The 42,294-nt window shown below is 67.5% G+C and carries 42 protein-coding genes, 3 tRNA genes, 2 pseudogenes and 1 riboswitch; of the genes and pseudogenes, 21 read left to right on the plus strand and 26 right to left on the minus strand.

Annotation, left to right across the window (positions count from 1 at the left end):
• Positions 1-426: 426 nt before the first annotated feature.
• Positions 427-696, plus strand: a complete 270-nt coding sequence (locus tag NS2_RS36115; protein ID WP_033088726.1) for a flagellar filament outer layer protein FlaA — start codon at positions 427-429, stop codon at positions 694-696.
• Between the two features lie 249 nt (positions 697-945).
• Positions 946-1,762: pseudogene (locus NS2_RS18490) on the plus strand (IS5 family transposase).
• A 69-nt stretch (positions 1,763-1,831) separates the two neighbouring features.
• Here NS2_RS18490 and NS2_RS18495 read toward each other — a convergent pair.
• The 13 genes and pseudogenes from NS2_RS18495 to NS2_RS18550 form a co-directional block, all read right to left on the minus strand.
• Complete coding sequence (locus NS2_RS18495; RefSeq protein WP_033088728.1) at positions 1,832-2,278, minus strand: SMI1/KNR4 family protein; 447 nt, start codon at positions 2,276-2,278, stop codon at positions 1,832-1,834.
• Positions 2,279-2,320: 42 nt separating this feature from the next.
• The gene (locus NS2_RS18500; RefSeq protein ID WP_155239846.1) at positions 2,321-2,935 is read right to left on the minus strand and encodes a deaminase domain-containing protein; all 615 of its coding nucleotides are present in this window, start codon (positions 2,933-2,935) and stop codon (positions 2,321-2,323) included.
• Complete coding sequence (locus NS2_RS37600) at positions 2,926-3,618, minus strand: hypothetical protein (RefSeq protein WP_052086612.1); 693 nt, start codon at positions 3,616-3,618, stop codon at positions 2,926-2,928. The genes NS2_RS18500 and NS2_RS37600 overlap by 10 nt, the downstream gene beginning before the upstream one ends.
• A 229-nt stretch (positions 3,619-3,847) precedes the next feature.
• Positions 3,848-4,153, minus strand: a pseudogene (locus NS2_RS38480) (YbaB/EbfC family nucleoid-associated protein); the annotation flags it as partial.
• Between the two features lie 229 nt (positions 4,154-4,382).
• Positions 4,383-4,458 (minus strand) — tRNA-Glu (locus tag NS2_RS18510).
• A gap of 13 nt (positions 4,459-4,471) precedes the next feature.
• Positions 4,472-4,550 (minus strand) — tRNA-Glu (locus NS2_RS18515).
• 1 nt (position 4,551) lies between these two features.
• Positions 4,552-4,628 (minus strand) — tRNA-His (locus NS2_RS18520).
• Positions 4,629-4,846: 218 nt separating this feature from the next.
• Entirely contained in the window at positions 4,847-5,218 is a 372-nt protein-coding gene (locus tag NS2_RS18525; RefSeq protein WP_036548913.1) for a hypothetical protein, read from the minus strand.
• Positions 5,219-5,242: 24 nt separating this feature from the next.
• Positions 5,243-5,665 carry a roadblock/LC7 domain-containing protein gene (locus NS2_RS18530; protein ID WP_033088730.1) on the minus strand — a complete coding sequence of 141 codons (423 nt, stop codon included), beginning with the start codon at positions 5,663-5,665 and terminating at the stop codon, positions 5,243-5,245.
• 138 nt (positions 5,666-5,803) lie between these two features.
• Complete coding sequence (locus NS2_RS18535; RefSeq protein ID WP_033088731.1) at positions 5,804-6,634, minus strand: hypothetical protein; 831 nt, start codon at positions 6,632-6,634, stop codon at positions 5,804-5,806.
• Entirely contained in the window at positions 6,624-7,016 is a 393-nt protein-coding gene (locus tag NS2_RS18540; RefSeq protein WP_033088732.1) for a hypothetical protein, read from the minus strand. The genes NS2_RS18535 and NS2_RS18540 overlap by 11 nt, the downstream gene beginning before the upstream one ends.
• Positions 7,017-7,251: 235 nt before the next feature.
• Entirely contained in the window at positions 7,252-8,673 is a 1,422-nt protein-coding gene (locus NS2_RS18545; protein ID WP_033088733.1) for a short-chain fatty acyl-CoA regulator family protein, read from the minus strand.
• A gap of 342 nt (positions 8,674-9,015) precedes the next feature.
• The gene (locus tag NS2_RS18550) at positions 9,016-9,375 is read right to left on the minus strand and encodes a hypothetical protein (RefSeq protein ID WP_145961800.1); all 360 of its coding nucleotides are present in this window, start codon (positions 9,373-9,375) and stop codon (positions 9,016-9,018) included.
• A gap of 128 nt (positions 9,376-9,503) precedes the next feature.
• Here NS2_RS18550 and NS2_RS18555 point away from each other — a divergent pair, with 128 nt between their 5' ends.
• On the plus strand, positions 9,504-10,412 hold the full coding sequence (locus tag NS2_RS18555; protein WP_052086613.1) for a helix-turn-helix domain-containing protein: 909 nt from the start codon (positions 9,504-9,506) through the stop codon (positions 10,410-10,412).
• A gap of 102 nt (positions 10,413-10,514) precedes the next feature.
• Positions 10,515-12,026: an MmgE/PrpD family protein gene (locus tag NS2_RS18560; RefSeq protein WP_033088735.1), complete on the plus strand. Its 1,512-nt coding sequence runs from the start codon at positions 10,515-10,517 to the stop codon at positions 12,024-12,026.
• Between the two features lie 20 nt (positions 12,027-12,046).
• Here the strand turns inward: NS2_RS18560 and NS2_RS18565 are convergent, their stop codons facing one another.
• Complete coding sequence (locus NS2_RS18565) at positions 12,047-12,220, minus strand: DUF1737 domain-containing protein (RefSeq protein ID WP_071344455.1); 174 nt, start codon at positions 12,218-12,220, stop codon at positions 12,047-12,049.
• A gap of 26 nt (positions 12,221-12,246) precedes the next feature.
• Here NS2_RS18565 and prpB point away from each other — a divergent pair, with 26 nt between their 5' ends.
• Together prpB and NS2_RS18575 are read left to right on the plus strand one after the other, a co-directional pair.
• Positions 12,247-13,155, plus strand: coding sequence for a methylisocitrate lyase (gene prpB, locus NS2_RS18570; RefSeq protein ID WP_033088758.1), 909 nt, complete (start codon positions 12,247-12,249; stop codon positions 13,153-13,155).
• 5 nt (positions 13,156-13,160) lie between these two features.
• Positions 13,161-14,288: a bifunctional 2-methylcitrate synthase/citrate synthase gene (locus NS2_RS18575; RefSeq protein WP_033088759.1), complete on the plus strand. Its 1,128-nt coding sequence runs from the start codon at positions 13,161-13,163 to the stop codon at positions 14,286-14,288.
• A 74-nt stretch (positions 14,289-14,362) separates the two neighbouring features.
• Here the strand turns inward: NS2_RS18575 and metE are convergent, their stop codons facing one another.
• Positions 14,363-16,693: a 5-methyltetrahydropteroyltriglutamate--homocysteine S-methyltransferase gene (gene metE, locus NS2_RS18580; protein ID WP_147207227.1), complete on the minus strand. Its 2,331-nt coding sequence runs from the start codon at positions 16,691-16,693 to the stop codon at positions 14,363-14,365.
• Positions 16,694-16,765: 72 nt separating this feature from the next.
• A riboswitch (cobalamin riboswitch) is annotated at positions 16,766-16,967 on the minus strand.
• Positions 16,968-17,388: 421 nt separating this feature from the next.
• Here metE and NS2_RS18585 point away from each other — a divergent pair.
• From NS2_RS18585 to coaD, 3 genes are all read left to right on the plus strand, one after another.
• Positions 17,389-20,793: a pyruvate carboxylase gene (locus tag NS2_RS18585; protein WP_147207228.1), complete on the plus strand. Its 3,405-nt coding sequence runs from the start codon at positions 17,389-17,391 to the stop codon at positions 20,791-20,793.
• On the plus strand, positions 20,790-21,347 hold the full coding sequence (gene rsmD / locus NS2_RS18590; RefSeq protein WP_033088738.1) for a 16S rRNA (guanine(966)-N(2))-methyltransferase RsmD: 558 nt from the start codon (positions 20,790-20,792) through the stop codon (positions 21,345-21,347). Before NS2_RS18585 ends, rsmD begins: the two co-directional genes overlap by 4 nt.
• Positions 21,348-21,412: 65 nt before the next feature.
• The gene (gene coaD / locus NS2_RS18595) at positions 21,413-21,901 is read left to right on the plus strand and encodes a pantetheine-phosphate adenylyltransferase (RefSeq protein WP_033088739.1); all 489 of its coding nucleotides are present in this window, start codon (positions 21,413-21,415) and stop codon (positions 21,899-21,901) included.
• Between the two features lie 83 nt (positions 21,902-21,984).
• Here the strand turns inward: coaD and NS2_RS18600 are convergent, their stop codons facing one another.
• Positions 21,985-22,974 (minus strand): putative endonuclease domain-containing protein, encoded by a 990-nt coding sequence (locus tag NS2_RS18600; protein ID WP_145961801.1) that lies wholly within the window; start codon positions 22,972-22,974, stop codon positions 21,985-21,987.
• 270 nt (positions 22,975-23,244) lie between these two features.
• The gene (locus NS2_RS18605) at positions 23,245-23,763 is read right to left on the minus strand and encodes a GtrA family protein (protein ID WP_033088740.1); all 519 of its coding nucleotides are present in this window, start codon (positions 23,761-23,763) and stop codon (positions 23,245-23,247) included.
• A gap of 268 nt (positions 23,764-24,031) precedes the next feature.
• Here NS2_RS18605 and NS2_RS18610 point away from each other — a divergent pair, with 268 nt between their 5' ends.
• The 6 genes from NS2_RS18610 (at position 24,032) to NS2_RS18635 (ending at position 28,075) form a co-directional block, all read left to right on the plus strand.
• Entirely contained in the window at positions 24,032-24,778 is a 747-nt protein-coding gene (locus NS2_RS18610) for a polarized growth protein Scy-related protein (RefSeq protein WP_033088741.1), read from the plus strand.
• A gap of 106 nt (positions 24,779-24,884) precedes the next feature.
• Complete coding sequence (locus NS2_RS18615; RefSeq protein ID WP_155239838.1) at positions 24,885-25,544, plus strand: YceD family protein; 660 nt, start codon at positions 24,885-24,887, stop codon at positions 25,542-25,544.
• Positions 25,545-25,546: 2 nt separating this feature from the next.
• The gene (gene rpmF, locus NS2_RS18620; protein ID WP_033088742.1) at positions 25,547-25,729 is read left to right on the plus strand and encodes a 50S ribosomal protein L32; all 183 of its coding nucleotides are present in this window, start codon (positions 25,547-25,549) and stop codon (positions 25,727-25,729) included.
• A 17-nt stretch (positions 25,730-25,746) separates the two neighbouring features.
• Complete coding sequence (rnc, locus tag NS2_RS18625) at positions 25,747-26,517, plus strand: ribonuclease III (RefSeq protein ID WP_033088743.1); 771 nt, start codon at positions 25,747-25,749, stop codon at positions 26,515-26,517.
• Positions 26,518-27,375 (plus strand): bifunctional DNA-formamidopyrimidine glycosylase/DNA-(apurinic or apyrimidinic site) lyase, encoded by an 858-nt coding sequence (gene mutM, locus NS2_RS18630; protein WP_033088744.1) that lies wholly within the window; start codon positions 26,518-26,520, stop codon positions 27,373-27,375.
• 118 nt (positions 27,376-27,493) lie between these two features.
• Positions 27,494-28,075, plus strand: coding sequence for a dihydrofolate reductase family protein (locus NS2_RS18635; protein WP_033088745.1), 582 nt, complete (start codon positions 27,494-27,496; stop codon positions 28,073-28,075).
• Here NS2_RS18635 and NS2_RS18640 read toward each other — a convergent pair.
• From NS2_RS18640 to NS2_RS18665, 6 genes are all read right to left on the minus strand, one after another.
• On the minus strand, positions 28,072-28,524 hold the full coding sequence (locus NS2_RS18640; protein ID WP_033088746.1) for a DUF350 domain-containing protein: 453 nt from the start codon (positions 28,522-28,524) through the stop codon (positions 28,072-28,074). The two genes, NS2_RS18635 and NS2_RS18640, sit on opposite strands and share 4 nt — an antisense overlap.
• Positions 28,525-28,557: 33 nt before the next feature.
• On the minus strand, positions 28,558-29,721 hold the full coding sequence (locus NS2_RS18645; RefSeq protein WP_033088747.1) for a glutathionylspermidine synthase family protein: 1,164 nt from the start codon (positions 29,719-29,721) through the stop codon (positions 28,558-28,560).
• Positions 29,721-30,716: a hypothetical protein gene (locus NS2_RS37605; RefSeq protein ID WP_228102455.1), complete on the minus strand. Its 996-nt coding sequence runs from the start codon at positions 30,714-30,716 to the stop codon at positions 29,721-29,723. Before NS2_RS37605 ends, NS2_RS18645 begins: the two co-directional genes overlap by 1 nt.
• 28 nt (positions 30,717-30,744) lie before the next feature.
• On the minus strand, positions 30,745-31,026 hold the full coding sequence (locus NS2_RS18655; protein ID WP_033088748.1) for an acylphosphatase: 282 nt from the start codon (positions 31,024-31,026) through the stop codon (positions 30,745-30,747).
• A complete protein-coding gene (locus NS2_RS18660) occupies positions 31,023-31,475 on the minus strand; it encodes an OsmC family protein (protein WP_033088749.1) in 453 nt (150 codons plus the stop codon). The genes NS2_RS18655 and NS2_RS18660 overlap by 4 nt, the downstream gene beginning before the upstream one ends.
• Before the next feature lie 69 nt (positions 31,476-31,544).
• Positions 31,545-32,204, minus strand: coding sequence for an HAD family hydrolase (locus NS2_RS18665; protein ID WP_147207229.1), 660 nt, complete (start codon positions 32,202-32,204; stop codon positions 31,545-31,547).
• Positions 32,205-32,319: 115 nt separating this feature from the next.
• On the opposite strand from NS2_RS18665, the gene NS2_RS18670 reads away from it, so the two are divergent.
• Positions 32,320-32,646, plus strand: a complete 327-nt coding sequence (locus NS2_RS18670; RefSeq protein WP_045438161.1) for a hypothetical protein — start codon at positions 32,320-32,322, stop codon at positions 32,644-32,646.
• A gap of 46 nt (positions 32,647-32,692) precedes the next feature.
• Here NS2_RS18670 and NS2_RS18675 read toward each other — a convergent pair whose 3' ends face one another.
• The 3 genes from NS2_RS18675 to NS2_RS36125 are packed head-to-tail and all read right to left on the minus strand — an operon-like array spanning position 32,693 to position 36,077.
• Positions 32,693-33,394: a response regulator gene (locus NS2_RS18675; RefSeq protein WP_033088752.1), complete on the minus strand. Its 702-nt coding sequence runs from the start codon at positions 33,392-33,394 to the stop codon at positions 32,693-32,695.
• Complete coding sequence (locus NS2_RS18680) at positions 33,391-35,928, minus strand: DUF4118 domain-containing protein (RefSeq protein WP_052086615.1); 2,538 nt, start codon at positions 35,926-35,928, stop codon at positions 33,391-33,393. The genes NS2_RS18675 and NS2_RS18680 overlap by 4 nt, the downstream gene beginning before the upstream one ends.
• Complete coding sequence (locus NS2_RS36125) at positions 35,925-36,077, minus strand: hypothetical protein (RefSeq protein ID WP_155239837.1); 153 nt, start codon at positions 36,075-36,077, stop codon at positions 35,925-35,927. Before NS2_RS36125 ends, NS2_RS18680 begins: the two co-directional genes overlap by 4 nt.
• A gap of 202 nt (positions 36,078-36,279) precedes the next feature.
• Here NS2_RS36125 and NS2_RS18685 point away from each other — a divergent pair, with 202 nt between their 5' ends.
• The 5 genes from NS2_RS18685 to kdpB all read left to right on the plus strand — a co-directional run bounded on the left by NS2_RS18685 (position 36,280) and on the right by kdpB (position 42,290).
• Positions 36,280-38,082: a serine/threonine-protein kinase gene (locus tag NS2_RS18685; protein ID WP_197707902.1), complete on the plus strand. Its 1,803-nt coding sequence runs from the start codon at positions 36,280-36,282 to the stop codon at positions 38,080-38,082.
• Between the two features lie 193 nt (positions 38,083-38,275).
• Positions 38,276-38,386: a potassium-transporting ATPase gene (locus NS2_RS37610; protein ID WP_228102454.1), complete on the plus strand. Its 111-nt coding sequence runs from the start codon at positions 38,276-38,278 to the stop codon at positions 38,384-38,386.
• Positions 38,383-38,469 (plus strand): K(+)-transporting ATPase subunit F, encoded by an 87-nt coding sequence (gene kdpF, locus NS2_RS37615; protein WP_103557258.1) that lies wholly within the window; start codon positions 38,383-38,385, stop codon positions 38,467-38,469. Before NS2_RS37610 ends, kdpF begins: the two co-directional genes overlap by 4 nt.
• Positions 38,470-40,146 carry a potassium-transporting ATPase subunit KdpA gene (gene kdpA, locus NS2_RS18700; protein ID WP_033088754.1) on the plus strand — a complete coding sequence of 559 codons (1,677 nt, stop codon included), beginning with the start codon at positions 38,470-38,472 and terminating at the stop codon, positions 40,144-40,146.
• Positions 40,143-42,290 carry a potassium-transporting ATPase subunit KdpB gene (kdpB, locus tag NS2_RS18705; protein ID WP_033088755.1) on the plus strand — a complete coding sequence of 716 codons (2,148 nt, stop codon included), beginning with the start codon at positions 40,143-40,145 and terminating at the stop codon, positions 42,288-42,290. The genes kdpA and kdpB overlap by 4 nt, the downstream gene beginning before the upstream one ends.
• The last annotated feature ends 4 nt before the right edge of the window (positions 42,291-42,294 follow it).

The raw sequence follows: 42,294 nt of genomic DNA on the forward strand, positions 1-42,294 counted from the left end.
GGACACTAGCGTATCTGGCGCGCTGAGGAGTGCCCGACAGATGCCCTGTAATGCCGATGTGGGTGTGCGGATCGATCCGGATGTGTACACCGAACGCAATACGGATTCCACTGAGGCAGAATCGATTCGCTGGTGCTGAGCCAGGTCCGGACCGTGCGGCCGGACCGGTGAACAGGGGGTTCGATGACCGAAGGTGTGCACACCGTAAAGCTGTACGACTTCGGTGAGGGGGACTCGTGGACAGCGACGGGGCGTCCGGCTTGGGAGAATCTCGAAGTCCGGATAGCTTCCGGATCGCGACCAACATCCGACAGTCCAGTCCACGTTCTGGGTGTCCGCGTCCGGACCGGGCCGGGCCACCGTGGCTACAACATCTTCGAGCTGGTACCTCCGGAACCGCTCGTTCTCCCCGAATCGACTACGGCCATGAGCCTATGGGTGTGGGGCGCGAACCACGACTACACCATCGAAGCGCATCTGGCCGACTGCGAAGACGAGTACTTGATCAAACCCCTTGGCTCTCTGCGCTTTTCAGGCTGGCGTAGGATCACCCTCCAGTTCGCCGCCCCACTTTCCGGAACACGATTCGTCAAGTTCGTCGTCCGCACCGCGCCGGTGGAGAGAGCCAAGTCCTTCGAGATTCGGCTGGCTGAATTCACTGCCATCACCAAAGGCCAAGTTCCGGGCACCCTCTGAGGCAACCCTGGTTCCTCACATCCTGTAATGCCGCGGACAGCGCGGTCCGCGGGGGTCAGCGCAACCTAACTGAAGATCAAAGACCCCCGTGCATCTCGGTCAGCGTGTTGTGCACGTCGCGGACGCTACGGGTCATGGGTGGCAACTTCGTGGATTGCCGCTGATCAGGATTGGTTCTGCCCTCCGTTAGACCGTGTCTCACGTCGTTTTCGGCATGTCGTAATTGGCTGGGCGGCATGATGTTCGGCCGTGACCGACGTGCTGTCCAAGCGGCTGGTGCCCGACGAGTTGTGGGAGTTGGTCGAACCGCTGCTTCCGGCCTTCGAACCTCGTCCGCAGGGCGGGGGCACCGCACCGGTCGAGGAGCCGACGGTGTTCACCGCGGTGGTGTACGTGCTGACCAGCGGTTGTGCGTGGCGGCTGCTGCCGCCGTCGTTCGGAGTCACGGTGCCCACCGCGCATCGCCGGTTCACCGACTGGACCAAGGCCGGCCTGTGGCGGCGTCTACATCGTGCCGTGCTCGATGAGCTGGGCAGCCAAGGCTTGATCGACTGGTCGCGGGCGCTGATCGACGCGGCGTCGGTACGAGCGAAAAACGCGGACCTATGACCGGGCCGAGTCCGGTCGATCGCGGGAAATCAGGATCCAAGATCCACGTACTGTCCGATCGCTCCGGAATCCCTGTGTCGGTGGATGTTTCGGCTGCCGATACCAACGACGCCGAAGCGCTGAAACCGCTCGTGAAGGCTATCCCCGCAGTCCGCTCGCGGCGCGGGCCGCGTCGCCGCAAGCCCGGCAAACTGCACGCCGACAAGGCATACGACATCGCCGAGCTGTGCAGATGGGTCCGAGATCGTGGCATCGGGGTTCGGATCGCCCGCAAGGGAATCGAATCCAGCGAACGGCTGGGCCGCCACCGCTGGATCATCGAGCGCACCATCTCGGGGCTGACCGGCTACCACCGGCTCAACATTCGCTACGACCGCAAGCCACCCATTTCCTCGGATTCCTCACCCTCGCCGCCGCACTGATATGCTTCAAGAAACTGGCGAAATCAGCCACGTGAGACGCGGTCTAAAGAACCGGTAAGTGATCTCTCCGTAGATAATCCACTGGAAAACGCCATCGCTAGCCGTTAGTTCATTCCAGCTATTTCTTCTTGAGTCGCGAGAGCGTGGCGCAACCAATCAACCAACGAGTCGGCCAGCTTCTGAACGTGAGGGTAACCCTCTTGATATCCGTAAACGGCTTCAGATCCCAGTTCGAAGAAGTAGACCTTGTAGCCCTGGTGATGCCCGAAGAAGAACCGATTCTCCAGAGTCAACTCTTCGCTTGGGCCGCTGGCGATATCGATCGCAGCGTCCTTCGCGTCGAGCAATCCGGGGAAGAACAGATCGGTCCCCCTGAACAGATCCCCGGCCTTCCTGCCGAAGACTTTCAAAAACGCGAGGTATGTGCCAGGAATGGGAAAGGATTCGGCTGCCGCGACGATTCGGGAGATCTCGTTGTCCGAGCATCCGACAATCTCATACGAGGACACCGCGATACCTGAAATCAGCAGATCGCGGCGCAGCGCCTCCATTGCATGCATGCTCTCTGGGTTAACCATTGGTCACACTCACTTTCACTCCAGGTTCACTTTCACTCCAGGGAACTTCTGTTCGAACTGCTTGATTACATTACTGCACGCTGGACATGGTTCGCGTTCGGTGCGCAGGTTGATGACTCCCTTGGAGTCTGGGTTGAGTTTCTGGGCCAGCTGGTCCAAGATCTTGAACTCGGAATCGGTGGGACGCTCAATCGTGTTATCGATTGATTTGGGAATCAAGACAGGGTTATCTGGCGTCTTGACTGTGCCGGATGGTGTATCTAATCCGCTTACCGCGTCGAGTGATATTTCCTCGCCGTCAATAGTGCCCCGTGCAGTGGCGACATTTCTGGTTTTGGAAATTGTCTCACCACTCGCTGCAAGTCTGGCCCGCAGATCTTCGGCTGCTTGCTTGCCGGCGGTTTGTTCGGAAGTTGGCCCTGCGCCCGATTCGGCTGCTTTTGCTTCTTGTTCGATTGTCTTTGCTTCGAGCGCATCGACTTGCTCCAGTTCGGCTGTGGTGCGTTCGAGAGTATTTTCCGCTTTAACGACCTCGGCGGCCTCTGCCTCGAATTTCTCGGCCGTTATGAAGCCCTTGATGGCGGTGCCGGTGTCCTTGATCTTCTTTACGATATCAGCGGTCAGAACCAAGCCGGAGATTGCGCCGACGCCAGCAGTGACGAGGCTCGCAAAAATTTCGAGTGCAAGGCTCGGTCGATCATCAGGATTACTTCTCGGACTGCGTCGTGGATCGCCTTCCGCATTTCGGCGAGCTTGTATTTGAGGTTGTGGCACTCCGCTTCGAGGTTAGAGGTCGCAGTTTCGAGAGCGCCAGCGCTGGAACTCAGCTTCTCGAGCTGGCCGATGATGTCGCCAACTTCGGGCGAATCAATCCCGTTGATCTTGGCCATCGCGGAGCCAATGGTGAGTTGAGCATTGGCCACAGCCTCACAGCCAGCATATTTGTGCCATGCATCGGCGGCGGTCTTCAGTTTGTCGGTATTGCCGTCGGGGACGGGGATGCCGATGCTTTCGAGAAGATCGGGGATGCTGGTTCTCAGTCCTTCTCCTGTGCCGCCCGCTGCGGGCGGATGCACCCAGTTGACAACGGTGGCGGCGGAGTTGGGGTCCGATGGCCTTTCCGGTGCTGTGCCCTTGTTCGGGTTCGTGTCCGCGTTGTAGTTGGCGAGCGCATGGTTGTAGCCCGCGAGGGCGATCAGGTAGGACAGGTGGTTGGTGGAGCGTACAAGCCGACTGGCGGTGTCGGCGGCGCTGGAGGCGCGCTTGTCGTAGCCGGTGGCCCATTGCTTGGCCGAGTCGGTCGAACCGGCCATCGAGCCGGTGCCTGCGAGTCCGGTGGTGAGTGCGGACCGAGCGGTGGAGAGATCCTTGGCGAGGTCGGACAGTTGTTTGGCGGCGTCGTAGAACGTTCAAACTCTGTTCTCGCTGCCAGTCGTCGTACTCCACTGCATCAGTGAAGGCGGGGCCGCTGCGTGGATCGGCGGTCGTGAGACCGCGTGAACCGGAATGGTGCTCGTTTGCGCCCCTGTGTCCGAGCTCGGCACGGACGGCCTCGTAGGCCGCGCTGCGCGCCTGTTCGATCAGCGCGATCAGGGTGGCTACAACCTGCTGGGGATCGGCACTACGCGCACGGTCGGTCACTGCCCAGCGGTGGACTTTGCCATCGGCACCGACGCGGACCGTCACCGAGCCATCGGGAGATGCGGCAACGGCAACCTTTTGCGCCAACATGGCCTGAACCGCGTCGACCGCCTCGCCCGACACTCTCGGCGAACCACCGGTCGCCGCTTTCCCACTGCCCCGCATGCGCCCCAGATTCGAACTCCCGTGTGCGGATGAGAGTTTCATTCCGCCACGATCTTGTCACACCCGACATCGCGAGGGAGGACGCTCGGGCTGACGTGCGGAAGGTAGAGGTGTCGAGCCCCATCCATTGGTGTGACCAGCCGTTTTCGGGACGGTGACGGCCGCCGGGCCGCGTTGCCTTCCTGGCGGAGGGGAGAGGGCATGATCCCCAAGGCTTGCGCCTCGATCCGCTTAGCAAGCGTTCCGGGGCACCTGCCCGGTTTCACCTCCGTGGTGACCTCGACGGGAATCGAACCCGCGTGGTCCTGAGTGAGAGTCAGGGGGCCCGGCCAGCGGAGCACGAGGTCGTATGGAGTTGTGTGGTGACGCAGGTCGGAATCGAACCGACGTGGTGCCTGAGTGAAAGTCAGGGTGCCCGTGCCAGCAGAGCAACTGTGCCTTGGGCTGAGCGGCGGGACTTGAACCCGCTGGGGCCGGTTTCACAGACCGGGGCCTCGACCGCTTCGGCATCGCTCAACAAAGGGGTGCGCACGGGGTGGAACCGCGCGGGAGGGTCAGCGGCCGCGACTGGGGGATGAGGGCGCTTCCGGGGCATAAGGTTCTCGGAAGGCGTGCGACGACGCGGCGGCGGAGGGTGAATGGTGTTGCATTGCCGGTCCTTTCGTCGTCGGGGATGATGCGTTCAACGCTAGCTCCGCCGCACGGCCGACGCCACCGAATTATCGGGAGGTGGATTCAGACCTCCAGGTCCTCTTCGATGCCTTTGAGGCGGTGGCGGGCCATGGCGAGGTTGGCGCGGCCGCGGTCGAGGGCGAGATAGAGGAACAGGCCCTTGGATTTTCGGCCGGTCATGGGTCTGATCACGTGGTACTGGCTGGTGAGGGTGATGAGGATGTCCTCGATCTCCTCCTTGATGCCGAGTTGGTCGATGGTGCGCATCTTGGCGCGCAACACCTCGGTGTTGCCGGCGGCGGCGATCTGGAGGTCGAGGCCCTTGGAGCTGCCGAGCATGCCGAGCGCCATGCCGCTGTTGTAGTCGACCACGGCCGCGCCGAGCGCGCCGTCGATCACCATCATGTCCTTCAGTGCGATATCCATGTTGGACATGGATTTTCCTTTCAATCGGTGTTATCACTTGGGGTCGGAAGTCTGGGTGGTTTCGCTCGGGTCGGCACGGGCCGACAGATGGTCGGCGATGGCGCGGGCGGCCGGGCGCGATTCCAGGTGCAGGCGGCCGATATTCGCGCCGGGCCCGGCCAGCACGGTGAGCGAGGCGGTCCAGCCGACCGCGTAGATCACCACGTCCCCGGCCTCGCCGTGCACCACCACCTCGTGGAATCCGCCGCCGTGTGCGGTGGCGGCCAGCCGATTCGACAGCGACAGCTGTGCCGCGGTGAGCGCGGCCATACCCCCGGGTTCGATGTGCGCGGGCAGATCGTGCGCGATGAGCAGGCCGTCGGTGGACGCCACCAGCGTGCCGCTCAGCTGCGGTACCCGATCCCGCAGCGCCTTGAGCTCCATGAGTACCTGCGTGTTCGGTTCCGGGCCGGACATCGCCACTTTGGTCAACCTTCCTATCAATTCACCGAGCCGCCTTCTCCGCGCGGTCACGCGAGCTCCTCCAAGGCCGCCTCCCTATTCATTTGCCGGGCGGTTGTGCCCGTTCTGTCACACCGTTGGCACCGGGGGCGGTCATGCCAGTTCCTCCAGTGCTGCCCGCAGGCGGATGAGCACGTCCCGATCGGGCGGCTCCCAGCGGTCGGGGACGGCGACGGCCGCGGCCTGCCGGACCCGCCGGCGCAGCGGCGGCATGGAATCCGTTGCCGGACCGGCGGTTCGGTCCGGGGCGTCGGCGGTCACGGTCGGGCCGGGGGCGCCGATCGGGTCCGCGAAGGCGACCATGACCGGCGGCTCGAGCAGCCCGGCCGCGGTGAGTTCGCGCACGGCGAGCAGGCAGCCGTAGGTGGTGCGGCCCAGGTCTTCGGCGATGCCGGTGATGCTGCGCCGGGCGTCGACGGCCGCGAGCACCTCGGCCTGGCCGCCGGTCAGCACCACGCGCCGGCGTCGCACCCGCCGGACCGGCACCACGGCGACCCGGTCCACCAGTTCGACCGGCCACGGCCCGGCGTGCGGGTCACCGCGGCGCGCGCATTCGTGGATGAGCGCGCCCGGGGTGATGCGGCAGGCGTCGGCCAGCCAATGTGGCGGTCCGGCACGGAATTCCAGCGCGACGGGCGCGGCCAGCAGCAGGTAGGCGGCGTCGAAGACCGACAGCAGGGCGAGGGTCTCCAGCCGGGGGCCCGCCAGCAATCGGTCCTCGTCGCCCGCGCGGGCGCGGCGCCACTGCTCGGTGGTGGCCACTCCGGACGCCACCACCATGCGGTCCAGCATCGTGGTGCGCGCGCATTCGGCGGCCACGACCGCGCCCTCGGCGAGATGAAATGCGCCGTCGCCCACGATGAGTACGCCTGTGCCGCATTGTTGTTCGAGTCGCCGTAGTTCGATGACGAGTTCACTGTCCATGGTCGTCCTCGGCAGATTCGGCGAGAATTGCTCGCAGTTGGTATCGCGCCATGGCGAGATTGCCGGTGTCGCCGTCGAAGAGGATGTGCACGAAAAGCCGCGTGTCGAAATCGCCGTCGATCAAATTCAGCAGGTTATATCCCTGTGTTCCGCAGACGATGATCTCGGTGATGTCGTCGCCCGGACGGCCGGTGGTCAGGGCCGGTGAGGTGAGCACCGTGTGCACGACATCGGTTGCGGCGGCGGCGTCTTCGTGCTGGTCGACCACATCGTGCCGCCCGGCCGCCGCGATGGCCAGCCCGCTCGCCCCGTCCACCAGGGTGACGCTGCGTGCCCCGGGAATGTCCATGATGCGTTTGAGACATCCGTCAATACCGATCACCGCGCCACCGCTTGTTATCGAGAGTCTGCGAGCGAGTCCAGACGCTACACATGATGTGCCCGTGATGTGTGGCAAACGTCGGATTAACCGCGGCATCCCGGCATTCTCGCCGGTGGTGGATCAAGAATACTTGACGGTATTCAATACCTCTCGGTTTTGATGCAATGGGGCACAATGGATATCCATAATGGACGACGGAATAGTCGCCGCGCGCAACGCCTTTCCGGGCGCGGGATCAGCGGGGCATGCGGGGGTAGGGCAGATCCGAACTGGTGTGCTCGTTGATCGCCAATGGCCGCCCGATCTGCGGAAAGGCGCGCTGGGCGCAGTTGGGGCGCTCGCACACCTTGCAGCCCGCGCCGATCGGCACCGCCGCGGCGGGGTCGTCCAACTCCAGCCCGCGGGAATACACCAGCCGGTCGGCATATTCGATATCGCAGCCCAGCCCGATGGCGAATTCCTTACCGGCGGTGCCGAATCCGGTGGCCGGCAATGTGGTGGTGCGGGCCACCCACAGGTAGCGGCGGCCGTCGGGCATGGCCGCGATCTGGGTGAGCATGCGCCCGGGCTGGTTGAACGCCTCGTGCACCACCCACAGCGGGCAGCTGCCGCCGACTCGGGAGAAGTGGAAGGCGGTGGCGGACTGGCGTTTCGAGATATTGCCGGCGCGGTCGGTGCGGATCAGGAAGAACGGCACGCCGCGCTGGCCCTGGCGCTGCAGGGTGCTCAGGCGATGGCAGACGGTCTCGAAGCCGACCTCGAAGCGCAGGCTCAGCAGGTCGATGTCGTAGTGCAGTTCCTCGGCCGAGCGTAGGAATTTGCCGTAGGGCAGCACCAGCGCGCCCGCGAAGTAGTTGGCCAGCCCGATCCGGGCCAGGGTGCGGGATTCGTCGGTGAGCGAGGGGGTTTCGTCGAGCACCTCGTCGAGCAGCGCGCCGTGCAGCAGGAAGCCCAGGGTGGTGGCGATCTGGAAGGCGCGCTGGCCGGGGCGCAGCCGCCGGGCCAGGGTGAGGGTGCGGGTCTCGGGTTCGTAGTGCCGCTTGGGAATGCTCGGATCGGCGCCGTCGCCGCGTACCAGGACGGTGACTCCGGCGCGTTCCTCGGCCACCCGGGCCAGTTGCCGGTCCAGCGAGCCGATGGTCAGCCCGCTCTCCTCGAACAGCCGCTCGGCGGCCAGATCCAGCTGGGCGATGTGATTGTGGTGATCGTAGAAGAAGTCGCGCACGTCCTCGTAGGGCATGGGGACCCCGGGCGCGCCGGTGGCGGTGGCCACCTTGGAGGACAAGAGATCCAACTGGTCGGTCGCCGCGCGTAGTCGGCGGTGCATGGCCACAACGATTTTCGCGACCTCGGGCATGCGGGTGGCCAGATCCTCGACCTCGGCCACCGGTGCGGCATTGCCGCCCGCCGCCTCCACCAGGATCTCGTGTAGATCCGACACCAGCCGGGCGTCGGAGTCCGCCGCGAAGAACTGGACATCCAGGTCGAAGGTGGAATTCAGTTTCAGCAGTACGGGAATGGTGAGCGGGCGCTGGTCCCGCTCCAGCTGGTTGAGGTAGCTGGGCGAGAGGTCCAGGGATTTGGCCAAGGCCGCCTGGGTCATCCGGCGTTCCTCGCGCAACCGCCGTAGTCGGGCCCCCGCATACATCTTGCGCACGTGCAGGATGGTACCGATTCGGCTTCGCAAACATTGCAATTTGAGGAGACTTGCCGCAAATTTATTGGCCCTGCGTGGCACTTCGCTGTATCGACGGCGCTGCGTAGCATGCGAATTCGGTGCTATGGGCGGTTTTGCGCGCGAGTCCCCATCGTACGACCACGTCGACGCCACCGAGGTGGAACGAGGTCCGGAATGTGGGCCGAAATCGGCGGTCTCATCCCAAAATCAGGTGAACCTGGAGTTCGCCGACCAGAAACCCGAGCACCGCGCCGATGGCGACCAGCTTCCATTCGTCCTGTTTGAACGCGGGGCGCAGCAGACCCTCGTACTCGTCGTCGGTCAGTTGCTTGGTTTCTCGATCGCCAGATTGCGGACGTCGAGGGCCTCGATGGCGTGCCGGTCGAAACCTGCGTGCGCGGCGGCCTTCACGTGGTCGAGCACGAAGGTGACGGCGTCGCGTTCGATGGCGGTGTAGCTGTCGCCGGCGACCAGCATGACCAGCGGGCGGGCCGGGCCGGTCTGCAGTTCCAGGAACTCGCCGACGTGGCGGCTGAGCGGCGAGGACAACCGGTCGGCATGTTCACCGTTGAGAACGGCCTCGAGAATGCGTGCGGGGGTGAGGATCTCGGTGGCGATGAGGTCGCCGTATACGGTAATCGGGCAGTAGAGCAGCCAGTGGTCGGCGAAATCCGCGATCACGACCGGATCGGCCCCCGTGCGGACACGAAGCACAGTGCTCCGGTGGTTGCCATGACCGCTCCTTGGCGCGACTATTCGTATCCGCCGTTACGATTATTCGTATCGAAGGCTCAGGCTAGGAGACCCGCGTGCCCGCTGGCAAGATCCGGTCCACCCCGAGCTCACCGCCCACCCAACGGGTGATCTCGATCGTGGAGCTGCTGGCCGCCGGTCAGCGGCCGCTGACCTCGGCCGAGATCGCGGACGGCCTGGAGCTGAACCGATCCACGGCGGGCGCGATTCTGGCCGCGCTGACCGAACGCGACTGGGTGCGCCGGTTGCCGGACCTCAGCTACGAACTGGGCCCGGCCGTCGCCGAACTCGGGCGGCGGGCCGCCGATGCCCACGACGACCGCGCCTGGCTGGACCGGGAATTGCAGCGGCTGGCCGACCGCGTGGACTGCGGCGCGGCGCTGACCACCATCACCCTCGATCACCTGGACTTCCTGGCCGTGACCCGGGACCGCTACACCGTCGGCATCGAATCGGGCGCGCGCATACCGCTGCTCGCGCCCGCCGGGGCGGCGATCATCGCGCACTGGGGCTCGGCGCGCCAACAGGATTGGCTCGAGACCCGCGGGCCCGAGCGGCGCGAGGAGTACCGCGCCGTGCTCGCCACGCTGCGCAGCACGGGGTACTGCGCCTGGCGGCTCGAACCCGACAGCCTGCCGAACGTGCGGGTGCTCTCCGAGGTCGCCGACCATCTCGCCGATCAGCCCGCGAGCAAGGAACTGCGGGGGCGGGTGCTGGCCCAGCTGGCCGCGATCGGGGGGAGCGCCTACGACCAGGCCACGCTCGACCGCGACGTGGCATTGCCGGTGAGCTACATCAGCGCACCGGTTTTCGATACGGGCGGGCACGCGGTGATGGAGTTGCAGATCGGGCCGCTGCGCGAGGATGTCACCCGCCCGGAGCGGCGGCGCTATCTGGCGGAGCTGTCGGCCGCCGCGCGCCGCATCGGCGACGGTGTCGACTCCCACCACGTGCGCCGGTACTGAACGCCGGGTTCGCGAGATTCGCTGATCCGGGCCGCTTCGCTCGCCGAAATTCGCTGTTGCGAGGCATTTTTCGAGGTCATCGGCGTGCGTAGCGTGCGGGGTATGAAGACTCATATCGTTCGCGCCCGGGCGGCGGGGGAGAGCCTGCCGCGCTCGGAACAGCTGGCCGTGCGCATCGCGGAGGTGGCCGTCGATCCGGTGCCGGTGGTCGCGGAAGCGGCCGCCATGATCGTCAACCGGATCATCGACAATGCGGCGGTGGCTGCCGCGGCCCTGCTGCGCCGGCCGGTGACCACCGCGCGGCGGCAGGCCCGGGCACATCCGTACGCGCCCGGGGCCACGGTCTTCGGACTGCCTGCCGCGCAGCGCCTTTCACCGGAGTGGGCGGCGTGGGCCAATGGTGTCGCGGTGCGGGAGCTGGACTTCCACGACACCTTCCTGGCCGCCGAGTACTCGCACCCGGGCGACAATATCGCGCCGATCCTGGCGGTGGCCCAGCATGCCGGGCTCGGCGGCGCGGAGCTGATGCGCGGGTTGGCGACGGGATACGAGATCCAGATCGATCTGGCGCGGGGAATCTGCCTGCACGAACACAAGATCGACCATGTCGCGCACCTGGGGCCGTCGGTCGCGGCCGGGATCGGGACGCTGCTCGGGCTCGACGCCGAGACCGTCTGTCAGGCAGTCGGGCAGGCCCTGCACACCACCACCGCGACCCGGCAGTCCCGCAAGGGGGAGATCTCGAGCTGGAAGGCGTTCGCGCCCGCCTTCGCCGGGAAGGCCGCCATCGAGGCGGTCGATCGGGCCATGCGCGGGGAGGGTGCGCCCGCGCCCATCTGGGAGGGGGCCGACGGTGTGATCGCCCGGCTGCTGGGCGGATTCGACGCCGAATACCGGGTGCCGCTGCCCGGGCCCGGTGAGGCCAAGCGCGCGATTCTCGACAGCTACACCAAGGAGCATTCGGCCGAATACCAGAGTCAGGCCCCGATCGACCTGGCGCGCCGGATGAGAGCGCGGATCGGCGATCTCGCGCAGATCGCCTCGATCGTGTTGCGCACCAGCCATCACACGCATGTCGTGATCGGCAGTGGCTCGGGTGATCCGCAGAAGTACGACCCGAACGCGAGCCGCGAGACCCTCGATCATTCGGTGCCCTATATCTTCGCCGTCGCGCTCCAGGACGGCGGCTGGCATCACGAGCGGTCCTATGCGCCCGAACGCGCGCGGCGGGCCGACACCGTCGAACTGTGGCGGAAGATCCGCACGGTCGAGGATCCGGAATGGACGCGCCGCTATCACTCGGCCGACCCTGCGGCGAAGGCCTTCGGCTGCCGCGCCGAAATCACCCTCCGCAGCGGCGAAGTCGTCATCGACGAACTGGCGGTCGCCGACGCGCATCCCCTGGGCGCCAGGCCCTTCGGTCGCGCCGAATACATCCGGAAGTTCCGTACTCTCACCGAGGGGGTGCTGGAACCCGGCGAGCAGGATCGCTTTCTCGACGCCGCCGAGCGCACGGTTTCGCTTCGCGCGGGCGAACTGGATCAGCTGACATTCACCGTCTCCCCGGAGCTGCTCGATCGTGCCCCGGCCATCCCGGAAGGGATCTTCCGATGATCATTCCCCGTGCGCGAGGCTCAGTCCTTGCCCCACACCAGTGCCTGCGCCGCGATGACGGACACCCCGTTGAAGGTGACAGCGGGCGATCCGTGCAGCCGATAGCCCTCGTCCAGCAGGGCGCTGATGCGCTCGCAGAACGACGCGTCATCGGGTCCGGTGATCAGGCGGTAGCGCAGCGGCTGGTCGGTCATGGTGCCAGCCTAGGGCGGTGGGCGCGGTGAGCGGGCTGATGGCGGCGCACGCCACACCGGGGGAGAAGCGGGCGGCCTTACGGGCCGGGCTGGCGAGCGGTCGCATCCAACGCTGGCCGGGTGCGCTGAATCCACTGGTGGCCAAGCTGATTCACGAAATCGGGTTCGAGGGCGTCTACGTGTCCGGGGCCGTGCTGTCGGCCGAACTCGGACTGCCGGATATCGGGCTGACCACGCTGAGCGAGGTGGCCGAGCGCGGCCGGCTGATCGCGCGGGTCACCGACCTGCCGGTGCTCATCGATGCCGACACCGGGTTCGGCGAGCCGATGAACGCGGCGCGCACGGTGACGCTGCTGGAGGAGGCCGGGCTGGCGGGATGCCATCTGGAGGATCAGGTGAATCCCAAGCGGTGCGGCCATCTGGACGGCAAGGCGCTGGTGCCGGTCGAGGACATGGTGCGGCGGCTGCGGGCGGCGGTGGCGGCGCGGCGGGATTCCGGATTCGTGATCTGTGCCCGCACCGACGCGCGGGGCGTGGAGGGTCTCGACGCGGCCATCGACCGCGCCAAGGCGTACGCCGACGCGGGCGCGGACCTCATTTTCACCGAGGCGCTTGCCGACGCTACTGAGTTTTCGAAATTCCGTGCGGCGGTGAATATCCCGCTGCTGGCGAATATGACCGAGTTCGGCAAGTCCGAGCTGTTGTCGGCCGGGCAGCTGGAGTCGCTGGGCTACAACGCGGTCATCTATCCCGTCACCACCCTGCGGCTGGCCATGTACGCCATCGAGACCGGCCTGCGCGAAATAGCCGAAACCGGAACGCAATCCGCGTTGCTGGATCGCATGCAGCACCGTTCGCGGCTCTACGAGCTGCTGAACTACCGCGGCTACAACACCTTCGACGCCGATATCTTCAATTTCACCGTGAGCGAGTGATTCCCATGACCGACATCAGAAAGGGCTTGGCGGGCGTGGTGGTCGACACCACCGCCATCTCCAAGGTCGTCCCCGAAACCAGCACCCTCACCTACCGCGGCTACGCCGTCCAGGACCTGGCCCGGCACCGCGGCTTCGAGGAGGTCGCCTATCTCCTCTGGCACGGCGAACTCTCCGATCCCATCGAGCGCCAAGCCCTTTGCCAGCGCGAACGAGCCCTCCGCAGCGCGGACCGCTCCCTGCTCGCCCTCGTCGCCCGCCTCCCCGAAACCTGCCACCCGATGGACGTGGTGCGCACCGTCGTCAGCTACCTGGGTGCCGAGGACCCCCTGGAAGATCGCGGCACCGACCGGGAGGCTCTGCTGGCCAAGGCTTTACGCCTGACCGCCGTGCTCCCCACCGTCATCGCCGCCGATCTGCGCCGCCGCCGCGGGCTCGACCCCATCCCGCCCGACCCCGCGCGCCCCTTCGCCGAGAACTTCCTCCACATGTGCTTCGGCGACTCCGCCCCGGCCCTCGATCCCCGCCTGGTCCGCGCCTTCGAAACCTCCCTGATCCTCTACGCCGAACACGGTTTCAACGCCTCCACCTTCGCCGCCCGCGTGGTCACCTCCACCGAATCCGATATGTACAGCGCCGTCACGGCCGCCATCGGCGCGTTGAAAGGTCGCCTCCACGGCGGTGCGAACGAGGCCGTCATGCACGCCATGCTGGAGATCGGAGATGCCGCCGAGGCTCGGAAATGGCTGCGGGAGAGGCTTTCCCGCAAGGAGAAGGTGATGGGCTTCGGCCATCGCGTCTACAAGGGCGGCGACTCCCGAGTCCCCACCATGAGATCCGCCCTCGCGGATATCGCCCGCGTGACCGGCGGCGGCGACTGGCTGGCCATCTACGACGCACTCGAGTCGGCGATGCGCGAAGCCACCGGCATCGAACCCAACCTGGACTTCCCCACCGGCCCCGCCTACTACCTCCTCGGCTTCGAAATCGACGTATTCACCCCGATTTTCGTCATGAGCCGCATCACCGGCTGGACCGCCCACATCCTCGAACAATCCCAGTCCAACACCCTCATCCGCCCGCTGTCGGAATACGTGGGAGTGCCGCCCCGGCCGCTGCGCCCCGTGGCGTAGCGCACCGGAGCGAGTCGGCGGCCCGGCAGTCGGAATCGACTGCCGGGCCGCTTTGTCGGGTCGGATCCGTCCGATCAGCGCAGGGCGTGTGCGGCCTGGACCATATTGTGCAGGGAAGCCGCTACCTCCTGCGGGCCGCGGGTTTTCAAGCCGCAGTCGGGGTTGACCCAGAGGCGTTCGGCGGGAACGGTTTTCAGGGCCTCGCGCAGGGATTCGGTGATTTCGGCGATGGCGGGGACGCGGGGGGAGTGGATGTCGTACACGCCGGGGCCGACGCCCAGGGCGAAACCGGCGGCATTGAGATCGTCCAGGACCTCCATGTGCGAGCGGGCCGCCTCGATGGAGGTGACGTCGGCGTCCAGGGCGGCGATGGCGTCGATGACTTCGCCGAACTCGGAATAGCAGAGGTGCGTGTGGATCTGGGTGGCGTCGGAGACTCCCGAGGTGGACAGGCGGAAAGCGGTGATGGACCAGGCCAGGTAGGACGCCTTGGCATCCGAGCGCGGGGGGAGCAGTTCGCGCAGGGCGGGCTCGTCGACCTGGATGATGCGGATGCCGGCGGCCTGGAGATCCACCGTTTCGTCGCGGATGGCCAGGGCCACTTGGTCGGCGGTCACGCTCAGGGGCTGGTCGTCGCGAACGAAGGACCAGGCCAGGATGGTGACCGGGCCGGTGAGCATGCCCTTGACCGGCTTGTCGGTGAGTGACTGGGCGTAGGTGATCCAGTCGACGGTCATGGGGTGCGGTCGGGAGACGTCGCCGTAGAGGATCGGCGGGCGCACGCAGCGGGTGCCGTAGGACTGGACCCAGCCGTCGGCGGTGGTGAGGAAGCCGGTCAGCTGTTCGGCGAAGTACTGGACCATGTCGTTGCGTTCCGGCTCGCCGTGCACGAGCACGTCCAGACCCAGCTTCTCCTGCAGCGCGATGATTTCGGCGATCTCGGAGCGCATGCGGTCGCGGTACTGCTCGGGGGTGATGGTGCCCTTGCCGAGCGCGGCGCGGTCGCGGCGGATCGCCGGGGTCTGCGGGTAGGAGCCGATCGTGGTGGTCGGCAGCGGCGGCAGCGGGAGCCGGTCCCTTTGCGACGCAAGGCGTTCCGCGGCCGGGGTACGGCGGGTCGCATCGGGGCCGAGGGCGGCCAGGCGGGCTCGGACGGTGTCGTCGCGCAGCCGTGGATCGGTGGCGCGGGAAGCGACGGCCGTTCGGGCGGCGGACAATTCGTCCGCCACCGCCGCGGTGCCCTCGTGCAGCGCGGTGGCGAGCAGCCGCACCTCGGCGATCTTCTCCGCGCCGAAGGCCAGCCAGGACCGCAGCACCGGATCGACGGCTGTTTCGGCCTCGAGCGAATACGGCACGTGCAGTAGCGAACTGGAGGTCGAGACCACCAGTGCGCCGGTGCCACCCAGCAGGGTGCCCATGGTGGCGAGGGCCCGATCCGGATCGGTGCGCCACACATTCCGCCCGTCGACCACACCCGCCACCACCAGCTTGCCGGCCAGCGCCGGAACGGAGGTCACTTCCTCGACCGTGGTCCCGGCCGTGAAATCCAGGGCGACACCCTCGATCCCGGTGCCCGCCAGTATCGGCAGCGCCGCACCCGGATGCCCGAAGTAGGTGGCCACCAGCAGCGCCGGACGCTCCGGCGTCGCCGACAGCTCCTCGTAAACATGCTGCACCAGGGCGAGTTCCACCTCGGACAGGTCGGTCACCAGCACCGGCTCGTCGATCTGCACCCACGCCGCACCGGCGTCGGCCAAGCGCCGCAACAGTTCCCGATACAGCGGCAGCAGATCGCTCAACCTGCGCAGCGCATTGCCCTCGGAATCCTTGGCCAGCTTCAGGAACGTGAGCGGCCCGATCACCACCGGCCGTGCGGGCACCCCGAGCGCGTGCGCCTCGGCCAGCTCGCCGAGCAGCCGCTCCGGGTGCAGTTCGAATGCGGTCTCCGGCCCCAGTTCCGGCACCAGGTAGTGATAGTTGGTGTCGAACCACTTGGTCATCTCCAGCGGTTCGACGGCATCCGTTCCGCGTGCGGCCGCGAAATACCGGTCGAGCGGATCGGCGATCGAGTGCACCCGAGGCGGCAGCGCACCGACCAGCACGGCCGTGTCGAGCATCTGGTCGTAATGGGAGAAGGTGCCGACCGGCACCGAATCCAGTCCGGCGGCAACCAGTTCGGTCCACTGCGCGGCGCGCAACTCGCGCCCGACGTCATGCAGCCGTTCCGCGTCGACGGTCTCCGCCCAATACGCCTCGACGGCGCGTTTGAGCTCCCGCCCCGGCCCGATACGAGGCAATCCGAGAACCGTCGCGGTGAAAGGTGAAGTGCTGGTCACGGGTAATCTCCAGTGTTCCAAAGCCACTGGCCGCCGCCCTACGCGCGAACGAACCCGGGCAGCCCACATCAACCGTCCGCACGGCATGCGTGAACCACCGGCCCGCCCGCCCAATCCACGAGGCGGTGACCGCCGGATACGGCGTACCCGGCACACTCGGCAGGTCTTCGGACTCACAGGCCCCGGCCACCCGGCCGACCTACTGGTCATCGCTTCCCAGGTTCACACCCAGTGCTCATGACGACGTTCGTTCCTGCATACCGCTGCGGGACAGTCCCGGATTCCCACCGGGTTCCCTCTCACCGGAACCCCTTGCGGAAGAACCGGTTTCGACGCCGGAAAGGAGTCGGGACCGAGCCCGCGCACCCATCGGCGAACCGACTGCGCACCCGAGCATATGTCACCGCCGACGGCGACGGTCGGAGGACCTCCGCGATAGCGGGGACGACCTCCTCGGACCGGGTTTTACCGTCGCCCAACACTTCTCGCGCGGCATCGGAAATCCGGGCTGTGGCATCGGACACGATCGCGCGGCGATCCGGACGCGGGCACGTCTCGACCCGTGGGACGCACCCCGGCGGGCCGGTACGCCACTCTGCTTAGCAAGTCGGCGAATTCCGTGGTCGCGGGCCCACAACCCTCACCGGCAGGCATGTATCGCGGTGATTAACACAAATTCGCAACCGCCATGTCCGGCCTGTGAAGATTGCACCGAACGGGACTTCGATGCCCGAACCGTATCCGCGGGCAGGTACCTTCTACGCATGTTCTCCAAAGTCCTGGTCGCCAACCGCGGCGAGATCGCCATTCGCGCCTTCCGCGCGGCCTACGAACTCGGCATCGGCACCGTCGCGGTCTTTCCGTACGAGGACCGCAACTCCGTGCACCGGCTCAAGGCCGACGAGGCCTACCAGATCGGCGAGCCCGGACACCCGGTGCGGGCGTACCTGTCGATCGAGGAGATCATCAAGGCCGCCAAGACCGCCGGCGCGGACGCCATCTACCCGGGCTACGGCTTCCTCTCGGAGAACCCGGACCTGGCCGCCGCCTGCGCCCGCGAGGGCATCACCTTCATCGGGCCCGCCGCGCAGGTGCTGGAACTGACCGGTAACAAGGCGCGCGCCATCGCCGCCGCCAAGGCCGCCGGACTGCCGGTGCTGCGGTCGAGCGAACCGTCCTCGGACGTGGACGCGCTCGTGGCCGCCGCCGAGGACATGGAATTCCCGCTCTTCGTCAAGGCCGTCGCCGGCGGTGGCGGGCGCGGCATGCGGCGCGTCGCCGATCCGGCCCAGCTGCGCGAGTCCATCGAGGCCGCCGCGCGCGAGGCCGAATCCGCCTTCGGCGACCCGACCGTGTTCCTCGAGCAGGCGGTGGTCAACCCCCGCCACATCGAGGTGCAGATCCTGGCCGACCAGCACGGCAATGTCATCCACCTCTACGAGCGCGACTGCTCGCTGCAGCGTCGCCACCAGAAGGTGATCGAGCTAGCGCCCGCCCCGAACCTGGATCCCGCACTGCGCGACCGCATCTGCGCCGACGCGGTGGCCTTCGCCGAGGAGATCGGCTACTCCTGCGCGGGCACTGTGGAATTCCTGCTCGACGAGCGCGGCAATCACGTGTTCATCGAGATGAATCCGCGAATCCAGGTGGAGCACACGGTGACCGAGGAGATCACCGATGTCGACCTGGTGCAGTCGCAACTGCGCATCGCGGCGGGGGAGAGCCTGGCCGATCTGGGCCTGAGCCAGGACGCCATTCGCATTCGCGGCGCGGCGCTGCAGTGCCGCATCACCACCGAGGACCCGGCCAACGGCTTCCGGCCCGACACCGGCCGCATCACCGGCTACCGCTCGCCGGGCGGCGCGGGCGTGCGCCTGGACGGCGGGGCCAATGTCGGTGCGGAGGTCGGGGCCTACTTCGACTCCATGCTGGTCAAACTGACCTGCCGCGGACGCGATTTCGCCACCGCGGTGGCGCGGGCCCGGCGCGCGGTCGCCGAATTCCGCATCCGCGGCGTGACGACCAATATCCCGTTCCTGATGGCGGTGCTCGACGACCCGGACTTCCGCGCGGGCAAGGTCACCACCTCGTTCATCGACGAGCGCCCGCAACTGCTCACGCTCAAGAGCTCGGCCGACCGCGGCACCAAGATCCTGCAGTACCTGGCCGACGTCACCGTCAACAAGCCGCACGGCTCGCGCCCGACCAAGGTGTACCCGCACGACAAGCTCCCCGCCCTCGACATGACCGTGCCGCCGCCGCCCGGATCCCGGCAGCGGCTGCTGGAACTCGGGCCCGAAGGCTTCGCGCAGTGGCTGCGCAATCGCGAGGGGGTGGCCGTCACCGACACCACCTTCCGCGACGCGCACCAGTCGCTGCTGGCCACCCGGGTGCGCACCAACGGCCTGCTCGATGTGGCCGGGCACGTGGCGCGCATGACGCCCGAGCTGCTGTCCATCGAATGCTGGGGCGGCGCGACCTACGACGTGGCGCTGCGCTTCCTGTTCGAGGACCCGTGGGAGCGCCTGGCCGCGCTGCGCGAGGCCGTGCCGAACATCAACCTGCAGATGCTGCTGCGCGGCCGCAATACCGTCGGCTACACGCCGTACCCGGAGAAGGTCACGCGCGCTTTCGTTTCCGAGGCCACCGCGACCGGCATCGACATCTTCCGCATCTTCGACGCGCTCAACAATGTCGACCAGATGCGCCCGGCCATCGACGCAGTCCGCGAAACCGGCACGGCGCTGGCCGAAGTCGCGCTGTCCTACACCGGCGACCTGTCCAACCCGAACGAGAACCTCTACACCCTCGACTACTACCTCAAGCTCGCCGAGGAGATCGTGGATGCCGGGGCGCACGTCATCGGCATCAAGGACATGGCCGGGCTGTGGCGCGCGCCCGCCGCGCACACCCTGGTCAGCGCGCTGCGCCGGGAATTCGACCTGCCCGTGCACGTGCACACCCACGACACCCCGGGCGGTCAGCTGGCCACCTACTTCGCGGCCTGGCAGGCCGGGGCGGACGCGGTGGACGGGGCGTCGGCACCCATGGCGGGCACCACTTCCCAGCCCGCGCTCTCGGCCATCGTCGCGGCGGCGGCGAATTCGCCCTACGACACCGGGCTGAACCTGCAGAACGTGTGCGACCTGGAGCCGTACTGGGAGGCGCTGCGAAAGGTGTACGCGCCCTTCGAATCCGGGCTGCCGGGCCCGACCGGGCGCGTCTACCACCACGAGATTCCGGGCGGTCAGCTGTCGAACCTGCGCCAGCAGGCCATCGCGCTCGGACTGGGCGACCAGTTCGAGGAGGTGGAGGCCAAATACGCGGCCGCGGACCGGCTGCTGGGCCGACTGGTCAAGGTCACCCCGTCCTCCAAGGTGGTCGGCGACCTGGCGCTGGCGCTGGTCGGATCCGGCGTCCACGTGGACGACTTCGCCGCCGACCCGGGCCGCTACGACATCCCGGACTCGGTGATCGGTTTCCTGCGTGGCGAACTCGGCACCCCGGCCGGTGGCTGGCCCGAGCCGTTCCGCAGCCGGGCGCTGGCCGGGCGCGGTACCGCCAAGCCGGAAACCCAGCTGACCGCCGCCGACGAGGCCGGACTGAACGGCGGCTCCGGTGAGCGGCGCGCCACCCTCAACCGACTGCTGTTCCCCGGCCCCGCCGCCGAATTCCTGGCCCACCGCGAGAAATTCGGCGACACCACCGGGCTCTCGGCCAACCAGTTCTTCTACGGTCTGCGCCACGACGAGGAACACCACGTCCAGCTGGACAAGGGCGTCACGCTGCTCATCGGCCTGGAGGCCATCTCCGAGCCCGACGAGCGCGGCATGCGCACGGTCATGTGCATCCTCAACGGGCAGCTGCGCCCGATCACGGTGCGCGACCGCTCCATCGCCAGCGAGATCCCCGCCGCCGAGAAGGCCGACAAGACCAACGCGGGCCACATCGCGGCCCCGTTCGCCGGTGTGGTGACCCTCGCTGTCTCCGAAGGCGATTCGGTCTGCGCCGGCGACACCATCGGCACCATCGAGGCCATGAAGATGGAGGCCGCCATCACCGCCCCGCGCGCGGGCACCGTCCGCCGCGTGGCCATCGCCAAGGTGCAGCAGGTGGAAGGCGGCGACCTGCTGGTCGACGTCAACCTCAACGAGGCCGCCGCCGAATGACCCGAATCGTGGCAGGTACCGCCGGGGGCCGACGCCTACGCGTCCCCCCGGCGGGCACCCGCCCCACCTCCGACCGGGTCCGCGAGGCGTTGTTCTCGTTGCTGCACGCCCGCATGGACTTCGACGGCCTGCACGTCCTCGACCTCTACGCCGGTTCCGGCGCCCTGGCCCTGGAAGCCCTGTCCCGCGGCGCATCCCACGCCCTCCTGGTCGAATCCGACCGCAAGGCAGCCGCCATCATCCGCGGCAACATCGGCGACCTGGGCCTCCCCGGCGCCGAACTCCGCCAGAACTCGGTAACCAGCGTCCTGTCCGGCCCACCCCCCGAACGCTACGACCTCGTCTTCTCCGACCCGCCCTACGCCCTCGAGGTCGCCGACGTCGAATCCGACCTCCGAGCCCTGGCCGACAACGGCTGGCTCCACGAAGACGCTCTCATCGTGGTCGAGCGTTCTACCCGCTCACCCGAGATCACCTGGCCCGAGGGCTACTCCCACCTCCGCTCCCGCGACTACGGCGAAACCCGCATCGACCTGGCCGAATTCGTGGGGTAACGGCTCGAATCCTCCGGCCGGGGCCGAGCGGTGGTCGCGCCGGTGGGATGGGGTAGCGTGCGGCCATGGCTGGAGCAATCTGCCCGGGGTCGTTCGACCCGGTGACCAACGGACATGTCGATGTGATCGCGCGTGCCGCCGAGCAATTCGACGAGGTGGTGGTGACCGTGGTGGTGAATCCGAACAAGCAGGGGATGTTCACCGTCGACGAGCGCATGGAGCTGATTCGGGAGGTGACCGCGCATCTGCCCAATGTGCGGGTGGAGTCCTGGCGCGGGCTGCTGGTGGACTTCGCCAAGCAGGAGGGGATCAGTGCCATCGTCAAGGGGATTCGTGACGCCACCGACTTCGGGTACGAGTTCCAGATGGCTCAGATGAACCACAAACTCACCGGCGTGGACACCTATTTCATTGTCACCAATCCGCTCTACGGCTTCGTCTCCAGTTCGCTGGTCAAGGAGGTCGCCTCCTACGGCGGCGACATCTCCGACCTGCTGCCGCCGGCTGTCCACAAGCGGCTGCTCGCGCGCATCGCCGAACGCAAGCAGGGCTGAGGTGGAACGCGAGTAGCCCGAATCCGCGAGGCCGCAACCCCATACGGCCTCGCGGATGTCGTGCTCGCGGCCGGGCGCCGCGCTCATAGGGCGCGGATCGCGAGGCTGCGGGGTTCCGGGGCGGGGGCGGGTTCGATCCGGCCGTCGGGTCGGCGGCGGGTGCTCAGGGCATTGCGCAGGTGCTGGGCGGGGGTGCCTCTGACCAGGTCGTCCCAGGTCCAGCGGATCACCTCGAAACCCAAAGTGCGCAGGTAGGTTTCGCGGGTTCGTTCGCGGTGCACCAGGGTTGCGAGATCCTGGCCGGGGCGCAGCAGCCGACCGTATTCCGTGGGGCCGTCGAACTCGCAGATCACACCGGCGGACTCGTAGTAGAAGTCCACGCGCCCCACGAATCGCCCGTCCGGAGTGAACACATTCCCCTGCGAGCGCGGCAGCGGCAGCGCGCCCCGATGAATCATGATGCGGCTCAGCGATTCCCCGATGCTCTGACTCCGGCCGTCGAGCATCGTCAGTACTTGCTTCGCCTGATTGATTCCGTACCGTCCCTTGGCTCGCCCGAGTTCCTCGGCGAGTTCGGCCGGGCCGAGTCCGAAGCTGCCGACGAGTGCGTCACCCGCGACCACCGCGGCCTCGAACGGCAGCGTAAGGGCCAGATCCACCACCGTCCGAGCCGGTGTGGTGACCAGTAGCCCACCGATCTCCACCGCCGAATCCACCGGCGACCCATGCACTTTCGCGAACTCTCTGACTCGCCCGCCCCCGCGCCGATTGCGCGTGACGCACACCCGCTCCAGCGGCGCGCGCCAGAGCGTCGTGTTGTACAACACCGCCGCCGACTGATGACTCACCACCGTCCCCGCCGCCATCTCCGGCACCACCGCCCGAATCATCCGCCGATGCGACTCCCGCCGCCCGAAGGCCGAAGCACCCGCCGATTCCCGCCCGCCGCCCCGCTTCGCGCCGCACCCCTCGCCCGGCGCGCGCCGGGATCTTCTTGCCGCCCACTGCCTGCCGTCGCCCGCGGCCTGCTCCGGCTCCGCGGTGTGCACGGAGGTCCCCGCGTCGGCGGTCATCGGCCCTCCCCTCGCGGGCGTTGCGGGCGGCGGGGGCGGATGCATGATCCGCATGCTCGCGACGGTGGGCGTTGCGGGCGTGGGGCGGTGTTATCGCGCCGTCCGCCGAGGCATCCGCGCCAACGGTCCATGTCGAACCCCTTTCTTCGTTCGGATGTCTACTTGGACGCGGACATGCCGAGGTGGGTTCCGCACTTCGCGGAAACGACGAAACCTCGCACCGGGTGCCGGATTTCGGTCCGGCGGGCGCGAGGTTTCGCAGGGGACGGGTCAGAACACCCAGAGGCGCAGGGTGAGGAAGCGCATGGTGCCGACGGCGGCGGTAATGGCCAGCACGGCAAGGGCTTCGGAGATATCGCCGAGACCGGGGGCGGTGACCTCCAGGATGGCCAGCGCGCCGGAGGTGATGGCCAGCCCGGCCAGCGCCAGCGCGCCGCCCTCCAATTGCGCTGTGTACCAGCGCACCCGGTCGGCGGCCTGGAAGGTGAGGCGGCGGTGCAGTTCATTGGCCACAGCGGTGCTGACGATGGACCCGGCCAGATTCGCGATCTGCGGGCCGCCGCCGTAGAGCGCGAGGAACAGCAGAATGTAGCCGACATTGCTCAAACCGCCGACCAGCGCGAATCTGATCAGCTGGGCCAGCGCGGTTTCGCCGCGGCGCAGCCAGGTGCCGAGCGTGGCCGGGCCCTGGGTCACCAGTGCGTACAGGGCCCGGGAGCCATCGGCATAGGTGTTCACCAGAACCGGCATGGGCATCGTCGCCCGCTGCGAGATCTCGAGGACCGCCATCGTCTTTCCCCATCCGAACACGTCGGTGTCGACCTGTTCCCACCGAAATCATTCCCGGCGAACATCTCTGACCGACACCTTCTTGCCTATCAAAGGTAACACGAAGTGGAGTCGTTTCCTCCACTTGTTTTTGTGGTCTGTGAAACAGCCCATGTTTCGGAAAACCCGCGACACGCCGTGTCGGACCTTGTTGACAGCGCTGAGATTGGCAGACTGGCTTGCAGCGGAGAGTCTCGCCGTGAGTCCTGGCAGGAGAGTGGGGTAGCACATGTACCGGGTATTCGAAGCGCTCGACGAACTGGTGGCCATCATCGAAGAGGCCCGCGGCATTCCACCGACCCGCAACTGCATCGTGCCGCGCGGCGAGGTCCTCGAACTGCTCGACGATGTCCGCGACGCGCTGCCCGGCGAACTCGACGACGCCCAGGACGTGCTGGATCACCGCGACAAGATCGTCACCGACGCCCGCACCGGCGCCGAGACCACCGTCAAGACCGCGAACGAGCAAGCGCACCACACGGTTACCTCCGCCCGCGACGAGGCCGATCGCATCCTCGCCGACGCCAAGGCGCACGCCGACCGCATGGTCGCCGAGGCCCGCGCCCACGCCGAGCACCTGGTCGCCTCCGCCGAGGAGGAGGCCGAGCGCACCGTCGCCGATGGCCAGCAGGAATACGACACCCTCACCGGCCGCGCCCGCGCCGAGGCCGACCGCCTGGCCGCCGCGGGCCAGGCCTCCTACGACCGCTCGGTCGCCGACGGCAAGGCCGAACAGGAACGCCTGGTCTCCCAGGCCGAGGTGGTCCGCGCCGCCCACACCGAATCCGCGCGCCTGATCGACAATGCCCAGGCCGACTCCGACCGCCTGCGCCAGGAGTGCGACGACTACGTCGACGGCAAGCTCGCCGACTTCGAGGAGACCCTGAGCAGCACCCTGCGCATCGTCGGCCGCGGCCGACACCAGGTGCGTTCCGGTACGTCCGTCCCGGATTACGCCTCGGAGTTCCGCCGCTGAATCAGCAACGGACAGCCCCGCTTCGACCCGTTTGGGTCGCGAGCGGGGCTTTCGGTATTGTGGTGTGGTTGCCCATTCCCCCATCCAGCGTGAGGTGAGTTCCTTAATGCCTGCCGATTCCGGTAAGCCTTCGCGTCATCGTCATCAGGCGGTCGACGCGGGTTTCGTGCTGGATGTACGCAGTCTCGGGCGCGCGCCGGGGTCGATGAAGCAGCGGCAGCGGACATTCACCACCGAGAAGCGGATCGGGCTCGACCTGGTCGCCATCCCGGTGGGCGCCGAGATCGATATGGATCTCACGCTGCAGTCGGTGTCCGAGGGCGTGCTCGTCATGGGCACCGTCACCGCTCCCATCGAGGGCGAGTGCTCGCGCTGCCTCGAATCGTTCACCGACGAGATCGAATTGCAGCTCACCGAGCTGTTCGCCTACCCGGACAGCGCGACCGAGCAGACCACCGAGGAAGACGAGATCCACCGTCTCGTCGACGACATGATCGACCTCGAACCGGTCGTCGTGGACGCCGTCGGCCTGGAGCTTCCGCTGCAGCCGCTGTGCGAGCCGGACTGCGCCGGTTTGTGCCCGGAATGCGGCGTCAGGATGGCGATTGCGGGTTCCGGCCACGGTCATGAGATACTTGACCCTCGCTGGGCCGGGCTCGCCAATTTCAACGCTGAGTCCCCCGACGCAGACACTGTGTCGGACCCATCAACCGATTCCACCCTTGCGGGACACAACGGTGCCGCAAGTAAGACAGAGGAGAGCTAGTCGTGGCCGTTCCGAAGCGCCGGATGTCCCGTGCCAACACCCACGCGCGTCGCAGCCAGTGGAAGGCCACCGCGCCGACCCTGATCACCTGCCCGAACCGCGCCTGCGGCCAGCAGACCCTGCCGCACATCGCGTGCCCCTCCTGCGGCACCTACAAGGGCCGTCAGGTCACCTCCGCGATCTGATTCGCGTTCAGCCGACCGTGACCGCCAGCAAGGATGCGGCGGGTTCCACCGCCGTAGGTGATGCAGCCGACCACGCCAGCCTGCTCGAGGCACTGGGCGTGGACGTACAACCGGGGCTTCTGCGCTTAGCGCTGACGCATCGGTCGTACGCCTACGAGAACGGTGGCCTGCCGACCAACGAGCGCCTGGAATTCCTGGGCGATTCGGTGCTCGGACTGAGCATTACCGAGCGCCTCTATCTCGAGCACCCGGACAAGTCCGAGGGTGAGTTGGCGAAGCTGCGCGCGAGCGTGGTCAATATGCACGCGCTGGCCGAGGTGGCCCGCGGTCTCGGGGCCGGCGGTCTCGGCCGCCATCTCCTGCTCGGCAAGGGCGAGGAGCTCACCGGCGGCCGCGACAAGCCGAGCATTCTCGCCGACGGCATGGAGTCGCTGCTGGGTGCGGTGCACCTGGAGCACGGCATCGATGTGGCACGCAGCGTCGTGCTGCGGCTGTTCGCCGAACTGCTCGAGCGCGGTCCCCGCATGGGGGCCGGGCTCGACTGGAAGACCAGCCTGCAGGAGTTGACCGCCGAGCGCGGCATCGGCGTGCCCAGTTACGAGATCACCTCCACCGGACCCGACCACGACAAGGAGTTCACCGCTACCGCGGTGATCGGTGGAAACGGTTACGGCCAGGGGGTGGGCCGCTCCAAGAAGGAAGCGGAACAGAAGGCCGCGGGCGCGGCCTACAAGGCGTTGCACGCCGAGAACGCGCCCGAGGGTTCGGCTGACGGCTCCAAGAGCTAGATGCCCGAACTTCCCGAGGTCGAAGTCGTCCGGCGCGGGCTCACCGAGCATGTGGTGGGCCGCGTCCTGGACCGGGTGACCGTCAAGCATCCGCGCTCGGTGCGCCGCCACGAACTCGGCGGAGACGATCTCGCCGCTCGATTGACCGGTCTGCGCGTCGAGAACGCGCAGCGGCGGGGCAAATTCCTGTGGCTCACCTTCGATGAGCCCGATACCTCTCTCGTCGTGCATCTCGGCATGTCCGGGCAGATGCTGGTGCAGCCCGCGACCGCGCTGCTGGAGAAGCACGCGCACATCATCGCCGCCCTCGACGACGGGAACGAACTGCGGTTCGTGGACCAGCGCACCTTCGGCGGCTGGATGCTCTCGGATCTGGTCGAGGTGGACGGCACCTGGGTGCCCGAGTCCGCGGCGCACATCGCGCGCGACCCGCTGGATTCGCTCTTCGACGCCGATGCCGTCGTGAAGACATTGCGCGGCAAGCAGTCCGAGATCAAACGGCTACTGCTGGATCAGACCGTGGTGTCCGGGGTCGGCAATATCTACGCCGATGAGGCGCTGTGGCGGGCCAGGATCCACGGTGAGCGCCCTGCCGCCAAGCTGACCAAGCCCGCGCTGCACTCTCTGCTCGTCGAGACGCAGCACGTGATGGGTGAGGCACTCCAGGCCGGAGGCACCTCCTTCGATGCCCTCTACGTCAACGTGAACGGGCAATCCGGGTACTTCGAACGCTCGCTCAACGCCTACGGGCGCGAGGACGAGCCCTGCCGCCGCTGCGGCGCGATCATGCGCCGGGAGAAGTTCATGAACCGTTCGTCTTTCTCCTGCCCGCGCTGCCAGCCCCGCCCGCGCGGCTGAGACCAGCGGGTTTTCTTCCTTTCCCGGTCCGCCCGGCGGAACGAGACCTCCCTATCGGCGGCTGCGGCGCGCTACCTTTTTCAGTAGCGGCATGCGTTGTGCCGCCTGGAGGAAACTGATGCGCAAACTGACTTACTTCGTCTCGGCCACCATCGACGGATTCATCGCCACCGATGCGGGCTCGGTCGACTTCTTCCCGGTCGGGGGTGACCACGGGCCGGCGATCATCGCGCAGTATCCCGAGACCCTGCCGACCAAGGTTCGTCAGGTCTTGGGCGTCGACAAACCCTGCCAGAACTTCGACACCGTCATCATGGGCCGCAAGACCCACGACTTCGGCGTCCGCACCGGCACTTCCAGCCCGTATGCGCACCTGCGCCAGTTCGTGGTGTCCACCACGCTGCCGGAGAACCCGGCCCCGGATGTGGAATTGATCTCCGCCGATCCCCTGGAACGGGTGCGGGAACTCAAGCGCGAGAAGGGACTCGGCATCTGGCTGTGCGGCGGCGGCGAGCTCGCCCAGACCCTCATGCCGGAGATCGACCAGGTGTTCCTGAAGCTCTACCCGATCGTGCTCGGGCACGGCCGCCCGCTGTTCGGCACGGGCGCGCGCCTGCCCGAGCCCACCAGGTTCCGGGTGATCACCAGCCGCGTGTTCGAGGACGGCGTGGCCTTCATCAAGTACGGGCGCGTCCGCTAGAGGATCGCGACCGCCACCACCAGGCCGATGGCGATGTGGGCGGCGGAGATGACCACGGACTCGGTGCGGAACTCCGGGTTCTTCAGCACCGTGCCGATATCGATGCCGAGCACGAACGCGATGACCCGCACCGAGATCACCTGCGCCACAATGCCGACCAGCCCGTACACCGAGGCGGCGATCAGGCCCTCGGAGAGCCTGCCCGCCTGCGCGAAGATGGCCAGCACCACGATCAGCGCCATGCTGACCATGGCGGCCGCGCTGACGACGATGGCATTGGGCATGCCGCGCGCCACCAGGGCGCGCAGGTTGCCGGGCGTGGTCCAGTCCACGGCCTGGAAGCCGATGAGCATCAGCGCCAGGCCGAGCAGGGCGTAGAGCACGATCGCGCCCACGCCGCGGCCGAGGGAATGCCAATAGCCCGCTTCGAGTGCGAGAGTCGTCGTCATCGGTGATCCTCCGGGTCGGGGTGAATCAGTGGCCTATTGCGGAATTCGGTGCGGGACGAAGGTGGAGCTGTCATCGGTGATGAGGCCGACGGTCTCCCGGATGCCCAGTCCCGCGGACGTGTCGCCCACGATCCAAGCACCCAGTACCGGCCGCATGCCGTCGAATTCGGGCAGCGGGTCCAGCAATTGGTAGACGTAGCCCTCTTCGCCGTAGACGCCGCCGGTGGCGGTCTCCAGGCTCGCGCCGACGATGGTCATGTTCGCGCCCTCGCGGCCCAGTTTGGGCTTGCGGATGTACTCGGTGAGCTCGTGCGGGTCGTCGAGGTAGGCGGGCAGCAGGTTGGGGTGGCCCGGGTACATCTCCCACAGCACGGCCAGGATGGCCTTGTTGGACAGCAGGGTCTTCCAGAGCGGTTCGATCCACGCGGTTTCCGGCAGCGAGGACACCACGCGCTTGCCGAAGTCGTCGTCCAGGGCCCATTCCCACGGGTACAGCTTGAAGATGGCCTCGATGGGCGCCTCGGCCAGATCCACGAAACGGCCCAGCTCGGTGTCGAATCCGACCTCCTCGATGGGCAGGGCGACGGTGTCGAAACCGGCCTCGGCGGCGGTCTCCTGCATATAGGCGGTGGTGACATTGTCCTCACCGGAGGCGTCCGCGCTGGACCAGGAGAAGTGCAACTGACTGCCCGGCAGGGTGTCGCGCAGCTCGCCCCAGCGCTCGACCAGCTTCTCGTGCAGGGAGTTCCACTGGTCGTCGTCGGGGTGGGTGTCGGTCAGCCAGTGCCACTGCACGATTGCCGCCTCCAGCAGGGAGGTGGGCGTATCGGCGTTGTACTCCAGCAGTTTCGCCGGGCCGCGGCCGTCGTAGCGCAGGTCGAAGCGGCCGTAGACGTGCGGGTCGGAGCGGTGCCAGGACTTGGTGATGGGCTCCCAACTCCACTGCGGCAGACCGAAATCCGCGAAACGCTCGGTCAGCACCACCTGTTCGACGGCGTGCAGGCACATGGTGTGCAGCACCTCGACCTGGGCCTCCATGGCCAGGATCTCGTCCATGTCGAACTCGTAGTGCACCGATTCGTCCCAGTAGGGCCGGGGCTGACCGTTCGCGTACTGCCCGGGCGAGCCGTAGACCAGGCCCTGACCCTCGATGATCCGCTGCCAGCCCGGCCGCGGAGCGCTGCGCACTCGCCGCACTAAGAACCTCCACTACCCTTGACTTTCGCGCCGAGTCCGCCGCGCTGAATCGTGCTGCCGCTCTTGGTCTTCACCGTCGCACCCGACGGCGCACTGATGCTGCCCCCGGTCGGCGCGCGGCCGATGGTGCCGGTGCCGCCGTAGTAATAGCGGTACGAGTGCCCCGCCAGGAAGAAGAAGCCCGGGTGAATCCCGCTGTCTCCCCGGCTCGTCGCGTCCGAGCAGTAGTTGTCCGGAACCACGATCTCCTGATTGTCCTGCGTGGCGGTGACACTCTGACCGTTCCCGGTGGGCACCGTTTCGCCCTTGTTGGCCACCACCGTGCAATAGGCGGTCACCTCGGGTCCGCTCCACGCCTCGGCCACCAGGTACCCGCCGCCCACCAGCGCCGCGATCCCCACCACGGCCGCGCCGCCGATGAGCACCCGCTTCTTCTTGCGCCGCTTGGCCTCCGCCGCCTCGGCCTCGGCTCGCTCCTGGTCCTCGGCCCGCTTGCGAGCCTTCTCCCGGGCCCGCGCCTCGGCCACCGTCGGCGGCCGCGGCTGCGTGATCCCGGCTTCCTGCGTGGTCATGGTCCCGCGCCGCGGCGGCGCGTCCGCCACCGGCAATACCGGCTCCGCGGGCTCCGATGACGGCCCGGGCATGCCGAATCCGGCCGGGCCGGGCGCGGCAGCGAAATCGGCGGGCAACGGCAACGTCGGCTGGATTTCACCCGGTTGACCCGGGCTCGGCGTGGATTCGAACGGGCCGGGCGTATCGAACCCGAGGGTGGGCTCGTTGCCGGTGGGTTGGGAATCGGCCGGGAATTGCACGGTCGGTTCGTTGCCGCCGTCCGTGGGCGGGACGGGGTCGTCCTCCGGGTACGGGGGCAGGGGGTGGTGTTCGTAGCCCGGGTGGGCGGGATCGGTTGGGGTGGTTTGGGATTCGGCAGGGTGTTCGGGGTCGGGCGCGGGACGGTTCGGGGGGTTCGGGCCGGTAGGGCGGTCTGTGGGCATTGGTCGACTCCGTGGGCTTGCCGCTCGCTTAGCGTTCTTCGAATCCTGACATGCCGCCCTGGGCGGTGTTCCAGTCTTCCACCACCAGGTTTACCCGGCCCGGTGTTGTACCGGAACGTAGCAGTTCGAGCAGGGTTTCGCAGCGATCGCGGGGTCCTTCGGCCACAACGTGTACGCGGCCGTCGCGGTGATTGCGGGCGTAGCCGGTCAGGCCCAGCTCCAGGGCGCGCGAGCGGGTCCACCAGCGGAAGCCGACACCCTGGACAGAGCCGTGCACCCAGGCACTGAGCCGGACCGGGGTAGTGCTCATTCGTCGATGCGGAAGCTGAGGTTCACGGTGGTGCCGGCCTTGAGAGTACGGCCCACGGTGCACACCTTGTCGATGGCGCGCTGCGCGGCCACCAGCAGTCGCTGGCGCGACTCCTCGTCGAGCGCGGACAGGTCGAGCTCGAATTCCTCGGTGAGCTCCGGGTACACCTCGTTCTCGCGGTCGGCGTCGCCGGAGACGTGCACGGTGGCGTCGAAATTCTCGCCCAGCCGCCGCGCGAGGGTGAAGTCGGCGCTGAGCCCGGAGCAGCCCGCGAGCGCGATCTTCAGCAGCTCACCCGGGGTGAACGCGCCCGGCACGCCCGCCGATGCGATGAGCACCTCGCCGCCGCGGTTGTTGCGGCCGGTGTAGGCGCGGGTGCCGGTGCGTTCGGCCCACAGCTTGACCGGGTCGGTGGCGGCGGTCTGCGGTGCGGCGGTCTGTTCGGACATAGGAAGATCCTCCCATTGAGTCACCCGGGACAACCATCTGGTTGCCGCTCGTTCGGAACACCGCCGTGGTCAGCCGAATTCCGCCATCAACTCCGGTGTGACGTCCTTCAGACTGTCGGCGACGTAGGCCGCGAGGGTGATCGCGTCCACCGCGGGCGGGTATTTGGGATGCGGCACCGCGATCACGGTCATCCCCGCCGCGTGCGCCGCCCGCAGCCCGTTGCTGGAATCCTCGATGGCCACACAGTCGTCCGGGACGATCCCGAGCCGGACGGCGGCCTCGAGATAACCGTCGGGCGCGGGCTTGCCGCGCGCCACCTCCTCGGTCGACACCGTCGCGGCGCACAACTCGGCAACTCCCATGTGCGCGAGCACCACATCGATGAGCCGCCGCGGCGAGGAACTGGCCAGCCCCAGCGTGTAGCTCCCCGACAGCCGCCGCACGGTCTCGGCCGCCCCCGGCATGAGCGGCAGATGCCCGGCATACCGCGCGGCCATCCGCCCGATCACATCCTCGGCCACCTCCTCGGGAGTCCGCCGCCCATCGAGCAGATCCCTGCTCGTGTACTCCGCCCATTCGGCCGTACTCATCCCCATGAACCGATCCTGGGTGTCGGCCAGCCACCGCCCACCCAACTCGCCGATGTACTCCCGCCGCACCTCCTCCCAAATGGGTTCGGTGTCGATGAGTACCCCATCCATATCGAAAACGATCGCGGCGACAGACATGGCTCCAATCGTCCACTGACCGGGATCGGGGATCGGAACCGGGTCGCGCTGTTCCGTGGGTGGGTTAGCGTCCGAGTGGAAGACCTGTTGCGGCAAGTGAATACCGAGGTGGACCGTGGGCGCGGTGACCGATATCTATGATCAGGAGCTGGTCGGGGATTTCCATGTGACGGCCGAGCTCACGAAGACGGCCGTCTACGCGATCCAGTTCTCGATGGCACGGCGCGCGCAGGAGCCGCGGGAGGATCTCACCTCGCTCATCCGGGCGGGCGACTTCGGCGGAAAGGCCATGTCGGACCTGGAGTTCGGGAGCTTCTTCACCCAGCTGGTGATTGCGGGCAACGACACCACCAAGAGGGGCGGGTGTTCTTCGAGGAACTGCTGGCCCGCTTCCCGAAACTGGAACAGACCGGCGACGCGCGCCGGATCCGTTCCAATCTGAACAACGGCCTCGAGCCGCTGCCGCTGCGCATGACGCGCTGACGGGATTACGCCTGGAAGCGGTAGCCCATGCCCGCTTCGGTGAGCAGGTGTTTGGGCTGGGAGGGGTCGTCCTCGAGTTTGCGGCGGAGTTGGGCGAGATAGACGCGCAGGTAATGGGTTTCGGTGGCGTAGGACGGGCCCCAGACCTCGCGGAGGAGTTCGCGGCGGCCGACCAGTTTGCCCTTGTTGCGGACCAGCATTTCCAGCACGCCCCATTCGGTGGGGGTGAGGTGGACGTCGTGGCCGTGGCGGACGACCTTCTTCGCCGCGAGATCGACGGTGAAGGAACCGGTTTCGATGATCGGCTCGGCGGCGTCGGCGGTATTGGCCGAGCGGCGCACGGCGGCGCGCAGGCGGGCCAGCAGCTCGTCCATGCCGAAGGGCTTGGTGACGTAGTCGTCGGCACCCGCGTCGAGGGCCTCGACCTTGTCCGAGGAGTCGGTGCGGGCCGAGAGCACGATCACCGGTGCGGTGGACCAGCCGCGCAGGCCCGCGAGCACCTCGATGCCGTCCATATCGGGCAGGCCGAGATCGAGAATGATGACGTCGGGGTGCTTCTCGGCGGCCGCGCGCAAGGCCGCGGCCCCATTGGACGCGGTGGTCACCGCGTAGCCGCGGACCGACAGATTGATGCGCAGGGCGCGCAGGATCTGTGGTTCGTCATCGACCACGAGCACTTTGGTCGGCGCTGCGGCCGCGTTCGTCACCCGTTCTCCTCTTCCGTGCTCGCGTGCTCACTGCCGGAAAGCTCAGTATCGCCCGCGGGCAGATCGATCACCATTGTCAAACCGCCGCCCGGAGTCGGCTCCGCGTGCACGGCGCCGTCCGTGGCGTCCACGAAACCGCGCACCACCGACAGGCCCAGGCCCACGCCGGTGGAGGTGTCGCGGTCGCCGAGCCGCTGGAACGGCTCGAACAATTGATCCTCCAGGCCGGTCGGTACTCCAGGACCCGTATCGACCACGGTAACGGCCACTCGCTTCCCGAACTGCTCCGCGGCCACCCGCACCACCGAATCGCGGGGGGAGTAGCGGGCGGCATTGTCGATGAGATTGGCCAGGACCCGTTCCAGCAGACCGGGATCCGCGCGCACCGACACCGCGTCGACGTCCACCTTGACCCGGTCCATGGTGGTGCGGCGCATGCCGCGGGTGCCCATGCCCATGAGCGCGTGATGCACCACCTCGTCCAGGTACACCTTGCGCACCTGCGGCTTGATCACCCCGACCGCCAGCCGCGAGGAATCGAGCAGATTGCCGACCAGCCCGGTCAGCTGATCCACCGATTCCTCGATGGTCTCCAGCAGTTCGGCGGTGTCCTCGGGCGAGAACTCGACATCGTCGCTGCGCAGGCTGGACACCGCCGCCTTGGCCGCGGCCAGTGGGGTGCGCAGGTCGTGGCTGACCGCCGAGAGCAGTGCGCGGCGCAGCTTGTCGGCCTCCATGACCGCCTGCGCGGCGCTGGCCTCCTCCTGCAATTGGGTCTGATGCACAAGTCCGGCTGCCTGATTCGCGACCGCCCCCAGCACGAGGCGGTCTCCCGAGGTCACGGGACGCCCTCGCAGGAGCAGCCAGTGCATGTCATCGCCTGCCTCCAATGCGGTGAGGGAGTCGTCGACCTTCGACGGCGGGTCCTCGCCCGCCGAGGCGACCACCCCGTCGTCGGTGATCAGGCTGACCGCCTCCTGGCCGTAGGTCTCGCGGGCGCGTGCGAGCAGATCCTGCAGAGCCGCGCCGTGCAGCACCGAGCCGGCGAACAGGGCGAGCAGCTCGGCCTGGCGAGAAGCCTTGCGCGCCTCGAGGGTTCGCTTGGCCGCCACATCCACCAGCGCCGCCACCGCCACCGCCACGAACAGCAGCACGACGATGGTGAGGAAGTTGTCGAGCTGGTCGATGGTGAGGCTGTAGCGCGGATCGGTGAAGAACCAGTTCAGCAGGACGCCCGACAGGATCGCCGACAGCGCCGCCGGGGCTACGCCGCCGAGCAGCGAGACCGCGATGACGCCGATGAAGAACAGGGCGCTCTCACCGCTGAGATCCAGCAGCCGGTCGAGCCAGAAGTAGATGACCGCGCAGATCGCCGAGGGCACCAGGAACGCCGCGGACCAGGAACCCACCTTGCGCTCGCCCCGGGTCAGTGAGGACCAGCGGAAGCCGCCGCCCTTGTTGGATTCCTCGTGGGTCACCATGTGCACGTCGATCTTGCCGGACTCCTGCACCACGGTCGCGCCGATGCCCTCGTCGAGCATTCGTGCCCAGCGTGAGCGCCGGGAGGTGCCGAGCACCAGCTGGGTGGCGTTCACCTGGCGCGCGAAATCCAGTAGCGCCGTGGGCACGTCCTCGCCGGTGACGGTGTGCAGGCTGGCGTCGAGGCTGGTGGCCAGATCGCGCAGGCGGCCCAGGCGCTGCGCCGACACCCCGGCCAGGCCGTCGCCGCGCACGATGTGCAGCACGATCAGTTCGGCGCTGGACTTGGCGGCGATGCGGCTGGCGCGGCGCACGATGGTCTCGGATTCCGGGCCGCCGGTCACCGCCACCACCACGCGCTCGCGCGCCTCCCAGGTCTTGGTGATCTTGTGGTCCGCGCGGTATTTGGCGAGGGCGGCGTCCACCTGATCGGCCAGCCACAGCAGCGCGAGTTCGCGCAGCGCGGTCAGATTGCCGGGGCGGAAGTAGTTGCGCAGCGCCGCGTCGACCTTCTCGGCGGCGTAGACGTTGCCGTGGGACATTCTGCGCCGCAAGGCTTCCGGTGTGATGTCCACCAGCTCGACCTGGTCGGCGGAGCGAACCACCCAGTCCGGCACGGTTTCCCGCTGCACCACACCGGTGATCTGCTCGACCACGTCATTGAGGCTCTCCAGGTGCTGCACATTGACCGTGGACACCACGTCGATGCCCGCGTCCAGCAGTTCCTGCACGTCCTGCCAGCGCTTCTCGTGCTTGCTGCCCGGAACGTTGGTGTGCGCCAGCTCGTCGACCAGCACCACCGCGGGGTGGCGTCGCAGCACGGCCTCGGTATCCAGCTCGGGCATGGTGGTGCCGCGGTACTCGATCATCTTGGGCGGGATGCGCTCGATGCCGCCGAGCAGCTCGGCGGTCTTGTTGCGGCCGTGGGACTCGACGACCGCGGCTACCACGTCACGCCCGCGCTCCAGTCGCCGATGCGCTTCGGAGAGCATCGCGTATGTCTTGCCCACGCCGGGGGCAGCGCCGAGGTAGATCCGTAGTTGGCCGCGTTTCACTCGTCCATCATCGCGCGCGGTGCGCGGATGCCCTGCTGCGCCGTGCGGACGGTCGCGTGACGGCCTTCGGCGTCGGCCAGGACGCGCAGTATCAGCGCGCAACCGAGGAATCCGAAGATCACCATCAAGGTGACGGCGATGTGCGGCACGGCTTCTCCTTATATACGTGCGGGTGTGCGTCCGGCCGCGCGGCCGGGTCCCCACTTCATACCTCCGATGCTGGTCAGATGGCCGCTCCTGACGGTTTCTTTACGCTCGTGTCTCGCGATGTTGACAGGATCCGAGCGAGCCGCCGAATACCGACCGGTCTGAGATATCGCGGATGGGGTGCGGCGACCCTAGGCTGTCGGCGTGAGTTCCGGGCGGGCAATGGTCGACGGGCGTTTCGAGTTGATCGAGCCCCTCGGTAGCGGCGGCATGGGCACGGTCTGGCGCGCCTACGACATCGCGCTGCACCGCGAGGTGGCGCTGAAAGAAGTGCGGGCCGAGGGGGACGGGAGCTCGGCCGAGGTGCAGCGCGAGCGGGTGCTGCGCGAGGCGCGCGCCCTGGCCCGCATCACCCACCCGAATGTCGTTGCCATTCACCACATCGTGGACACGCCCGCCGAGCAGCATCCGTGGATCGTCATGGAGTTGGTGGCGGGCGGCTCGCTCGCCGACCGGCTGGATCAGGGCCCGATGTCACCGGCGCAGGCGGCGTCGATCGGCCGCGGCATCCTCGCCGGACTCCGCGCCGCCCACGCGGTCGGCGTCCTGCACCGCGACGTGAAGCCGCCGAATGTGCTGCTGCGCAGCGACGGCTCACCGGTCCTCACCGACTTCGGCATCGCCGCGGTGAACGACCTGACCGGCCTCACCTCCACCGGCAGCGTGGTCGGCTCCCTGCCCTACGTCGCCCCCGAACGCCTCCAGGGCCACGAGGGCAACCCCGCCTCCGACCTCTGGTCCCTGGGCCTGGTGATGTTCGCCGCCGTCGAGGGCTACCAGCCCATGCGCCGCGACACCGACGTCGCCACCCTGGCCGCCGTCCTCATGGGCGCGGTCCCCCAACCCCGCCAGGCCGGCCCCCTGACCCCGGTCCTGCAAGCCCTCCTGGTCCCCAACCCGGGCCACCGCCCACCCGCCGACCAGGTCGACCGCATGCTCGCCCAGGTCGCCAGCGAGATCCCCCTGGAACCGCAACCCTTCCAACAACCTTCGGCCCCCCACCCGATGGTGACCGCACCCCAGGACTTCATCCCGCCGCCGCTGCCCCAGACATTCGCCAACCCGACACAGCCGCAGGCGTTTTCGACAATCCCACAGCCGCAGGCGTTCGCGACAACCCCACAGCCGCAGGCGTTCCTGACGTCGCCACAGCCGCAGCCGTTTACGACGCAGCCGCAGACGTTCTCGACAACGCCACTGCCCCCGGGTTTCCCGGCGGCTTCGCAGCCGGGCGGCTTCACCGCGCCCCAATCGTTCTCGCCGGTCCCGAAGCCCATCGACGCCGCACCGCATCGCAATTCGCGGCCGTGGATCCTGGCGGGCGGAGCGGCGGTGCTCGCCGTCGCGGCCGTCGCCACCATCGCGCTGTGGCCTTCCTCCTCCGGCGGCGGCCAGAGCCTGCCGAATCTGCCGACCGGCCCCACCCAGCTCACCGGCATCACCCTGCCGAGCGGCATCGTCGCGCCCACCGTCATCGGGACCGCCCCCGCCGACGGCCGGTCCGGCACCGACCTGTTGACCCCCGACGCCGTCCGCAAGGCCATCACGGCCCTCGAAAAGGTCGCCGGCGGAAAGCTGTTCACCGAGACCACGATCTACCCCGAGCACATCAGCACCGGCGCCCCCGTCCCAGGCCAGCCCAATCACTACGACCAGTTCAGCTACCGCAACGGCACCGCCAAGCGCGACGGCGTAGGCGGTCAGCTCACCGGCGCCACCCTCGATCTGAGCACCATCAACTGGGACATCCTGCCCGGCCTGCTGGCCGCGGCCAAGGAGAAGCGCAACCTCCCCAACCCCACCACCCGCTACCTCATCGTCGACACCGACGGCACCTTCAGCGATGGCGCACCCCGGCTGCGCCTCTACCTCACCACCGCCTACAACGACGGCGGCTACGTCTCCGCCGCCCTCGACGGCACCATCCTGGAGACCTACGGCCGCTAGCGGGACGGCCCGAAATACCAGGCCCTGACGCTTTCTTGACGCATTCGCGCGGTATGTCGACGGCATTTGTGCGACGCGCCACACGACCATGTAAGTGGAGCGTCAATGGGGAGGTCCGGGACGCTAAGAAGGCGTAAAGGGCCTCGAAGTTGGGGTGTTCGGGCGCTTGACTCACTCCGGCGCGTCTTGGGACGTGCTTGACAGAGAGAGGTTTCGAGACATGCTCGTCGTGGTGTTCACGGTGCTGACAGTGGCGGTCTTCGCGCTGTTCGGCTTGATCCAGCGCGGGGTGGAGCGGCTGTGACGCAGAACATTATCGGTTTGGTTCTGGCCGTTGGCATTGCCGTGTATCTGGTGGCGGCGCTGCTGTACCCCGAGAGGTTCTGAGTGAGCACCACAACCGCAGGGATCCTGTTCGCGGCATCCCTGGTCATTGCGCTCGCCGCGGTGCATGTGCCCCTGGGCGACTACATGTATCGGGTTTACAGCGGCGAGAAGCATTCCAAGGCCGAGAAGGGCATCTACAAGCTGATCGGCGTGCAGCCGGGGGTCGAGATGACCTGGGCCGTGTACGCGCGCAGTGTGCTGGCGTTCTCGGCGATCAGCGTGCTGTTCCTTTTCTTTCTGCAGTTGATTCAGGGCAAGCTGCCGCTGCACCTGAATGATCCGGGCACCAAGATGACCGCGGATCTGGCGTGGAACACCGCCATCAGCTTCGTCACGAACACGAACTGGCAGAACTATGCCGGTGAGTCGACGATGGGGCATGTCGTGCAGGCCGTGGGCCTGGGCGTGCAGAACTTCGTGTCGGCGGCCGTGGGTATGGCCGTGGCGGTCGCGCTGGTGCGCGGCTTCGCCCGCCGCCACACGGGTGAGCTCGGCAATTTCTGGGTGGATCTGGTGAGGGGAACCATCCGGATTCTGTTGCCGTTCGCGTTCATCTTCGCCATCGTGCTGGTCGCGGGCGGCGTGATCCAGAACCTGCACGTGTACGACCAGGTCGCGACGACCGTGGGCAATACCGGTTCGCAAACCCTGCCGGGCGGACTGGTGGCGTCCCAGGAGGTCATCAAGGAGCTGGGCACCAACGGCGGCGGCTTCTACAACGTGAACTCCTCGCACCCGTTCGAGAACCCGACCGCGTGGACGAACTGGCTCGAGATCTTCCTGCTGCTGGTGATCAGCTTCTCGCTGCCGCGCACCTTCGGGCGCATGGTCGGCTCCAAGAAGCAGGGCTACGCCATCGCCGCGGTCATGAGCACCCTGGCGATCATCAGCCTGACGCTGACGAACCTGTTCCAGCTGCAGCACCACGGCACCGTCCCGAGTGCCATCGGCGCGTCCATGGAAGGCGTGGAAACCCGCTTCGGCGTATCGAATTCGGCGACCTTCGCCACCGCGACCACGCTCACCTCGACCGGTGCGGTGGACTCGGCGCACGACTCGTACACCAGCCTCGGCGGCATGATGACCATGTTCAACATGCAGCTCGGTGAGGTCGCGCCCGGCGGCACCGGTTCGGGCCTGTACGGCATGCTGATCCTGGCGGTCATCACCGTGTTCATCGCGGGCCTGATGGTCGGTCGCACCCCGGAATACCTGGGCAAGAAGATCACGCCGAAGGAAATCAAGCTGGCCGCGGCCTACTTCCTGATCTCGCCGCTGATCGTGCTGGTCGGTACGGCCGCCGCCATGGCGCTGCCGGGCGAGCGCGCGGGTATGGCCAACACCGGGCCGCACGGGCTCTCGGAAGTGTTGTACGCCTTCACTTCCGCGGCCAAAAACAATGGTTCGGCCTTCGCCGGTCTGTCCGGCAATACCGTGTGGTGGAACACCGCGCTGGGCCTGGCCATGGTGTTCGGCCGCTTCCTCCCCATGATCTTCGTGCTGGCCCTGGCCGGTTCGCTGGCCGGACAGGGCCACACCCCCGCCTCCGAGGGCACGCTGCCGACGCATCGCCCGCAGTTCGTGGGCCTGGTCGTGGGCGTCACCGTCATCCTGGTCGCGCTCACCTTCCTGCCCATGCTGGCGCTCGGCCCGCTCGCTGAAGGAATCCACTCATGAGCACTCCCGTAATCGATTCCGCGCCCGACGCGGAGGTGAAGCCCAAGAAGAAGGGCGTCTCCGGCGGGCTGTTCGACCCCAAGCAGATGGTCAAGTCCCTGCCGGACGCGCTGAAGAAGCTCGACCCGCGCAGCCTGTGGCGCAATCCGGTGATGCTGATCGTCGAGATCGGCGCGGTGTGGACCACCGTCCTGGCCATCGCCAAGCCGAGCTTCTTCGCCTGGGCGATCGTCGTATGGCTGTGGCTGACGGTCATTTTCGCCAACCTGGCCGAGGCCGTGGCCGAGGGCCGCGGCAAGGCGCAGGCCGACACGTTGCGAAAGGCCAAGACCGACACCGTCGCTCGTCGGCTGGTGGACTGGTCCCCGGGCGCGCGGGTGGTCGAGGAGAAGGTGGCGGCCCCGGAGCTTCAGCGCGGCGACTTCGTCGTGGTCGAGGCCGGACAGGTCATTCCTGGCGACGGCGATGTCGTGGAAGGCATTGCCTCGGTGGACGAATCGGCCATCACCGGTGAATCCGCCCCCGTCATCCGCGAATCCGGCGGTGACCGTTCGGCCGTGACCGGCGGCACCACGGTGCTGTCCGACCGCATCGTCGTCAAGATCACCCAGGAGCCGGGCGGCTCGTTCATCGACAAGATGATCGCGCTCGTCGAGGGCGCGTCGCGGCAGAAGACGCCGAACGAGATCGCGCTGAACATCCTGCTGGCCGCGCTCACCATCATCTTCGTGTTCGCGGTGGCGACCTTGCAGCCGGCGGCCATCTTCTCCAAGGCCGACAACCCTGGCGTGCCGGACAATCTGGCCCTGGACGGCGATGGCGTCACCGGCATCGTGCTGGTCTCGCTGCTGGTCTGCCTGATCCCGACCACCATCGGCGCGCTGCTGTCGGCCATCGGCATCGCCGGTATGGACCGCCTGGTGCAGCGCAATGTGCTGGCCATGTCCGGTCGTGCCGTGGAGGCCGCGGGCGACGTGAACACCCTGCTGCTGGACAAGACCGGCACCATCACCCTGGGCAACCGCCAGGCCGCGGACTTCGTGCCGATGCCGGGCATCACCGCCGACGAATTGGCCGACGCCGCACAGCTTTCCAGCCTCGCGGACGAGACCCCCGAGGGCCGCTCCATCGTGGTGTACGCCAAGCAGGCGTACAACAAGCGCGAGCGCACCCCGGGCGAGCTCACCGGCGCGACCTGGGTGGAATTCACCGCCCAGACCCGCATGTCGGGCGTGGACCTGCACGACGGGCATCAGCTGCGCAAGGGCGCGGCCTCCGCCGTCACCGAATGGGTGCGCGGCAACGGCGGCGAGGTGCCGACCGAGGTCGGCGTCGCGGTCGACGGCATCTCCGCCTCCGGCGGCACCCCGCTGGTGGTGGCGGAGATCAACAAGGGCACCGCCAAGCTGCTCGGCGTCATCCACCTCAAGGACGTCGTCAAGCAGGGCATGCGGGAACGCTTCGACGAGATGCGCCGCATGGGCATCCGCACCGTCATGATCACCGGCGACAATCCGTTGACCGCCAAGGCCATTGCCGACGAGGCGGGCGTGGACGACTTCCTCGCCGAGGCGACTCCCGAGGACAAGCTCGCGCTCATCAAGAAGGAGCAGGCCGGTGGCCGCATGGTCGCCATGACCGGTGACGGCACCAATGACGCGCCCGCGCTCGCGCAGGCCGACGTGGGTGTCGCCATGAACACCGGCACCTCCGCCGCCAAAGAGGCGGGCAATATGGTGGACCTGGATTCCGACCCGACCAAGCTGATCGAGATCGTCGAGATCGGCAAGCAGTTGCTGATCACCCGCGGTGCGCTCACCACGTTCTCGATCGCCAACGACATCGCCAAGTACTTCGCGATCATTCCCGCGCTGTTCGTGTCGATCTTCCCGGGCCTGGATCTGCTGAACATCATGCGGCTGCACTCGCCGCAGTCGGCGATCCTGTCGGCGGTCATCTTCAACGCCATCATCATCGTGGCGCTGATCCCGCTGTCGCTGCGCGGCGTGAACTACCGGCCGTCGAGCGCGTCGAAACTGTTGAGCCGCAATCTCTACATCTACGGCCTCGGCGGCATCGTCGCGCCGTTCATCGGGATCAAGCTCATCGACCTTGTCATTCAATTCTTCCCGGGGATGTCCTAATACT

It is taken from the genome of Nocardia seriolae NBRC 15557 (assembly GCF_007990715.1).
GTDB lineage: Bacteria > Actinomycetota > Actinomycetes > Mycobacteriales > Mycobacteriaceae > Nocardia > Nocardia seriolae.

What these genes read in the sequence shown, in the direction of transcription:
- NS2_RS36115 (WP_033088726.1), top strand. Translation starts at nt 427, where the DNA reads ATGAGCCTATGGGTGTGGGGCGCGAACCACGACTACACCATCGAAGCG.
- NS2_RS18495 (WP_033088728.1), bottom strand. Translation starts at nt 2,278, where the DNA reads ATGGAGGCGCTGCGCCGCGATCTGCTGATTTCAGGTATCGCGGTGTCC.
- NS2_RS37600 (WP_052086612.1), bottom strand. Translation starts at nt 3,618, where the DNA reads ATGGCCGGTTCGACCGACTCGGCCAAGCAATGGGCCACCGGCTACGAC.
- NS2_RS18525 (WP_036548913.1), bottom strand. Translation starts at nt 5,218, where the DNA reads ATGTCCAACATGGATATCGCACTGAAGGACATGATGGTGATCGACGGC.
- NS2_RS18530 (WP_033088730.1), bottom strand. Translation starts at nt 5,665, where the DNA reads ATGTCCGGCCCGGAACCGAACACGCAGGTACTCATGGAGCTCAAGGCG.
- NS2_RS18535 (WP_033088731.1), bottom strand. Translation starts at nt 6,634, where the DNA reads ATGGACAGTGAACTCGTCATCGAACTACGGCGACTCGAACAACAATGC.
- NS2_RS18560 (WP_033088735.1), top strand. Translation starts at nt 10,515, where the DNA reads ATGAAGACTCATATCGTTCGCGCCCGGGCGGCGGGGGAGAGCCTGCCG.
- NS2_RS18565 (WP_071344455.1), bottom strand. Translation starts at nt 12,220, where the DNA reads ATGACCGACCAGCCGCTGCGCTACCGCCTGATCACCGGACCCGATGAC.
- NS2_RS18575 (WP_033088759.1), top strand. Translation starts at nt 13,161, where the DNA reads ATGACCGACATCAGAAAGGGCTTGGCGGGCGTGGTGGTCGACACCACC.
- metE (WP_147207227.1), bottom strand. Translation starts at nt 16,693, where the DNA reads ATGTGGGCTGCCCGGGTTCGTTCGCGCGTAGGGCGGCGGCCAGTGGCT.
- NS2_RS18585 (WP_147207228.1), top strand. Translation starts at nt 17,389, where the DNA reads ATGTTCTCCAAAGTCCTGGTCGCCAACCGCGGCGAGATCGCCATTCGC.
- rsmD (WP_033088738.1), top strand. Translation starts at nt 20,790, where the DNA reads ATGACCCGAATCGTGGCAGGTACCGCCGGGGGCCGACGCCTACGCGTC.
- coaD (WP_033088739.1), top strand. Translation starts at nt 21,413, where the DNA reads ATGGCTGGAGCAATCTGCCCGGGGTCGTTCGACCCGGTGACCAACGGA.
- NS2_RS18600 (WP_145961801.1), bottom strand. Translation starts at nt 22,974, where the DNA reads ATGACCGCCGACGCGGGGACCTCCGTGCACACCGCGGAGCCGGAGCAG.
- NS2_RS18605 (WP_033088740.1), bottom strand. Translation starts at nt 23,763, where the DNA reads ATGGCGGTCCTCGAGATCTCGCAGCGGGCGACGATGCCCATGCCGGTT.
- NS2_RS18610 (WP_033088741.1), top strand. Translation starts at nt 24,032, where the DNA reads ATGTACCGGGTATTCGAAGCGCTCGACGAACTGGTGGCCATCATCGAA.
- NS2_RS18615 (WP_155239838.1), top strand. Translation starts at nt 24,885, where the DNA reads ATGCCTGCCGATTCCGGTAAGCCTTCGCGTCATCGTCATCAGGCGGTC.
- mutM (WP_033088744.1), top strand. Translation starts at nt 26,518, where the DNA reads ATGCCCGAACTTCCCGAGGTCGAAGTCGTCCGGCGCGGGCTCACCGAG.
- NS2_RS18635 (WP_033088745.1), top strand. Translation starts at nt 27,494, where the DNA reads ATGCGCAAACTGACTTACTTCGTCTCGGCCACCATCGACGGATTCATC.
- NS2_RS18640 (WP_033088746.1), bottom strand. Translation starts at nt 28,524, where the DNA reads ATGACGACGACTCTCGCACTCGAAGCGGGCTATTGGCATTCCCTCGGC.
- NS2_RS37605 (WP_228102455.1), bottom strand. Translation starts at nt 30,716, where the DNA reads ATGCCCACAGACCGCCCTACCGGCCCGAACCCCCCGAACCGTCCCGCG.
- NS2_RS18655 (WP_033088748.1), bottom strand. Translation starts at nt 31,026, where the DNA reads ATGAGCACTACCCCGGTCCGGCTCAGTGCCTGGGTGCACGGCTCTGTC.
- NS2_RS18660 (WP_033088749.1), bottom strand. Translation starts at nt 31,475, where the DNA reads ATGTCCGAACAGACCGCCGCACCGCAGACCGCCGCCACCGACCCGGTC.
- NS2_RS18665 (WP_147207229.1), bottom strand. Translation starts at nt 32,204, where the DNA reads ATGTCTGTCGCCGCGATCGTTTTCGATATGGATGGGGTACTCATCGAC.
- kdpB (WP_033088755.1), top strand. Translation starts at nt 40,143, where the DNA reads ATGAGCACTCCCGTAATCGATTCCGCGCCCGACGCGGAGGTGAAGCCC.